This window comes from Streptomyces sp. NPDC000345, from assembly GCF_042898825.1.
Lineage (GTDB): Bacteria > Actinomycetota > Actinomycetes > Streptomycetales > Streptomycetaceae > Streptomyces.
In genome coordinates, this window is the sequence record NZ_JBIAZE010000006.1 from 333,400 (window position 1) to 391,070 (window position 57,671).

The window sequence follows — 57,671 nt, forward strand, 5'->3', positions numbered from 1 at the left end:
ACCCCCGGAAACTGTGTAGACTTACCGACGTTGCTGATCGCACCATGGTGCGGACAGCGCGCCGCCTTAGCTCAGATGGCCAGAGCAACGCACTCGTAATGCGTAGGTCTCGGGTTCGAATCCCGAAGGCGGCTCCATCTCAACCCCAGGTCGGGCTTCTGACCTGGGGTTTTTTTGTTGCTCGTGCTGTCTGGTCCGCGCGAGAGCACGGCTACTGGTCTACGGCGACGGAATGCGCGGGTCCGGGGTTCGCGGGTGGATCGGGCCACGGAAACAGACGTATGGACGACGGCCGGCTGGCGGTGACAGCGGGCGAGCCGCCGCGCCGAACAGCGCGTCGGAGGGGCTCGGTGGAGCCTCATGCTTGGCTCCACCGAGGCGATCACATGCGTTCGGCCTTCTCCTTCGCCGTTCTCGTGATCCAGGACTGGCAGCCCCATCGGGCAAGTCCGCCCATGGTGAAGGACACGAGAATCGCTCCCCAGTCAATGACATGTGGCAGTCCGGGGAAGAAGGCGAAGAAGGCGAACGAGGCTACGAGGCCCACGAGGAACGCGGCGATCCCGGCCTGGCGTCGCCGTGCTTTCAACCCCTGGCCCGGATTCGGGTCCTTTTGCCGCTCGATCATGAACAACTCACTTCGTGATGTGGTGACACTGACTCACGCGCCGCACTCCGTTGACGTGGAGGTGGGCGCACGCCTTGCCATAACGAGTCAGTGTCTGGGGAGAGTTGTTCCGCATCGGATCGATCTTGCATTCGCTGTGCGTCACGCCACGCGATGTGCGGTAGGACCGGTTGTTGGTGTCGGCGTAGGTGAAGTCGATACGCCAGTTGCAGAAACCGCTGCTCATCGCTCCGACGAAAGCACAGTCGACTCCGGCGTTCTGGTATGTGATCTTCCTGCCGCTCCCTCGGATGATGTGTGTGAACATGCAGCCGGTCGGAATCTTCATCGTCACTCCGCCCACGTTGTACTCAAAGGTGCGCACGGGAGTCGACCCGATCGCGCCGGCTTGCGCACCGGTCGGCGTAGTGAGGACGAGTGCTCCTGCGGCGGCCAGAGCTGCGGTGAAGCGTGCGATGTGCTGCATGACCAAGGCAGTCCCCTTCTGGTGATCTCCTGATGAGCACCTGGGGAAACCACGCTCTGTAGCGGGCGGTTACAGGATTCACCGGCGATTCACTGTCATGTGTGATCAGAGAACGACCGGCTGACCAGAAGAAACGTTCATGACTTCCTGGATGGGCACTGCAGTTCGCAGATTCCCTGTTCCGGAAACGTGATGGAGGCGATCAGACGTCGCGGGGCTGGTGAGGCGAGTGCGGTGGCGTGTCGAGCTGTGGCTTCGGTGGGCGGGATGATGTTGATGCGCGCACTAGCCGGGACTTTCCGAACAGCTGGACAGCATCCTTTCTGTTGCGGAGTGGAAGCGGGCCGAGCTCGGGCAACTGGCTGAACAGGGATGCGAGGTGACCGTCAGCCTGTGTGGATTCTTCGGAAACGAATCCACTCTTACTTTTCAATCGGAAGAAATCGAGCGAATCGCACTTCCTGGATTCCCGCTCAGGGTGGCAGTGCAAATGAATGAACGCTGAGGGGGTGGATATTTGAGAGGTTGTCTCACGTGGCAAGTTTCGCGAGCTTCTTGTAGCAGCTCAGGGCGGCGGCCAGGCCAGACCTCGGCTCTGCCGTCGTTGCGGACCACGTACGGGATCTTGAGACCACGAGTAGCCCATGGCAGGCTCATGCCGCATGATCGATGAATTCGCGAAAGACAACCTGCACGGGAGACTGCGGCGGGACCGCAAGGCGCTGCTCTGGAAACTCGACGGCTTGTCCGAATACGACGCCCGCCGACCTCTGACAGCGACCGGGACCAACCTCCTCGGCCTGGTCAAACACGTGGCCACCGTTGAGGCCAGGTACTTCGGCGAGGTCTTCGACCGTCCTTCCCCGGAACCGCTGTCCCGTTGGCAGGACTACGACGGCAACGACCTGTGGGCGACCGCGGACGAGACCCGCGATCAGATCATCGCGTTCTACCGGCGCACGTGGGAACACTCGGACGCGACGATCAACGAGCTTCTCCTCGACGCCCCCGGCCACGTGCCGTGGTGGCCGGAGCCTTACTCCAACACGAACCTGTTCGCCGTCATGGTCCATGTCCTCGGCGAGTCCATCCGGCATACCGGGCACGCCGATATCCTGCGCGAGGGCCTCGACGGCCGGACCGGGGTGCGCGCCGAATACGAGAAGCAGATCGACGAGGAAGCCCGTGCAGCCTATTGCGCGAAGATCGAGCAGGCCGCCAGGTCGGCCGCACCGATCAAGGCTTAGAGGTTGTCTCACGTGACTTGGCGTTCGTGCGGCACGATGCCGGTCGTGGGTCACGGTGGTGGGGCGCCGTTCAGTGGATGGATCGGTGCCTGCCCATGCAGGTCAGCTGATTCGTAGGGTCTTGATGACAGCGATGGCCTGATCCAGCAAGTCGATGGGACAGCCCCAGTAGTCGTAGATGCCGCCGCGGGCGCGGTTGCTGCCGCAGACGACGAATACGCCGGTCCCCAGCTCAACCTTGAGGTGGGTGGCCAGCCAGCCGACGAAACCGCTGTTGTCCGCCTGATCGGCGAAGTGGAAGGAGAAGACTCCGAAGCGTTCGACGCCGTCACTCTCCTGGGTGAGCGGGACCAGGCGGCTCCAACTCTCCCGGTCCCGAACCACCGCCAGTGTCTCGCCGGTGAGTGCCGGCGGCTGGTCGGCCGGGGACTCTTCAAAACACCAGACGCCGTCGTGCACGACGAGGTCGGCCTGGGCGATCACACGGCGGAGCCGCTGCTCTGTCTGTTCCGCGGTTTCCCTACTCACACTGACCATCAGCCAGACTCCCTGATCTGTGAAGCCGTGATCCCACCCGGAGATCATCGCGCCTCGCCTCCCCTGCCGGAACGAAGCCTCCTGACAGGGCACCGTCGTCGCAACGCCCTCGCCCGTCTCCTCCATTTCACACGCGGCCTTCCCCCGTCACCGGAAGCTCCGACGAGCGAGATCGCGATGTCGCACGGTGGGCGGCCTGTCGCCGGTCATGGCTGGTGCGTGATCGCTCCTGATGGCGCCGTCGCCCAGTCGGACCAGCCGAGTCGGTGGGCCGTGTCGTGGAGAGGGGCGATGACGAGGGTGATGAATAGCGGCTCCAAGAGGGGTGGCGGCGGACCTGCCGCACGAGAAGTCGCCCTCCCCGGCCGTAGCAGAAGCCGGCGCGGCCCCCCGTTCCGCGGAACGGGGGGCCGCACTTGTCGTGTCCTGCCGGAGGGCCGGTGTCAGCCCAGGCGTTTGACCGTGTCCCAGCCGCTGGACCTCAGCGTGGTCGAGGAGCCGATGGTGGTGGCGTGGCCCTCGTAGAGGAGGAGGGCTCCGGCCGCGTTGGTCGTCCAGATGTCGGGCACGCCGTCGCCGGTGGCGTCGGGGGTGCCGTAGATCAGCGGGTAGGCGGCGTAGGTGAAGGTGCCGGAGGCGTAGGTGTCGTCGCCGTCCAGGCTCGCCGCGGACGTGCCCAGGCTGGCGAGGACCGTGCCCTCCCCGTCGCTGTCGAGGATGCCCTTGCGCAGGACGAGGTTGCCGGCCGAGGTGCGGTACGTCATGTCGGCCGCGCCGTCCGCGTTGTAGTCGGCGATGGCGACGAAGTCCCGCTCCTGGTCGCCCCAGGCGGAGGAGGTCATCTTGGTGGCCTCGCTGAAGGTGCCGCCGCTGTAGCCGCTGAGGATCCACAGCTCGTTGCCGGCCGCCCCGCCGGCCACGAACAGCTCGGGCTGGCCGTCACCGGTGATGTCGCCCGCCGACTTGATCTCCGAGTAGGTGGAGGGGGCGGGGGCGTTGGCGGGCAGGCGGATCTCGATGCGCTTGCTGACGTCGATCGCGCCGTAGCCGTCGCCGGGGTAGAGGAACAGGCGGCCGTCGGGGGTGCGCACCATCCAGTCGGTGACGCCGTCGCCGGGGGCGAAGTCACCGTTGTGGGTGACCAGGGCGTAGGTGCTCGTACCGTCCCAGATGTGCGGGGCGGTGCCGCCGTCCTTGATCAGCGTGCCCTTGTTGTGGGTGCCGAAGGCGCTGGACACCCATGCGCCGTCCTGGGACACCGAGTCGATCCAGAGGTTTCCGGCGGCGGTGACATGGGCGAAGTCGGCGTCGCCGTCCCCGTTCAGGTCACCGGGGCCGTCCGCGGTCGAGCGCGGCTGGACGTAGAAGAAGTACTTGCGGGCGTTGGGAGAGGCGTTGCCCGCCGAGTCGACGGATTTGACGTACAGGGTGTTGGGGCCTGCGGCCGGGGGCTTGATGCCGGTGATGGTGGCCGTCTTGATGGCCGTGGTGCAGGACTTGGTGGGGCCGCCCGAGGTGCCCTGTGAGCCGCCGGCGCAGGCGTAGCCGGCGTAGTCGGTGGCGTTGATGGACCAGATGAACTTCACGATGTCCGTCTCGGAGGACGAACCGACCGCGAAGGTGAAGCTGCCGCTGTTGCCGAAGGGCTTCGAGGACCAGACGTCCGGCTCGCTGTCGCCGTCGTCGTCACCGGGGAAGTCGGTCGAGACGACCGGGGCGGGGGAGTCGGGCAGGTCGGTGTCGTAGGTGAAGCGGCAGACGCCGTCACCGCCGGTGGGTGCCCAGCCGCTGCTCACCTTGGCGTCCCAGCCGCGCACCCGCCAGGAGTAGGTGATGCCGGTGGACAGGTACGACCTGATGGAGATTCCGCCGACCTCGCCGTCGTCCACGGCCTTGGTGAAGGTCCTCTTCGTGGTGTCGGACTTGCCGGTCTGCCAGAGCTCGAACTCCAGCTTGGCCAGGTCGCTGTCCGGGTCGGTGGCCTTGGCGCTGATGGTGATGGTGTCCGCCTTGCCGACCTTGATGTACGGCGAGGCGCTGGTGTCGCAGGAGCCGGGGCTCATGGTGACGGACGTCGGCGTGTTCGGCTTCCGGTTGTACGTGATCGCCAGCGACGGGGAGCCGTCGCCCTCGGCCTTGAACTTCTTCCAGGAGTACGTGTCCGTCTCCAGGCTGCTGGAGGAACCCGTGGGCGCGGAGGACGAAGTCGAGGCCACCAGACCCACGTTGAAGCTGGTCAGGCCGTCGTCCGCGGCGTCCTGGGCGAGCGAGGTGACGGTGAAGTTGACGTAGGCGTCGGGGCAGGAGCTGTTGGACTTCCAGCCGTAGGCGAAGGACTTGGAGGTGATCTTCCGCTTCCAGTCGGGCTGGCGGTTCCAGGTGGTCTTGGAGCCGAAGTCGCCGGTGCGCCACAGCTGGACCGTGCGCTTGCTGCACGACCAGGAGTGGGTCTCCAGGACCTTCAGGGTGGCGCTGGAGACGTCCGCGCCCTTGATGGAGTTCTTCAGCTTCATGCGGAAGAACGAGCGGGCCGTGCCCCAGGTCTCCCGCTCGAAGCCGACGCGCGCTTCCTTGGTGTCCTCGTTGTAGTTGGCGCCGTCGTAGAAGCTCGATCCCGGGTAACGCTTGTAGACCGTGGTCCAGTTGGCGCGGATGCCGGTCGTGGAGGGGTCGAGGAACAGCGGGTAGGTCAGGTCCTCGGTGTCCGCGAGGTAGGCGCCCGGCGGGGTGATGGTGAGCACGCCGTCCTCGAAGGCGGCGGCGGCGTTCGCCGCGTGGGCGCCCTCGCCGGGGCCGTTCACGGCGGGCAGGGCGAGGGTGTCGCTCGCGGCGGCGGGCACTCCGTAGGCGGCCTGGTCGGCGCCCGGCTCGGTGGTCCGGGGCGTGTCCGGGTTCTCGCCCGGCACCTCGTCGGCCGGGATGTCGTCGGGGTTGTCGCGCGCGGGAGCCTCCTCCACGACCTCGGGGTCCTCGTTGGTGCCGGTCGCGGCCTCGGCCTGGGTGTCGCTCGCCGCGGTGTCCGTGTCGTGGGTGCCCGCGGAGTCCCACAGGAACGGCGTGGGCGAGACGGCGATCTCGGCGCCCGCGCTGTCCCTGGCCATCAGCACGTCGGTGGCGGGGTCGAGGGTGAAGGAGAGCGTGGCGGAGGTGACGCGGTAGCGCGGCGGGTCGGCGGCCAGTTTCTCGGCGGCCTCGGGGGTGTGCACGACCAGGACGTGGGTGAATCCGGTGTCCCGTGCGGAGAGCATCAGGTCGACGCCGGGCAGGACGCCCTCGTACAGGGCGCGGTTGTCCTCGACGACCGGCTCGGGCAGGGTTCCGGGCCACTCGAAGCGGATGTCGTGGTCCTCGGCGGTCATCGTCAGCAGCGGGGTCCACGAGGTCGCGTCGGCGGCCTGCCGGGCCGTTCCGCCGGTCGTGCCGGTGCGGAACACCGCAGGCCGGACGGCCGTCCCGGACGAGCCGGCCGCCGCCTTGCGGGCGGTGCCGCCGCCCTTTCGGCCTGCCGAGAACGTCACCGGGTAGGGGCTGTTGACGGTGTGCCAGCCCTTGTCGTCCTGGCGCAGACTGGTGTCGATCTTCGCCCATTCCCCCTTGGCGTTCCTGGCCCGCACGGGGGCGACGGACGCCGTGTACGTGAACGTTCCGTCGGGGTTGGCGTAGGTGGTGGAGAACTCGTCGGTGAGCGTGGCGACTTCGACCTTCTTGCCGCTCTCGCGCGCCCGGAGCTGGGCCTTGTCCTCGTCGACCGGCTTCGCGGCGCGCTCGGCCCCCGCGTCGGCGGTGTCCGGGCCGTCGTCCCGCAGGGCGAGCGCCGCGGCGCCGCCGGCCAGCACCGCCAGCGCGACGGCGGCGGCCAGGGCGCGTCGAACGCGCCGTCTGGCGGGGCGACTTGGTTCCGTGGCGGTGTCGAGGTCGCTCAAGGGCCCTTCTCCAACAGGCTGGGCCGCGGTGCGGCGGCGCCGCTGCGGCGTGGCTCTTCCGGGGTGCCCTCGGGCTTGGTGACAAGCCGTGACGAGCGCGCGACGCGTCGGATTGGGCGGTTGGAGTATGAACAGCTCTTCCCGGCCAGATCAACACCCTTCCCTCACGGCGAAGTTGGCGAGGTCCGTGCAACGAGTCCTGGAAGACTTCTGGTGTGATTTTTTGCCATTCTTTGTCTTGCTTTGATCAGTGACATAGCTAACACAGATTCAGCACACCTTGACGTGGATCTTCACGGTGTCTTTATTTCGTGCTCAGTCTGTAAGTCATTGATCACCATGCGCCATCGGTCCGAGCGTTCCTGATGGTTCGTGACGGGGAAGGGTCGATTTGGCCGTGCGTACGGTGCTGTCGTGGTCAGGAAGGGGCTCACTGGCGAGAACGCCGCGTGAGCGCCTGGTCCGTCGCAGAACTCGGGCCGGTGTCATCGCCGGTCTGTTCCTCGCCCTCAACGTCACCCTGCTGCCCAGCGCCGTGGCGTTCGGCCCCGACGACCCGCGCACCCCGGTGGACCTCGCCGAGCTGCAGGAGACGGACGCCGTCCCGGCCGACGACGACCTGACCGACAGACTCGAGGAGCTCTCCGGCTCCGCCGCGACCGAACCTCAGCAGAAGTACGCCCCGGCGGCGGTCGCCGAGGTGCCCGCGGCTTCCGGCACCAAGGCCGTCGACAACCTGACGGCGGGCGGTACGACCGAGGTCGCCAAGTCGGCCGACGGTGCCCTGAGCATCGGCGTCGGCGCCCCCGACGGTGCCACCTCCGCGCAGGTCGACGCGCTCGAAGGCCAGTGGAGCGTGGCCGCCGCCTCCGAGGACGAGGCCGTGGCCGACGGTGCCCAGGGTTTCATGCTCGCGGTCGACGCGCCCGACACCGCCACCGGTGACGCGGTCGTCTCCATCGACGCCACCAAGCTCGCCGAGACCTACAGCGCCCAGTGGCTCGACCGGCTTTCCTTCACCCTCATGCCGGCCTGCTACACGACGACGCCCGACCTGGAGGAGTGCTCCACCGGGATCCCGGTGACCACCGACGTCGAGCGCACCGGCGACAGCGTCACCGTGCCGCTGGACGCCGGCGACTCCTCGGGCTCCGAGGCGGACTCCGGCGAGGACGGCGCGAGCGACGAGGTCGTGGGCTCCACCGACACCACCGCCCAGGTCCCCGAGACTCTGGTCAACGTCACCCTGGACACCGCCGATCTGCAGGCGGTCTCGGCCGCCGCCTCCACCGCCAACAGCGCGGTGAGCAGCGGCAACGACTCCGTGGTGAGCTCGGCGGTGTGGCACGCGGACAGCGCGGCCGACGCCGTGCGGCAGATCGCGGACTCCTCCGGCGGCGGCCTGCTCGTCGGCAGCTCCTACGGCGCGGGCGCCGGCGGTGACTTCTCCGCCAGCCCGATCGTCTCGGCGGGCTCCTGGACGGCGGGCGGTTCCTCCGGCGCCTTCTCCTACTCGTACACGATGGCCACCCCGCAGGTCCCGGCAGGACCGGCGCCCAACGTCACGCTCAGCTACAACTCGCAGACCTCGGACGGGCGTACGTCCTCCACCAACAACCAGGTCTCCTGGGTCGGTGAGGGCTGGGACTACAACCCCGGCTCCATCACCCGTACTTTCGTGGGCTGCGCCGCCGACACCGCCGACGCCAACAACAAGGACCACTTCACCGGCGACCAGTGCTGGGGTTCGTACAACGCGGTCCTCTCCCTCAACGGGACCACCACCGAGCTGGTGCGCGACGACACCACCAAGGAGTGGAAGGGCGCCCGCGGCGAGAACATGCGGGTCGAGCTGCTGACCGAGTCCGACTACAAGAAGGTCATCGCCGACGCCCTCGGCGTACAGACCTCGGACATCGGACACAGCTCCAACAACGGTGACAACAACGGTGAGTTCTGGCGTGTCACCACCGACGACGGCACCCAGTACTACTTCGGCCTCAACCGCCTGCCGGGCTGGTCGTCCGGCAAGTCCGAGACCAAGTCGGTGCTGAACGTGCCGGTCGCCGGCAACCACGACAGCGACCCCTGCTACCAGACCAAGTTCGCGGACTCCTTCTGCGACCAGGGCTGGCGCTTCCAGCTCGACTACGTCGTGGACACCACCGGCAACGCGATGTCGCTGTGGTGGGAGAAGGAGAAGAACGCCTACGCGCGCAACATGAAGGAGGCCAAGGCGGTCGAGTACGACCGCGCCGGCTGGCTCTCCCACATCGACTACGGTCAGCGCGCCACCACCCTCTACTCCGAAGAGCCGCTCGGCCGGGTGAGGTTCACCGCCCGCGAGCGTTGCTTCGAGGACCCCGCCCTGAACGTGGCGTGCTCGAACAGCAACTTCGACTCCAAGCAGTCCGACCAGACCCGGCCCTGGTTCGACACCCCCGCCGACCTCGCCTGCGCGAGCGGCAAGAAGTGCACGACGTACGCACCCACCTTCTGGTCGCGCAAGCGCCTCGCCTCGGTCGACGCCTGCACCCAGCGCGAGCAGGGCGTGAGGCTGACCGAGTACACCTCGGACGCCGACGGCAACGAGACCGGCCAGCGCAACGCCTGTGGTCTGGAGGGCGACTCGGCGACCACGACGCTGCTGTCGAAGGTCGACTCCTGGGGTCTGAAGCAGTCCTTCCCGTGGAACCTGACCGGTGAGTACACCGCGCTCTGGCTGGAGTCCATCACCCGCACCGGCTACGCCGTGGACGGCTCCACCGACCGCCTGAACCCGGTCTCCTTCGGCCACAACGAGACCGCCCTGCCCAACCGGGTCAGGAACGGCTCCTCCGACACCAACCCGCTGTTCGCCCGGCTGCGCATCCAGGACGTCGTCTCCGAGTACGGCGGCCGCACCCACGTCGACTACAAGGCCCCCGAGGGCAAGTGCCTCACCGGCGCCGACCGCCCCACGATCGACAAGAACCACTCCCTCTGCTACCCGGCGTACTGGCACGCCGACGGGGAACTGGAGGACAAGCGGATCTCCTGGTTCCACAAGTATGTCGTCTCCAAGATCACCGAGTTCCCGCGTCTGGCCGACGCGCAGGACATCGTGACGACGTACACGTACGAGACGGACGACGACGCGGTCGACGGCGCGCTGTGGGCCAAGAGCCAGTCGGAGTTCTCCCGTCCCAAGAAGCGCACCTGGGACGACTTCCGCGGCTTCCCGCTGGTCACCACGACCACCGGCACCACGGACGCGGTGGGCGGCAGCGTCGCCTCCAAGTCGGTCACCCGCTACTTCCGCGGCATGAACGACGACGTCCTCGCCGACGACACCCCGGAGAAGGCGTCCGACGACGTCAAGCGGTCCGTCGTGACGACCGACGTCACCGGCGCGACCCTGGCGACCGACCGCAAGGCGTACGCCGGCATGGTCGCGGAGTCGCTGACCTACCCCGACGCGTCCGCGGACACCGCCACCGGCTGGGTCGCCCGCAGCGTCAACTTCCCGGACGCCCCGGTCCGTCTGGCCACCCGCAACCGCACCGACGGGCCGGACGTGGTCTCCGAGCGCGTGACGCTCGGCAAGACGTCGACCATCTCCAAGGCCTCGGGCAAGGCCGCGGACGGGCTGACGCTGCACACGGTCACCTCGGAGACCGACTACGACCCCACGTACGGTCTGCCGACGAAGGTCCGCGAGTACGGCGACACGGCCGTCTCCGGCGACGAGTCGTGCACCGCGACCTCGTACGTCGACAACACCTCGGGTACGAACTACCTGGTCGGCCTGGTCGCCCGTACCGTCACCACCACCGGCACCAGCACCTGCTCCACCGACCTGTCCAGCTCCACGGGCTCCACCCTGGTCAGTGCCTCGCGCATGTTCTACGACGGGGCGACCTCGTCCACGGCCACGCCCAGCAAGGGCCTGGTGACCAGGACGGAGGCGCCGACCGGGGCCGGCACCGGCTGGGAGACCGCCAACCCCGAGTCGCGCACCGAGTACGACTCCACCGGCCGCGTCACGAAGGTCACCGACCCCACGGGTGTGTACAACACGACGACGTACACGCCGTCGAGCGGTCAGGTCTACAAGATCGACACGGTCACCGGCAACAAGGTCGTCGACGGCGCCGTGGTCGCCGGCTACACCGACAGCACCGTCCTGGAGCCCGGCCGCGGCGTCACCATCAAGTCCACGGACGCCAACAACCGCAGCGAGACGTACGAGTACGACCCGCTGGGCCGCGCCGTCGCCGCCTGGGACGCCACCCAGTCCCCGACCGACGACCCGACGGTCCGCTACACCTACAACATCGACCTGAAGAAGCCGGTGTCCGTCGTCACCGAGTCGCTGTCGGGCAACCCGTCGGACGCGGCCGGTGACGGCACGTACAAGGTGTCCACCGCGATCTACGACGGTCTGGGCCGTGAGCGTCAGACGCAGACCCCGGCGGTCGGCGGCGGCCGTCTGATCACCGACACCCTCCACAACAGCGCCGGCCAGGTGCGCTACACCCGCAACGCCTACTACATGGACGGCGACCCGGGCACCGACCTGGTCGTCCCCGCCTCCGAGTCCCTGGTCCCGAACGCGACCTCGTACACCTACGACGGCCTGGGCCGTGTGCTCACGGTCACGCCGGTGCACACCTCCTACCCGCAGACGGGTGAGTCGTTCACCAACGCCGGCAAGACGGTGACCACCACCGACCGCCGCACCCGCTACGAGTACGGCCTGGACTACACGGTGGTCCGCCAGCCCAAGGGCACCCCCGCCTCCCGGGTGTGGACGGACGCGCTGGGCCGCACCACCCGCCAGGACACCTTCAGCGACGCCTCGCTGTCCGAGGCCGGCGCGATCACCACGAGCTACGAGTACGACCTGCGCGGCGACATGGTGACCAGCACCGACGACGTCGGCAACACCCGGACGTGGAAGTACGACGCGCTGGGCCGGGTCACCGACACCACCGACCCCGACACCGGGGCCACGCACACCGACTACGACGCCTACGGGCGGGTGGACAAGGCGACCGACGCCCGCGGCCAGACCGTCTCCTACACCTACGAGCGCCTGAACCGCGTGGAGCAGGTCAAGGTCACCCCGAAGGGCTCCACGACCTCCACCCTGGCGCAGACCTACGCCTACGACGGCGCGAGCGGCGGCAAGGGCCAGCTCTCCTCGGCGACCCGCTACACCGACGGCAAGGCCTACACCACGACCATCGGCGGTTACACGGCCGACTACCAGCCGACCGACATGACCACGGCCCTGCCGCCGGGGTCCACCGCGGGCCTGACCGCCGACGGGTTCGCCACCCAGTACAAGTACACGTACAAGTACAACGACGACGGCCAGCTGGAGACCTACACCACCCCGGCGGCCGGCGGTCTCGACGCCGAGGACGTGATCACCCGCTACAACGAGGCCGGTCTGCCGACCTCGGTCTCCGGCAAGGACTGGTACACCTCCGAGGCCTCCTACTCCCCCTACGGCCAGGTGCTGCGCTCCACCATCGGAGAGCAGGGCCACCGGCTGTGGCAGGAGAACACCTTCAACGAGTCGACCGGTGAGCTGCTGACCAGCAGGCTCGTCCGGGAGGCCGCGACCCCGGACACGGCGGTCGTGCCCGGCAGCGAGGTCAGCAAGCGCTCCTACTCCTACGACGCGTCGGGCAACGTCCTGTCGGTCGCGGACCGCATGGGCACGAGCACCGACCAGCAGTGCTTCAAGTACGACGTGCTCGGCCAGCTGAAGGAGGCGTGGACGACGCCGGGCGGCGGCGCCTGTGTGGCCTCCGGCAAGACCACCGCCGAGCCGGTCTACTCCGACAACACGGTCAACGTCTCCTCCAACAACGACGGTTACTGGCAGTCCTACGACTACGACGTCCTCGGCAACCGCTCCAGGAAGACCGTCCACAAGGCCGACCCGACCTTCACCTCCGGGACACGCGACACCAAGGGCGACGTCGTCACCGACTACCTCTACGGCACCAGCGACACGGCCAAGAACGACCAGCCGCACACCCTGACCTCGTACACCACGTCGTCCACGACGGCGGCCGGCGCCGCGGTCACCACCCGCTCCACCCAGACCTACGACGCCGCCGGCGAGATGGAGACCCGCTCCACCGGCGGCGACACCGCCCAGACCATGACCTGGACCTGGGACGGCAAGGTCGAGTCCGTGACCGGCTTCGGCACGGACGGATCCGGGGCCTGGGTGGGCACGGGCGACCTGTGCCTCGACCTGGCCGGCTCCAACACCACCGCCGGCACCGCCATCCAGATCTACGTCTGCAACGGCAGCAAGGCGCAGAACTTCCGCGTCCAGGCCGTCGACACCAACAACGACGGCACGGTCGAGGACGCCACGATCGGCCAGCTGGTCGTGGGCGGGGTGTGCGCCCAGCCGAACGGCACCGCCGCCGGCTCGGCCGTCCTGGTCCAGGCCTGCGACAAGGCGGTGGCGGCGCAGCGCTGGCAGACCCTGAGCACCGGTCAGATCAAGCACGTCTCGACGGGCCTGTGCCTGTCGGCCCCGGCGTCGACGGTCGGCACGGACCTCACGCTGGCCACCTGCGCGTCGACCGCGGCCACCCAGCTGTGGAAGCCCGCCTCGAAGACGACGTACGTCTACGACGCGATGGGCAACCGCCTGCTGGAGCGCACCAGCGCGGGCGCGGTGCTGAACCTGCCGGACACGAAGGTGTCCCTGACGACGGCGGGCAAGGTCCGCTACGCCGAGCGCACCTACGCCGGTGTCGGCGGCCCGTCGGTGACCCGTTACCGCGAGGGCTCCGCCACCACGGCCGCTGTCAGCGAGCACCTGTTCGCCCAGGCGACCGACCTCAACGGCACCCCGCTCGCGGAGGTCCGCCTCGACGGCGGCATGTCCGTGCGGGTCGCCAAGCGGGACCCGTGGGGCGAGGACCGGGCCGCGAACCTCTCCCCGCGCTCGCACACCGGGTTCCACACGGGTGACGACGACTCGGAGACGGGTCTGACCCACATGGGCGCCCGCGAGTACGACCCGGGCACGGGCCGCTTCATCTCGGCGGACCCGGTCCTGGACGACAGCGACCCGCTCCAGGCGAACGGCTACTCGTACGCCAACAACAACCCGGTGACGCACTCCGACCCGTCCGGCCTGACCTCCTCGGCCTCCAGCTTCGACGCGTCGATCGCGGCGCTGGACGCGAAGATCGCCGAGTACCAGAAGACGCTGAACCGCTCCATCGGCGATGTGATCCTCGCGACCGGCTGGGCCGTGTTCAAGGAGTTCATCGGCTGGAACGACGTCGTCGGCTGCTTCACCCAGGGCGACCTGTGGGCCTGCGGCAGCCTGTTGATGGACGCCATCCCGTGGACCAGCGTCTTCTCCAAGGGCAAGAAGATGTGGCGCGCCTTCAAGGGCACCATGAGCGCGGTCAAGGCGTTCAAGGCGGCCAAGCGCGCGGCCGAGATCGGCATGAAGGCCGCCAAGGCGGCCAAGGCAGCGCTGATCAAGGCCAAGAAGGCGGCGGAAGCCGCTGCGGCCGAGGCGAAACGCAAGGCTCGTGAGGCCGCGAAACGCGCCGCGGAGGCGGTGAAGAAGAAGGCGCAGACGGGCTCGAAGGGCGCCCGGGGCAACCCGGTCCAGGTCAAGGCCCGCACCCAGGCCCAGTCCAAGGGCTCCAAGGGCGGCGGCAAGGCCGAGAACAAGTCCGGCGGGTCTCGGAACGGGTCGGGCAAGGAGGACTCGGGCGGTGGTGGCGATGGCGGCTCGGGCGAGACGTGCAACAGCTTCACGCCTGAGACGCGGGTTCTGATGGCTGATGGTTCCACCAAGGCGATCAAGGATGTGAAGGCCGGCGACAAGGTGATGGCCACCGACCCGGAGACGAATGAGACCCGGGTGGAAACGGTCACCGCCGAGATCAAGGGCAAGGGCGTCAAGCACCTGGTCAAGGTCACCATCGACACCGACGGCAAGAAGGGTTCGAAGACGGCTCAGATCACCGCGACCGCGGGTCACCCTTTCTGGGTCCCCGAGCTCGGTGAGTGGATCGACGCGACCCATCTCCGGCGGGGCGAGTGGCTGCGGACCGGCGCCGGCACCCTGGTCCAGGTCACTGCCGTCGCCCGCTGGACGGCGCTGGACGCCACCGTTCACAACCTCACCGTCAGCAGCTTGCACACGTACTACGCGCTGGCGGGTGCCACACCGGTCCTGGTCCACAACTGTGATCCCTACGGTGACCTCGACGAGCATGGCCGTGCCACTGGCGTTCACGTCACCCTCACGCAAGCCAACATCGGTGGAAAGACCGATCCCTCGGTCGACCCGGCCGGCTGGGTAAGCGGGATGGGATACAACAGGGCGCACCTCTGGGGGGCGCAGCTGGGTGGGTCGAACAAGGACCCGAGGAACTTCGTCACCATGCATCAGTACGCCAACAGTCCGGTCATGCGGCGAGTCGAGAATCAGGTGCGGAGAGCTGTCGAAAAGGAGGGGCAGACCGTGCAGTACAGTGTCACCCCGATCTACGCCGATACCCCTGGGCTCGGTCCCGCGAACCCGTATCCGCTGGGCGTGACGATTCGCGCCAACGGATCGGGAGGACTGGACATATTCCAGACGATTCTGAACAGGCCGAAACCGTGAACGCACACGTCGAGCGACTGACCCGCATGGTGGCACCGCCCGAAGGCGCTGTACGGCGCGCGGACTGGGACGAGATGGTCCGCGCGCTCGGGGTCGGGCTGCCGGGCGACTACCGAGCATTGATCGACACCTACGGTGGTGGTCGGTTCGATGGTTATCTGTGGCTACTCGAGCCCCGGTGTGCCAACCGGCATTACGACTTGCTCCGGTCCGTCGCCGAACGTGACGAAGCGTTTGAGATGTTGTGGGACGACGGGGAGCCGAAGCCGGCTCAGCTGGAAGCGCCGGACACCCGGGTCATTCCCTGGGCTTCGACGGACAACGGGGAGTTTCTCTACTGGCTCGTTCGCCCGGGGAGTCACCCCGATGAGTGGACTGTGATGGTGAACGAGGCCAGGGGCGATTGGTGGGAGCACTTCGAGATCGGTTGTGCTGAACTCCTCGTCCGGCTGCTGGCCGGAGAAGTCCGGTCGGAAATCCTGTCCAGTTCCTTCCCCATGACGGTGCACGAGTTCCGGGCTTCTGGGACCTTCTGAGCCGGCTCGGAGACACAGCGCCCGCTGCGGGGAGAATTCGAGAGGGCAGCGAGCGCCTGTTCGCCCAGGCGACCGGGCGCTCGTGAGACGCTGACTTCGTGATCGCCAAGCTGCAGTGTGTGGTGCTGGACTGTGCCGATGTCGTTGAGCTGTCCCGGTTCTACCAGTCGCTTCTCGGCGGTGCGGTGAACCAGCCGGATCCGCGGTGGTCGCTCGACGACGGCTGGGCGACACTCCACGCCGACAGTGGGTTCGTGCTGGCCTTCCAACGGGTGGAAGATCATCGGCCGCCGCGGTGGCCGGATCCCGCCCGGCCCCAGCAGTTCCACCTCGACCTGGGGGTCAAGGACCTGGACCAGGCCCAGGAGGAGGTCCTCAAACGGGGCGCCACGCTGCTCGACGAGGGTGACGGAAAGCGGAGTTGGCGCATCTTCGCGGATCCCGCCGGACACCCGTTCTGTCTCGTCCGAGACTGACAGGGGGACACCGCAGCGCGCCGCCACTGTTGATCATCGTGAGTTGTGTGCGGCTGGTGCTGGGGCTGCTGTCATACCTGCCGCGCAAGGGCCCGGGCGGCGCGGCGGTGGACCCGGGACTGCCGCTGAGCGCCCCCGGCGCGCAGACGCGATCGACGTCATGGGGTGGACCCTGTCAGCCCCTGAACTGCGTCGATCACGTTGTCCACCACCTCGGTCACCGGCTTGGACGCATCGATGACCGTCGCGCCACCGGTTTCGTGGATCGCTCGCATCCGAGGATTCCACTTCAGGGCCGCCGCGAGCTCTTCGGGATGTCGACCGAAGGTGTTCGTGGTGCGGGTCGCGAGCCGGTGGCGGAGGGTGTCCTCGTCGATCACCAGGCACACGGTGAGGTCGAAGAGATCGCGGACGTCCGCCTCGTTCTCCGCCGACCCGCACAAAAACGCGATGCGGGAACGAGACTCCTCGACGAGGGTCTCGACGCGCTCACGGACGATCGCCCACCCGTATCGATCGAGCCAGCCCCCAGGAACCGGATCCGGAGGATCCACGACAACCTCGCCCGTGGCTCGGTCGATCCAGCGGCAGAAGCCGTCCTCGTCGGCGTCGAGCGCGACGTAGCCACGCGCTCGCAACACCCCGCAGACCGTGGACTTACCAGTTCCTGAGTTGCCCGTCACCCAGACCAATGTCACGCCGCCAGCGTAGACATTGACGGAGGTGCGCACGTCGCGGCCTTCAGTGACGGCTGTCGCCTGTGCGTATCCCTGCCAGGAGGTTCGCGAGGGCGGTGGGGGTGGTGGTGAGGACGGTGGTGGGGTCTTCGGATTCGCGGAGGTGGAGGGTGGTGGGGGTGGAGGCGAGTTCGAGGCAGTTGTTGCCGTCTCCGCCGCCTGAGAAGGTCGACTTCTGCCAGTTGTCGGGACCGGTCATGCCGCGTCTCACAGCTCCTTCGCCAGTCGGTGGATGAAATCACGCGAACGCCCGGGTTCGAGTGACGCAGCCTCCACCTTACGGAAGAGCGTTCGAAATGAGCCGAGTTGGGCCTCGGAGTCGACGAACGCCGTGCCGTGGGGCGCATCCCGTACGACGGTGTCCAGTTTGGGAACAATGCCGCCCGCGTACATCATCGTGCTCCAGGCTCCGGCGAAACCGTCGAGGTCGAAAGGGATGACACGTACGCTGACGTGGTCCGCCTCGGACAGTTCCAGGATGCGCGCGAGCTGTGCGCGTGCCGCGGCGCGGTCGTCCACCCGGATGCGTAGTGCCGCCTCGTGAATCACCGCTTCGTACGGGGTGGGGGTCGAACCCTCGATGATGGTCCGTCGGCGTAGTCGGTGCTCCACGCGCAGTTCCGTGTCCGCTCGCGGGAGTTCCGGAACCCGATACGAGAACACGGCGTGGGCGTAGGCCTCTGTCTGCAGAAGCCCAGGAACGTTGAGGGACTCGACATCGCGCCGGTGAGTGGCGTGGTACTCCAGCTCGGCGAGGTCCAGGAAGGATGTCGGCAGGCGGCCGCGATACTCCTCCCACCAGCCGCGCGTCCGGTCGGTCGCCACGGTCACCAGTGCTTCGATCAACTCCGTGTCCGTACAGGAGTAGTGAGCCGCGAGCTGTCGCACGCGCGCCTCGCTCACGCCCGCGACTCCGGACTCGATCTGGCTCAGCCGTCCCGCGTCGGTCCCCAACAGGGCGGCGGCCTCACGCCCTTTGAGTCCCGCTGCCTCCCGCAGCTTCCGCAGTTCGGTGCCCAGTCTTTCCTGACGTGCGGTCACCTGCGTTCTGCGGCCCACGACTTCCTCCTTGACTCGTTCGGGTCAGATTAGGCCAACGAGTTGCATCGTGCCAAGGTTGGCCCCTACCGTCGGTGACGCGAACCTCACTCAGCGGAAGCGCACCGCGCCGTCATGCCACGACGGCTGCGGCACTGCCACCGCCCCCGATGCCTCAGCCGACTGGAGCCGACCCATGCCTGAAAACGACTGTGACTCCTGGGAGTACTCCCTCTCCATTCCCACCGACCCCAGAGCCGTCACCGTCTCCCGCCGCACCCTCCGCCTGATCCTCACCCTCCATGGCCTCACCGGCCTCATCGAGACCGCCGAGCTCCTCGCCTCCGAGCTGGTCTCCAACGCCGTACTGCACACCAAGGGTCCGGCCTGTCTGCGCCTGCGCCACCAAAACGGCGTCCTGCAGATCGGAGCCTGGGACGCCGACCCCGAACCGCCGGAGCCGCCGGGCGAGTTCGAGGCCCGGGCCGAAGCCGAGAACGGCCGCGGCTTCGCCCTCGTACGGGCCTGCTCGGACCTGTGGGGGTGGCAGCCGCTCTCCCGGTTCGGGCATCGGGGCAAGCTGGTGTGGTGCGAGTTGGGAGCCGCGTAAATGGTCAGTTCCTCGCACGAGGCGATGCACCGCATCTTCCAGAAGGACCCCGGACTGCTCACCCGAGCCCTCCAGCAGGTGCTGCACATCCCCTTTCCCGAGCCGCACGACTTCGCCGCCATGAACGTCGATCTCACCGAGATCGAGCCCATCGAGCGCCGCGTGGACACGCTGATGCGGGCCGAGACCGACAGGGGCACGTATCTCCTGGTCGTGGAGTCGCAAGGAAAGCCGGACGACAGGAAGCGGGGCAGTTGGCCGTACTACCTCGGCTACCTGCGTGAGAAGTACCGGTGCGAGCCCGTCCTCATCGTCGTCACCCAGAACAGCGCCACGGCTCGATGGGCGGCGGAGCCCATCCACGTCGGGGTGCCGGAGCGGCCGTCCATGACGGTGTGGCCCTTCGTGCTGGGGCCGGACAACGTTCCGCTGATCACGGACGAGCGAGAGGCGGCACGGGACGTACCCCTTGCGGTGCTCTCGGCCATGACACACGGCCGCGGGCGCCAGGCTCCGGCGATACTGGAGTCGCTGGAAGCCGCCCTGCGGACCCTGGACCGCGACACCGCCGCGGTCCTCGCTCAATTCGTCGACTCGTGCCTGGCCGACCCCCAGGCCCGGCAGATGTGGAGGGACCTGATGACGGCGATGCAGTACTTCTGGCGGCACCCGTTCGCCGAGGAGGCACGGGAAGAAGGCCGGGAGGAGGGCCGGGAGGAGGGCCGGATCCAGGCGCTTGCCGAGATGACCCTGAACATCCTGCGCTGGCGCGGCATCGACGTCCCCGACCAGGTCCGCGACCGGGTCGATTCCTGCACCGACCTCGACCGGCTCACCACCTGGTCCCAGCGCGCCGTGCACGCCACCACCGCTGAAGAGCTGTTCGAGGGCGAACAACCCTGATACCCGGGCGGGTGCTGGGCCGGCTCACGGATCTCGCCGCCCCGTCACAGGGAGCCCAGCACCCGCACCGGCGTCCCCGCCAGATACCCCCGGACCGCCTCCGCCGCCTGCCCGTAGTACCGCTCGTAGTTCGCCCGGGAGACGTAACCCAGGTGCGGGGTCGCCAGCAGGCGGGGAGCTGTTCGCATCGGGTGATCCGCCGGCAGCGGCTCCACGTCGAACACGTCCACCCTCGCCCCCGCGAAGCGGCCCTCCCGCAGGGCCGCCAGCAGCGGCTCCTGGTCCACGATCGCCGCCCGCGAGGTGTTGATCAGATACGCCGTCGGCTTCAGCAGGGCCAGTTCCGCGGCGCCGATCAGTCCCCGCGTACGGTCGCTCAACGCCAGGTGCACCGACACGAAGTCGGCCTCCGCCAGCAGTTCCTCCTTCGAGGAGGCCAGCCGCACGCCCACCTCCTCCGCCCGCTCCGCCCGCAGGTTCCGGCTCCACGCGCTCACCTCCATCCCGAACGCCGACCCCACCCTCGCCACCAGGCTGCCGATTTTTCCCAGGCCCAGCAGTCCGAGTCGGCGGCCGTGCAGATCGGCGCCGACCGTGGACTGCCACGGCCCGCCCTCCCGCAGGGCGGTGCTCTCCTGGACCAGGCCCCTCGCCAGGCCCAGCAGCAGTGCCCACGTCAGCTCCACCGGCGGAGCCGACGAGCTCTCCGTACCGCACACCGTCACGCCGTTCGCCCGCGCCGCGGCGTAGTCGATCACCGAGTTGCGCATGCCGGAGGCGATCAGCAGCCGGAGCCGGGGCAGCCGGGCGAACAGTGACGCCGGAAAGGCGACCCGTTCCCGCAGGGTCACCACGCAGTCGAAGCCGGCCAGGGCCGCCGCGAGCTCGCCCTCGTCGCCGAAGTGCTCGGTGAAGGACACCACCTCCACCTCCTCACCCGGCACCGACCAGTCGGCGTAGGTCGTGGCGACGTTCTGGAAGTCGTCGAGTACGGCGCAGCGGAACGGCATGGTGTCTCCTCCGGACGGGAGCCGGTCGGATGCGAGGCTACGGTGGGACCGTGAGCGACACCTCCGCGACCGGCGGCGGCCACTCCGGCACCCCCCTCGCCAGGAAGCTCGGCGTCAAGCCGGGCCAGGGACACCGGCTGCGCCTGCTGCACGCCCCGGCCGGGTGGGCCGTACCCGACCTGCCGGAGGACACCGACGTCGCCCCGGGCGGTCCCCGCGGCGCCGACATCACCGTCGCCTTCTACCGCGCCCGCGCCGATCTCGCCGCCGAGACCCCCACCCTCGTCCGCGAGCTCGCCGACGCCGCCGTGCTCTGGATCGCCTGGCCCCGCAAGGCCGCCGGCCACGTCAGCGACCTCGCCGAGAACGACCTGCGCGACCTCTTCCTCCCGCTCGGTGTCGTCGATGTGAAGGTCGCGGCGCTGGGGGAGGACTGGTCGGGGCTGAAGTTCGTACGGCGGCGGGAAAATCGCCGTAAAAGCGGCCCAAAGTGAACCGGTGTTCGGGCAACCTCCGTATCTAGGGCAACATCTTGGTGAACGACGGGCGTCGCGCGACGGGAGCGCGGATGAGTGTCGCCGTCGGCGGACGGAGTGAGGGGCGTTGAGGGACGTGGTGGAGCCGAGGATCGCCGTCGCCGTGGTGACCATGGGCAACCGGCCCGCCGAGGTCGACGCCCTGCTGGAGTCGGTCGCCAAGCAGGACCTGGCCCCCGCCCGCATCGTGATCGTCGGCAACGGCTGTGAGCTTCCCGAGTTCGCCGAGCGTCTCTCCCTGCCGGGCGAGGTCACCACCATCGACGTCGAGGAGAACCTCGGCTGCCCCGGCGGCCGCAACGTCGCCCTCGCCCGGCTGCGGGAGTTCGGGGACGTCGACGTCGTCGTCGAACTGGACGACGACGGGCTGCTCGTCGACGCCGACGTGCTGCGCCGCGTGCGGGATCTGTACGCCGCCGACCCCCGCCTCGGCATCGTCGGCTTCCGCATCGCCGACGAGACCGGCGAGACCCAGCGCCGGCACGTGCCGCGCGTCGGCGCCTCCGACCCGATGGAGGGCGGGTACGTCACCGGCTTCCTCGGCGGCGGGCACGCGCTCAGCATGGCCATGCTCGCCGAGACCGGCGACTGGCCCGCCGAGTTCTTCTTCGCGCACGAGGAGACCGACCTGGCCTGGCGCGCCACCGACGCCGGCTGGAAGATTCTCTACGCGCCCGAGCTGCTGCTCCAGCACCCCAAGACCTCGCCCGCCCGGCACGCCATCTACTACCGCGTCACCGCCCGCAACCGCGTCTGGCTGGTCCGGCGCAACCTGCCCCTGCCGCTCATCCCGGTCCATCTCGGGGTGTGGATCGCCGTCACGCTGCTGCGCACACGCTCGCTCGGCGGGCTCAAGGCCTGGTTCGGCGGGTTCGCGGAGGGGGTGCGGCGACCGGCCGGTCCCCGGCGGCCCATGCGATGGCGGACCGTATGGCGGCTGACCCGACTCGGCCGCCCACCCGTCATCTGACCGGCTGTCCGTTCCCCGGCCGGCTGTCCGTCGTCCGGCCGTTCCCTGTCGTCCGGCCGTTCCCTGTCGTCCGGCCGTTCCCTGTCGTCCGGCCGTTCCCTGTCGTCCGGCCGGCTGTCTGCCGTCCGGCCGACACGCGTAGATACAGGGCGCGAGCCCCGGTCGTTCACCTCCGCCGACCGGGGCCCGGCACGCCCCCCGGACCCGGCCGCGGCGGCGGCACTCCCCCGAGTTGCGCGTTCACACGCGCGCACCGTCGGGCCGGTTCCGATGATGTGATCACATCAGGTTGGACCAACGGATCGCTAACATATTGCCAACGGGTGCCCCTGTCGCCGCTGGTCACATGGCCTGAAGCGACTGTTTGCACAGAGACGGAAAGGCGGCGGTAGACGTGATGCGGCAGGACGAGCTGCGGTTCGGACTGCTCGGGCCGCCGGTCCTCTTCTTCCCCGGCGAGCCGTACACAACCATCCGCAGCCCCAAGATCCGCACCCTCCTCGCCGTCCTCCTCCTCGACGCCGGCCGGATCGTGCCCGTCGAGTCGCTGAAGGAGGCGCTGTGGGGCGGCGCGCCGCCGGCCTCCGCGCAAGCCTCGCTGCACAACCACGTCACCCGGCTGCGCCGGCTGCTCGACGACCCGGAGCGGCTGCGGGCGGTGCCGCCCGGCTACCAACTCCGCGTCGAACAGGGCGAGCTCGACGTCCATGTCTTCGAGCGGCACGTCGCCACCGCGCGCGGGGCGCACGCCGCCCGCAACTGGGAGCGCGTCGTGGCCGAGTGCGCTGCCGCGCTCGCGCTGTGGCGCGGCACCCCGCTCAGCGGGCTCCCCGCCGACCTGGGCGGCTACGCCCTCGTACGGCGGCTGCGGGAGGCCCGGTTGCTCCTGCTGGAGTGGCGCTACGACGCCGAACTCGCCCTCGGCGGCGGCCGGCCGGACCGGATCGTCCCGGAGCTGACCGCGCTGGCTGCCGAGTATCCGCTGCGCGAGGCGTACCACCGTCAGCTGATGCTCGCCCTGCACCACACCGGCCGCCAGGCCGAGGCCCTCGCCGTCCACCGTGATCTGCGCACCCGTCTCGTCGAGGAACTCGGCGTCGAACCGGGACCGGCGGTCCGCGAGGCGCATGTGGAGGTGCTGCGGGGAGGCGCGGAGGGAGACGCCTACGCGGAGCAGCCGGGCAGTGCTGACGGCGGTGAGGGTGGCAGCCAGGCCGGCGGTGGGGGCGGCAGCCAGGGCAGTGGTGAGGGCTGCATCGAGCCCCCCGGAGCCTCCCAGCCCCCCGGCGTCTCCCTCGGTTCGCCGGCCGCCGCCCGCAGTCCGGCCCAACTTCCCCCGCCGCCCGCGCACTTCACCGGCCGGGACGGCATCCTCCGCCGGCTCGTCGGCCTTCTCGCGGCACCCCCACCGGAGGGCCCCACCCCGCTCGCCGTCATCAGCGGCATGGCCGGCGTCGGCAAGAGCGCCCTCGCCCTGCAGGTGGCCCACACCCTGAGGGAACGTTTCACCAGCGGTCAGCTCTATCTCAACCTGCACGGCTCCACCCCCGGCATGACGCCCCTCCCCGCCGCCCAGGCACTCGCCGCCCTCCTGCGCGACCTCGGCACCGAACCCCGGCACATCCCCGAACACCCGGACGCGGCGGCCGCGTTGCTGCGCACCCTGCTCGCACCCACCCGCACCCTGCTCGTCCTGGACGACGCCGCGAGCGCCGCCCAGATCCGCCCCCTGCTGCCGGCCGGTCCCGGCTGCGCGGTGATCGTCACCAGCCGGTCCCCGCTCACCGCCCTCGACGGCGTCCACCGCTTTCCGCTCGCGCCCCTGTCGGGCGAGGACAGCGCCACCCTGCTGCGCGCGCTGTCCGGCCGTGACGACCCCGACGACCCCGAGGGCGACGACGGCCTCTACGGTCTGGACGCGCACCACCCGCTCATCGGACTCACCGGGCGCCTGCCGCTCGCCCTGCGAATCGTCGCCGCCCGCCTGGCCGCCCGCCGGGCCCTCACCCCGGACACCCTCGCCCGGCAACTGGCCGCCACCCAGGGCAGGTTGCACCACCTCGAATACGACGACCTGAGCGTGCGCCGCTCCCTCGCCGTCGCCCACGACGCCCTCGCCGCCTCCGCCCGCGAGGCCGACCAGGACGCGGCCCTCGCCCTGCGCCGCATCGGCGCCCTCGACCTGCCCGCGTACGGTGTGCCCCTGCTGGCCCGCCTCACCGGCACCGACGAGCGCCGCACCGAGGCCGCCCTGGACCGGCTCGTCGACGTGGCCCTGCTGGAGGAGAGCGCCTACGGCCGGTACGCGCCCCACGACCTCGTACGGGACTTCGCGCGTGAACTCGCCTGGAGCGACGGGCGGTCCGGCTCCGTCAGGCGCGACGCCCTCCACTGGTACGCCGCCGTCGCCGAACGCACCCTCACCGCCATCATCGAACCCGGGCCCGACCAGGACGACCGCCGGCGTCCCACCGGCGCGCAGCCTCCCGCCCACGCCGCGCACCTCGCGGCCGCGCCCGCCTTCCCCGGGCCCGAGGAGGCCTTCGCCTGGGCGGACACCGAACTGGAGAACGTCGTCGCCCTGGTGGAGGACGCCGGCGAAGACACCGAGGCTGCCGGCCTCGTCTCCACTCTTCTGCGCCTGCTCTTCCCCTACCTCCAGCGCCGGGGCCGGGTCGCCGAGATGGAGGTGCTCGGGCAGGCCGCGCTGCGCACGGCGCGGCTGCTCGGGGACGAGGCGGCGGAGGCGTACGCGCTCGGCGACCTCGCGGGCCTGCACTTCCTGACCGGCCGCCAGCAGCAGGCGCTGGTCCTCAACGACCGTGCCCTGGACGTGTGGAGCCGGCTCGGCCGGCTCTCCTGGGTCCGCCGCTGCCTCAACAACCGGGGGCTGCTGCTGGAGAGCCTCGGCCGGTACGAGGAGTCCGGCGACGCCCTGCGCCGGAGCCTGGAGTACTCGCGCCGGCTGAACGACCCGCACGGCGAGGCCGTCACCCACAGCCACCTCGGCAACCTCTACGAGCACACCGACCCGCGCGCCGCCATCGAGCAGCACCGCCGCTCCCTGGCCCTCGGGGACCGGATTGGCGCCGTGATCGTGCAGCACTCGGCGCACTGCAACATCGGCTACGCCCATCTCACCCTCGGCGAACCGGCCGCCGCCCTGCCGCACTTCGAGGAGAGCCTGCGCATTCTCGGCGGACACGGCGACTGGCACGGCGAGTCGCAGACCCGGCTGGGGCTGGTCCGCGCCCTGCGCCTGCTGGGCCGTACCGGACCGGCCACGGCGGAGTGCGCCGAACTGCTGCGCCGCGCCGACGCCCGCGCCGACCGTTACACGGGCGGGCTCGCCCGGCACCAGCACGGTCTCCTGCTGCGCGAGCAGGGGCGTACGGACCAGGCCCGCGCGCAGTGGCGGGCGGCCCTCGACGCGCTGGACGGGACGGACGCGCAGGCGGTCGTGGCCGAACTCGCGGAACTGCTGGACGGTTCGGGGTGATCACTTCGCGTCGGCATAGCACTCCACCACCGCCGTCGTGAACGGAAACCGCACCGGGGTCTCCCCGAACGTCAGCCGTCCCGCCAGGCCGGCCGCCTCCCGGATCGCGGCGACGACGGTCTCCGCCTCCTCCTCCGGGCAGTGCACGATCACCTCGTCGTGCTGGAAGAAGACCAGTTCGGCCGCCATGTCCGCACAGGTGCGCCGCAGTGCGGCGAGCAGCAGCAGCGCCCAGTCGGCGGCGCTGCCCTGGACGACGAAGTTGCGGGCGAAACGGCCCCGCGCGCGGGCGTCGGAGGAGGCGTAACCGGGCACCCAGGGCCGGCCCTCCTCCGCTTCCCCGCGCTCGGCCGGACCGGCGGGGCCGACCGGGATGCCCGCCTCCTCCGTCCCGGCGTCGTCCGCGCCGACCGCCGGCGGGCAGGTCCGCCCCAGCCAGGTCCGGACGAGCCGGCCCTCCTCGCCCGCCCTGGCCGCGTCGTCCACGTACGCCACCGCGCGCGGGAAGCGGCGGCGGAGCGCGGCGAGGTTCTTCAGGCCGTCCCCGGAGGTCTGGCCGTACACCGCGCCGAGGACGGCGATCTTCGCCTGGTCGCGGTCGCCGGAGAAGGCGCGGTCGGAGACGGACTGGTACAGGTCCGTCTCCTGGCCGGCCACCTCCATCAGACCGGGGTCGCGGGAGATCGCCGCCAGGACGCGCGGCTCCATCTGGTCGGCGTCGGCGACCACCAGCCGCCAGCCGGGGTCGGCGACCACGGCCCGCCGGATGACCTTGGGGATCTGCAGGGCGCCCCCGCCGTTGGTGACCCAGCGGCCGGTGACCGTGCCGTGCGCCAGGAACTCGGGGCGGAAGCGGCCCTCGCGCACCCAGTCCTGCAGCCAGGACCAGCCGTGGGCGACCCAGATGCGGTACAGCTTCTTGTACTCGATCAGCGGTTTCACGGCCGGGTGGTCGATCGACTGCAGTTCCCAGCGGCGGGTCGACTTCACCCGGATCCCGGCCCGGGCGAACGCCTTGATCACGTCGGCGGGCAGGTCGGGGCGGACCCGGTGTCCGAAGGCGGCGGACACCTCGTCGGCCAGCTCGGCCAGCCGGCGCGGCTCGCCCCCGCCCGCGTACCGCTCGCCGAGCAGGTCCTGCAGCACCGCGCGGTGCACGTCCGCGCTCCACGGCAGCCCCGAGCGGTTCATCTCGGCGGCCACCAGCATCCCCGCCGACTCGGCCGCCGTCAGCAGCCGCATCCGGTCCGGGTGCTCGGCCCGCGCATGCCGCCGCTGCTGCTCGGCGTAGACCTCGGCGAGGTCGGTGAGCGGCAGGGGGGCGGACTGGACGGACCGCGGTTCGAAGAGCGAGGACTGGGCGCCGGGCGCGGCGGAGCGCTGCGGCGGGTCCGGCGGGACGGGTCCGCCGCGCAGCCGGGCCAGGGCGGCGGCGGCCGAACGGGGTTCTCCGTACCGCCCCTCGTGGCCCAGGAGGAGGGTCTCGGCGTCCTCGACGTCGTAGCACCGCTCCACCCGCACCCCCGCGGCGAGCAGTCGCGGATACACCTCGGCCGTGGAGCGCCAGACCCAGCGGGTGACGCCGGGCCGCTCGCGCACCGCACGCGCCAGGTCCGCCTCCCGCAGCACCGGGCCGGCGGGCAGCCCGTCCGGACCGAGGGGGGCGAGCTCGGCGCCGCCGTCCTCGGCCGGGGCGAGGGCCCACCGGTCGGTCATGGTTGCGAGTGTCGCAGGAGGGTCTGACAACGGCCCTCAGCTCTGCTCGTCGAACGTCACCTTGATCTTGTCGAGGGCCGCGAGCAGGTACTCCTCGGCGGCCGGCTTGGTGAGGCCGAGACCCGACAGCACGCCCTCGCCGTTCTCGAACTCCAGCAGGGCGAGCAGGATGTGCTCGGTGCCGATGTAGTTGTGGCCGAGGCGGAGCGCCTCGCGGAAAGTCAGTTCCAGGACCTTCTTGGCGTCGGAGCCGTACGGGACGAGTTCCGGGACGTCCTCGGCGGCGGCGGGCAGTGCGGCGCCGGCTGCCTGGCGCACGTCGTCCAGGAGGAGGCCCTGCGCGGTGATCGCCTTGGCAGCCAGGCCCTCCGGTTCGGCCAGCAGGCCGAGGGCGAGGTGTTCGGGGCGGCCCTCGGTGTTGCCGGCGGCGATGGCCTCGTTGTGGGCGGCCATCACGACGTTGCGGGCGCGCGGGGTGTAGCGGCTGAAGCCCTGGCTCGGATCGAGGTCGGCCGACTCCTTGGGCACGAACCGCTTCTGCGCGGCCTGCCGTGTGACGCCCATGCTCCTGCCGATGTCCGTCCAGGAGGCGCCCGAGCGGCGGGCCTGGTCGACGAAGTGCCCGATCAGATGGTCGGCCACCTCGCCGAGGTGATCGGCGGCGATGACCGCGTCCTGGAGCTGGTCGAGGGGTTCGGGGTGGACCTTCTTGATGGCCGCGATGAGTTCGTCGAGCCGTACGGATGACGTGATGGAGGGGTTCGTCGTCATGTGTCAACCGTAGGTTGACGCCTAGGGACTGTCAACCTCGGGTTGTCAGTGGCGCACGCGCGCGTGTCACCATCGACCGGTGAGCAGCACCAGCACCCCCGACGACGCCGTCGAACGCGCCCTGCGGACCGCCCTCCACGACACCGCCGACACCGCCCTCGACGCCGGCGCCTCCCTTCTCGCCGCCGACCCCTCGGCGGACGCCGAACTCGCCCGGCGCGGAACGGAGTTCGTGGCGGCGGCCTGGCGGCGCGGCTGGCAGCCCGCCGACGTCGTACGGCTCGTGCGGCGCGAACTGGACGAGGTCCACGTACGCCTGCTGGCCGCGCTGATCCGTGCGCAGGCACCGGACGACAGGGCGCGCGGCCCCCGCTGGAGGGCCCAGCTGGCCGGCCTGCCCGCCGAGGCGCCGCCTCGCACCGACCGCTTCTCGCGCGCCACCGCGGTGCTGGAGCTCTACCGCCTGCTGCTGCGCCTGCCCGCGCTCGAACCCCTCGACGAGTCACGGCCGGGGCCGGGCCGCCGCTCCGGCTCGCGCATGCTCACGCGGATCCGCGCGCTGCTCGCCAAGGCGGAGGCGACCGGGTATCCGCAGGAGGCGGAGGCGCTCACCGCGAAGGCGCAGGAGCTGATGGCCCGGCACAGCGTCGACGAGGCGCTGCTCGACGCGCAGGCCCCGGACCCGGACGCGCCCGGCGCCTGCCGGATCGGCGTGGAACCGCCGTACGAGCAGGCCAAGGCGGTGCTGCTGGACGCGGTCGCGGACGCCAACCACTGCCGGGCGGTCTGGAACGAACCCTTCGGTTTCTCCACGGTCGTCGGGTTCGAGGCCGACCTGGAGGCGGTGGAACTGCTCTACACCTCGCTCCTGGTGCAGGCGCAGTCCGCGCTGGCGAAGGCGGAGGCCGCCCAGCGTGCCGGCGGACGCAAGCGGACCAAGACCTTCCGGCAGTCCTTCCTCGCCGCCTACGCGCACCGTATCGGCAGCCGCCTCGGCGAGGTCGCGGCCGCCGCCGGAACCCAGGTGAGCGACGACCTGCTGCCCGTCCTCGCCACCCGGGAGGTCGCGGTCACGGCGGCCACCGACCGGATGTTCCCGGACACGGTCACCACCCGGCTGCGCGGGATCACCGACGAGGCGGGCTGGACCGAGGGCGCCGAGGCCGCCGACCGGGCGCAGGTCGGCTCGCGGCCCCGGCTGCCGTGACCCCGCGGCCGCGGCGTCAGTCGCCGGCCTGCTGGAAAGCCGTCACCGAGGCGTCCGGCACGTCCACGCTCTTCAGCGCCACCGCACCGTAGGACCAGGGGAAGCTCTCGGTCTTGTCGGACCCCGGCAGGCCGTACTTCACCGTCTTGACGGCGAGGCTCTCGGCGTCGCCGCCGCCCCGCACATAGGTGATCGTGAAGGTGAAGGTGCCCTGCTCGGGGACGGTCAGCTTCTGCGCCTCGGCGCCGGCGGCCTTCTCCACGGTCGCGGAGGCCTCGCCCGCCTGGAGGCCGACGGCGGGGAAGCCGTCCAGGGTGCACTCGGCGCCCTTGTTGGTGAGCGTGACGGTGACGTTGCCGGTGTCCCCGGCGGCGGGGGCGGCGTCGACCGGGCCGACCTCCTGGCTCAGCTCGCCGAAGGCGCAGGCGGAACCGGCGGCCTTGCTCCCGGTGTCGCCGGAGCCGCTGTCGTCGTCGCCGCCGGAGCAGGCGGTGAGGAGCAGGGCCGAGGCGAGGGCGGTGACGGTGATCGGAACGGCGCGCATGAAGGGTCCCCTGAGGTTCGTGACGGTGCTCGAAGGATCATCACGCACGCGTGCGCCGCAGTGTCGCGCGCCCCCGTCCCAGACGCCACGCTCCCCAGCGGCACGTCCCTGCGGCGCGGCTCGGGCGTCATGCTCCCTGCGGCAGGTCCCTGCGGCAGGTCCCTGCGGCAGGTCCCAGCGGCAGGTCCCTGTGGCAGGTCCCTGCGGCGCGGCTCGGGCGTCATGCTCCCTGCGGCACGTCCCTGCGGCGCGGCTCGGGCTTCAAGGTCCCAGCGTCCCGCCCCCTGCGGCATGGCTCGGGCGTCACGCCCCTGCGCACCCCGCCAGTGGCACGCCCCACCGGCACGCCCCTGCGGCCGGCTCTGGCGTCCCGCCCCCGCACCCCGCCAGCGGCACGCGCCCAGCGGTATGCCCCTGCGGCGCGCCCCAGCGGTACGGATCAGGCGGCGCGCCCCCTGCGGGCGCGCCCCAGCGGCACCCCGTCGGCGGCACGTTCCCGGCGGCGCGGCTCCGGCCTCCCGCCCCAGCGGCGCGGCTCCTGCGACACGCTCCCCAGCGGGCACGCCCCAGGGTCACGGCTCCGGCGTCACGCAGCGGGCACGCCCCAGGGTCACGGCTCCGGCGTCACGCAGCGGGCACGCCCCAGCGCCACGTCCCCAGCGGCACCGCTCCGGCCCCGGCGCCGCGACTCCCGCCCCGGGTGCGGCGAGTCCTACCCCGCCGTCGGCAGACCCGAAGGCAGCTGGCCGCCCTCGGTCTTGGTGTACGTCTCCTTGCCGGCCGCGCCCGTCCAGGTGACCGTCAGCGAGTCGCCGTCGACGGAGTCGACCATGCCGGTGGTGCGGGCCTTCGAGCCGGTCGGGCACTTGAGGTAGATCATCTCCATGCCCGCCTGCTTGCCGGCCGTCCCGCTGCACACGGTCCCGCCGGTGGCGAAGAGGGCGGCCTGCTCACCGTTGATGATCAGTGCCACGGCCTTGCCGTCCGCCGTGGTCAGCCAGCTGCCCTCCAGCTCGCTCGCGGCCGACGCGGTGGCCCCGCCCGAGTCGCCGCTCGCGCCGCCGGTGTCCGCGGTCGCCGTCCCGGCGGAGACGGACGGTGCGGCCGTGGCGTCGTCGTCGCCCCCGTCGCCCGCTCCGCATCCGGTCAGCGCGAGCGCGCCCGCCAGCGCCGCGGCCACGGCCACGGCCCGCACCGGCCGACGGGACGTGCCGCGCGAGTAGATCGCCGAAGTCACTGCAAGCTCCCAGGGTGTAGCCGGACGGGTCGGACCGGCAGCAAGCTACCAGCACGCCCCGCCGCAACCCTGGGCGCGGCCTGTGACCTGACAGGACGGGCCTGTGAGCTGCTACCAGGACGCCTTCCGCACCCCCGGCAGACATCCGGCGTGCGCGAGCTCCCGCACCCCCACCCGGGACAGCCCGAACGCCCGGAAGTAACCACGCGGCCGCCCGTCCACCTGGTCCCGGTTGCGCACGCGCGTGGCGCTCGCGTCCCTCGGCTGCCGGCGCAGCTCCCGCTGGGCGGCGAGCCGCTCGGCCTGGGCCGACGAGGGCCGCCGGACGATCTCCTTCAGCTCGGCCCGCCGCTCGGCGTACCGCGCGACGACCTCCCGACGCTTCTCGTTCTTCGCGACCTTGCTCTTCTTCGCCATCAGACGCGCACCCCGCGCGCCCGGATCCGGGCCACGGCCGCCTCGACGCCGATCGCGTCCACGGTCCTGATCCCCTTCGTGCTCAGCCGCAGCCGTACGTACCGGCCCTCGCCCGGCAGCCAGTAGCGCTTGGACTGGACGTTCGGGTCGAAGCGGCGGGAGGTCCGCCGGTGGGAGTGGGAGACGCGGTTGCCGAAGCCGGGCCGGGCCCCGGTCAGCATGCAGTGCGCGGACATGGGTGACGTACCTCTCTCGAACCACTATCGCTAATGGGATTCATTTTCAGTAACATAGCAGCATGGCACGCAACGAACTCCGCCCGGTCGTCAGACTCCGGTCCACGGCGGGGACCGGCTTCACGTACGTCACCCGCAAGAACCGCCGCAACGACCCGGACCGTATGACCCTCCGGAAGTACGACCCGGTCGCCGGCCGCCACGTCGAGTTCCGAGAGGAGCGCTGACCATGCGCGAGGGAATCCACCCGGCCTACGGTCCGGTCGTCTTCCGTGACCGTGCCGCGCACCACGCCTTCCTGACCCGCTCGACCATGACGAGCGAGAAGCTCATCGAGTGGGAGGACGGCCGCACCTACCCGGTGGTGGACGTCGAGATCTCGAACGTCAGCCACCCCTTCTACACCGGCACCGCCCGCGTCATGGACACTGCCGGCCGCGTCGAGCGCTTCGAGCGCCGGTACGGGAAGCGGGGCGGGGCGTGAGCCTGTCGGTGGTGATCGTCGGCGGGCTGCACGCCGACGCCCGCCGGGCGACGGTGGCGCGCCTGCTCGCCGACGTCCCCGGCAGCGTCGCACTCCACCACGACCTGGCCGCGGCCGTGGCCGGTACGGTCGTACGGACCGTCCGCGACGCCGGCGGAGTCCTCTCCGCCGGCGAGGCGCCCCTGGTCAATGACTGCGCCTGCTGCGCCCTGCGTGAGGACCTGGTCCCCGAGCTGCGCCGCCTCGCCGACGACGGCACCACCCGGCTCGCGGTCGTCGAGCTCTGGGACTCCGTGGAGCCCAAGGCCATGGCCGAGGTGGTCGTGGCCGGCGGCCTCACCGTCACCGGCGTGATCACCGCCGTCGACCCGGCGCTGCTGCTGCCCTGCCTCGGCAACGGCGACGACCTCGCGGACGTGGGCCTCGCCGCGGCCGCCACCGACCGGCGGACCGTCGCCGACACCTTCGCGCGCCAGCTGGAGTACGCCCCCGTGCTGGCCGTCGTCGACTCCGGGGAGGCCGACGACGAGGACCGCGAGCTGCTCGCCCAGCTCCATCCGACGGCCCGCCGGGTCCCGTTGCCGGCCGGCCACCCCGAGGCACCCGTGGCCGGGTCCGCCCGGCCGCCGGAGGGCGCACGGACCGACGCATCGGCACGTGCATATGCACACGGCACTTCCGAGCTGGCGGCCGCCGCCCTGGCCGGCTTCGACGCCGAGGCGGCCGCGGCCGCGCAGCACCCCGCCTGTGCGCTGCTCCCGGCCGAGGCCGATGCCCACGGCGTCTCCACCCTCGTCTGGCACCGGAGCCGCCCCTTCCACCCGGAGCGGCTGTACGCGGCGCTGGAGGACCTGACCTGCGCCGCCGCCCGCAGCCGGGGCCGGTTCTGGCTCGCCGACAGACCCGAGACGCTGCTCCACTGGGACGCCGCGGGCGGTGCGCTGTGCGTGGAGTCGGCGGGCCCCTGGCTGGCCTCCCTCCCGGACGCGGCCTGGGACATGGTCCCGCCGGTGCGCCGTGCCGCAGCGGCGCTGGACTGGCACCCCGAGCACGGCGACTGCTGCCAGCACCTGGTCTTCACGTCCCCGGGCCTCGACCGCGACGGGCTCGAACGGCTCCTGGAGTCCTGCCTGCTCACCGACGCCGAGTACGCCGCGGGCCGCGACGCCTGGAAGCGGCTGCCGCCCGCCTTCGACACCCTCCTGGAGGTCTGACCCCGGTGCCCCGCAAGACCGACCGCAAGCCCGCCGCTTCCCGCCCCAACCCCCTCGACCGGGCGGGCGTCACCTACATCGACTACAAGGACACCGACCTGCTCCGTGAGTTCGTCTCCGACCGGGGCAAGATCCGCAGCCGCAGGGTCACCCGGGTCTCCGCCCAGCAGCAGCGCCTGCTGTCCCGGGCGATCAAGAACGCCCGCGAGACGGCCCTGCTGCCCTACGCCGGCCGCTGAGCCGGCGGACCGGCGGTCGTACGAGCGGACCCGGCCTCGGCGTCCAGCCGGACCGGACACCGTCCTTCCCGCACCGGGACGAACGGCCGATGCCGGCCGCCCGTCGCCGACCACCCCGATTCGCCCCCGCGTACGATCCCCACGGTCGTACACGGGGGCGACTCTTTGTCGTGCCCGGTCCGATTGGTCAGGACCTGTTCACGCATCCGAGGGCGGCAGTCACGGAACCCCCACGTCCGGAGTCACGTCCACCGGGGGGAGTGGACGGTGGGCTTCCGTCTTCCTGGACTGCCCTGAAACGGAGGTGAACGGCCTGTCGGTGAGGTGCCGACGGAACACGACGGCCATGCCGTGCGTCTGTTCCTAGTGCACGAGTAGTTCGATCCCGGACTACTTTCCGTCGGGTAAAGCGGGCGTCAAAGCTGTAACCGCACCACCACCCCTCGTGCACGTGCATCTGCTCATGCAACTGCACATGAACGGGGTTATGATCCGGAACAGTTGACCAACGGCACCAATGGCCACACGAGCCAGTGCACCACCAGGGAGCGACCTGTGGACCACCACGTTGACGGGGGGCACGACGTGTACAACGGCATGACGGCCACACAGCTGTACGGGGTTGCCTGGCAGAAGAGCCGGCACAGCAACTCGCAGGGATCCTGCGTGGAGTTCGCGCGACTGCCCGGCGGGGACGTGGCGGTGCGCAACTCGCGCTTCCCCGACGGTCCCGCGCTCGTCTACACCCGGGCGGAGATCGAGGCGATGCTGCTCGGCATCAAGGACGGCGAGTTCGACCACCTGATCGCGAGCTGACGAGGTCACCGGCTCCGCGTATCGGTTGTTTCGCGGCGAACAGTCTTACAACGCGCGTAGAACCGCGGCACCAAAGAGTGCCGCGGTTCGTCATTCGGCGGGTGTGTACAGCCGGAACAGCGCCCAGACGACCTTGCCGCCGAGGCTGCCCGAGAGCGGGTGCCAGCCCCAGCCGTCGGTGAAGGAGTCGACGAGGAACAGGCCGCGGCCCGACTCCGCCGAGAAGTCCTCCTCCTCGCGGGGCAGGGGGCTGTCACGACTGGGGTCGCGCACCGCGCACACCAGCCGCTCGGTCCATCGCATCAGATGCAGTCGCACCGCCGGATTCGGGTCCGCCGGGAGCACGGCGGTGTCGGACAGTCCGTGCCGCAGGGCGTTGGTCACCAATTCCGAGACGACCAGACACACGTCGTCGAGGCGATCGCCCACGTCCCACTGGCCGAGGGTTCTCCTGGTGAACTGCCGGGCCTCGCGCACCGCTTCGAGGCGGGCGGGCAGGGCGCAGGACGCGGCGTTGGACACGGCCGCGGGATCAAGCGGCGGAAGGCCCTGCCGTAACGGCTCGAGCATGGTCGATCCATTCGTCCCCATGCGAGGCACTCCCGGGATTCGCGGTCGTTGCGATGCAGCGGTGGCGCGGGACCATGGTTTCGGATGCGCACGGCGGATGCAAGGGCAGATGCACGTGCACGTGACCGAAATAGACCTGCCCGTACCGCTTCTTGGCCATTTTTTCCGCCATCTTCTCGCCGTTCAGGGCCCGTTCCCTTGCTTTCTCCTCACCCTTCCCTTGCGGCTTTCCATGCGTATCCTTTGGCTTCTTTCCATCTCTGTAATCGGACGAGTACTGCTCGGAGTGTTTTAGTGGCAGACTGCGAAACCTGTGGACGGTTGGGGAGGCTGGCAAGGTGAGCGCGGGAGAGCCCGGATCGGTGGTGCGGCGGATGCTGCTCGGCTCGCAACTACGGCGGCTGCGTGAGGCCCGCGGGATCACGCGGGAGGCGGCGGGCTACCACATCCGGGCGTCCGAGTCGAAGATCAGCCGGATGGAGCTGGGCCGGGTGAGCTTCAAGACCCGGGACGTGGAGGACCTGCTGACGCTGTACGGCATCACGGACGACACCGAGCGCCAGGCGCTGGTCGGACTCGCCCGCGAGGCCAACGTGGCGGGCTGGTGGCACAGTTACTCGGACGTGCTGCCCAACTGGTTCCCCACCTACGTCGGGCTGGAGGGCGCGGCCTCACTGATCCGCGTCTACGAGGTGCAGTTCGTGCACGGCCTGCTGCAGACCGAGGCGTACGCCCACGCGGTCGTCGCCCGCGGCATGAAGGGCGCCGGTGCGGCGGACATCGACCGGCGCGTGGCGCTGCGCCTGGAGCGGCAGAAGTACCTCGTCGACGAGAACGCCCCGGACTTCCACATCGTCCTCGACGAGGCCGCCCTGCGCCGGCCCTACGGCGACCGCGAGGTGATGCGCGGGCAGCTGCAGCACCTGATCGAGATCTCCGAGCGGCCCAACGTACGCCTGCAGATCATGCCGTTCAGCTTCGGCGGGCACTCCGGCGAGTCCGGCTCCTTCACCATCCTGAGCTTCCCGGACGCCGATCTGCAGGACGTCGTCTACCTGGAGCAGCTCACCAGCGCCCTCTACCTGGACAAGCGTGAGGACGTCGGCCAGTACGAACAGGCGCTGAAGGAGCTCCAGCAGGACAGCCCCGGGCCCGACGAGAGCCGGGACCTGCTGCGCGGGCTGCTTCAGCTGTCGTAGCGCCCTCCCGGCCGCACATGTGCTCTCCGGCGGGTCCTCAGGGACTCTTGCCCCTGGGGACGCCCCGGATCTCCCACAACTCCCTTGAAACACACGTACGATGACGTGTGATCAGATCGTGATGCATCGCACGTCTGTTTTGACTGCCACCGCAGCAGGGGATCGAGGGATCACATGTCGTCCTACTTCACGGACCTGGCCCAGCAGTACATCGACGGTAAGTGGCGTCCAGGGACGGGGTCCTGGGACATCATCGACTTCAACCCCTACGACGGCGAGAAGCTCGCGTCGATCACCATAGCCACGGTCGACGAGGTCGACGAGGCCTACCGCGCCGCCGCCCGCGCCCAGAAGGAGTGGGCCGCGACCAACGCCTACGCCCGCCGCTCGGTGTTCGAGAAGGTGCTGCGGCTGGTCGAGGAGCGCGAGGCCGAGATCAGCGAGCTCCTCGTCGCCGAGGCCGGCGGCACCCTCGGCAAGGCCGCCTTCGAGCTCCACCTCGCCAAGGAGTTCCTGCGCGAGTCGGTCCATCTGGCGCTGCGCCCCGAGGGCCGGATCGTCCCCTCGCCGATCGACGGCAAGGAGAACCGCGTCTACCGCGAGCCGGTCGGCGTGGTCGGGGTGATCAGCCCCTTCAACGTGCCCTTCCTGCTGTCGCTGAAGTCCGTGGCCCCCGCGCTGGCCCTCGGCAACGGCGTGGTGCTCAAGCCGCACCAGAACACCCCGATCGCCGGCGGCACGGTGATCGCCAAGCTCTTCGAGGACGCCGGGCTGCCCCCGGGCCTGCTGAACGTCGTCGTCACCGACATCGCCGAGATCGGTGACGCCTTCCTGGAGCACCCCGTCCCGCGCGTGATCTCCTTCACCGGCTCGGACAAGGTCGGCCGGCACGTCGCCACGGTCGCCGCCTCGCACTTCAAGCGGTCGATCATCGAACTCGGCGGCAACAGCGCCTTCGTGGTCCTCGACGACGCCGACATCGACTACGCGGTGGACGCGGCCGTCTTCAGCCGCTTCGTCCACCAGGGCCAGGTCTGCATGGCCGCCAACCGCATCCTGGTCGACCGCTCGGTCGCCGACGAGTTCACCGAGAAGTTCGTCGCCAAGGTGAAGACCCTGAAGGCCGGCGACCCGCGCGACCCGCAGACCCTCATCGGCCCGGTGATCAACTCCCAGCAGGCCGAGGCGGTGTCCGGCGCGGTCGAGCAGGCGATCTCCGAGGGCGCCACGGCCCTGGTCCACGGCACGACCACCGACAACCTCGTGGAGCCGTCCGTCCTCGCCGGGCTCCCCCTCGACTCCGCCCTGCTCCAGCAGGAGGTCTTCGGCCCGGTCGTCTTCATCAACACCTTCGACGGCGAGGAGGAGGCGGTCCGCATCGCCAACGACACGCCGTACGGCCTCAGCGGCGCCGTCCACACCGCCGACATCGAGCGGGGCGTCGCCTTCGCCAAGCAGATCGTCACCGGCATGATCCACGTCAACGACGCCACCGTCCACGACGAGCCGATCGTCCCCTTCGGCGGCGAGAAGAACTCCGGCGTCGGCCGCCTCAACGGGGAGACCACCCTGGAGGCCTTCACCACCACCAAGTGGATCTCGGTCCAGCACGGCCGCAGCGGCTTCCCGTTCTGAGGTCACCCGAAGGTCATAGCCTGGGCCCATGTCAGCGATCCGTCTGCTCGTGCTCGGCGCGGTGCGCCAGCACGGGCGGGCCCACGGCTACCAGGTCCGCGGCGACCTCGAGTACTGGGGTGCCCACGAGTGGTCCAACGCCAAGCCGGGGTCGATCTACCACGCCCTGAGGCAGCTGACGAAGCAGGGGCTGCTGCACGAGCACGAGACGGCCCCCTCCACCGCCGGGGGCCCGCCGCGCACCGAGTACGAGATCACCGAGGCGGGCACCGGGGAGTACTTCCGCCTGCTGCGCGAGGCGCTGACCTCCTACGACCAGAGGACGGACGTGAAGTCCGCGGCCATCGGCTTCATGGTCGACCTGCCCCGGGCCGAGGCCGTGACCCTGCTGAAGGAGCGGATCCGGCGCATCGAGGAGTGGCGCTCCACCGTCACCGGGCACTACGTCCCCGAGGGCGGCCCGGAACAGCTGGGCCACATCGGCGAGATCATGGACCTGTGGGTCCACACGGCCGACGCGGAGGCGGAGTGGACCCGGGGGCTGATCGGACGCGTCGAGGGCGGCGCGTACACCTTCGCGGGGGAGGGCGAGCCGTTCGTCGGCGTCCTGGCGGAGGGCGAGGCGAACCCGTACGCGACGGGGGAGCGGCATCCGGGGGACGACCGCTGAGACCGTCCCCGTGCGGCACCGGCGGGCCGGTCCGCCGGAGGCTAGTGGTGGAAGCTGGTCGCGGCCGACTTGCTCCGGCTCAGCGGCCCCTGCTGCTGCCGCAGCTCGGGCAGCAGCCGGGTGAGGTCCTCCATGAACAGGTCCGCGAGGTCCTCCGAGAAGCCGTTGCGGCACACCACCCTGAGGACGGAGAGGTCCTCCCGGTTCGGCGGGAAGGTGTACGCGGGCAGCAGCCAGCCGCTCTCCCGCATCCGCCGCGAGACGTCGAAGACGTCGTACGACGTCACGTCCGGTGCCGTCGTGAACGCGAAGACGGGCAGCTGGTCGCCCCGGGTGAGCAGCCGGAAGTCGCCGAGCGCCTCCACCCGGTCGGCGATGCCGCGGGCCACGTCCCGGGTGGTCTGCTGGACGGCCCGGTAGCCCTCGCGGCCCAGCCGCACCAGCGTGTAGTACTGGGCGACGACCTGGGCGCCGGGCCGGGAGAAGTTCAGCGCGAAGGTCGGCATGTCGCCGCCGAGGTAGTTGACCCTGAAGACCAGCTCCTCGGGCAGCGCCTCCTTGTCGCGCCACAGCGCCCAGCCGACCCCGGGGTAGACCAGGCCGTACTTGTGCCCGGAGGTGTTGATCGACGCCACGCGCGGGAGGCGGAAGTCCCACACCAGGTCCTCGTCGAGGAAGGGCGCGATCATCGCGCCGGAAGCGCCGTCGACGTGCACCGGGACGTCGAGGCCGGTGCGCTCCTGGAGGGCGTCCAGGGCGGCGCAGAGGTCCGCGATCGGCTCGTAGGACCCGTCGAAGGTGGAGCCGAGGATGCCGACGACCCCGATGGTGTTCTCGTCGCACAGGTCGGCGGCGGCCTGCGGGTCCAGGTGGTAGCGCTCGCCCTCCATGGGGACCAGGCGGGCCTCCACCTCCCAGAAGTTGCAGAACTTCTCCCAGCACACCTGGACGTTGACGCCCATGACCAGGTTCGGGCGCGCCCCCGCAGCCGGATTCCGCTTGCTCCAGCGGCGCTTGAGCGCCATCCCGGCCAGCATGCACGCCTCGCTGGAGCCGGTCGTCGAACAGCCGACGGCCGCGGACGGATCCGGCGCGTTCCACAGGTCGGCGAGCATCGCCACGCAGCGCCGCTCCAGCTCGGCGGTGCGCGGGTACTCGTCCTTGTCGATCATGTTCTTGTCGCGGCACTCCGCCATCAGCACCCCGGCCTGCGGCTCCATCCAGGTGGTGACGAAGGTGGCCAGGTTCAGCCGCGCGTTGCCGTCCAGCATCAGCTCGTCGTGCACCAGCTGATACGCCGTCGACGGTGACATCGGGGTGTCCGGCAGCCGGTGCTTGGGCGGTGCCTCGGTCATGCCGCCGACCGGATCGGCCTCGCCGTAGAAGGGATTCAGGGAGAGGGGGCGCTCGTCGGGCTTCTCGGGACCTGTGTGCAACGCCATGAGTGTGCCTCCTGCGGGATCGAACGAGTGTCGGCGGACCGGAGTTCCGGCCGGACGCGCCTGTCGGCCTCGGCGGCTGCCGTGCGGTGCCCTGTGCCACGGGCTCACCATAAACGGGCAAAACGGACACGACATCCGGAGGGGTGAGTGCCTGGCACAGGGCTCGCCGCGGGCCCGTGGCGGGGGGCTCGGTCCGGGCCCGGCGTACGGGCTTGCACCTCACGCGGCGTGAGGGCGCACCGTGGAAGGCGTACGGACCCTTACCGGAAGGAGCGGAGAAGGTGAGCTACTCCGTAGGACAGGTCGCCGCGTTCGCCGGGGTCACGGTGCGCACCCTGCACCACTACGACGAGATCGGCCTGCTCGTCCCCGGCGGCCGCAGCCACGCGGGCCACCGGCGCTACGAGGACGCCGACCTCGACCGGCTGCAGCAGATCCTGTTCTACCGCGAGCTCGGCTTCCCGCTCGACGAGGTCGCCGCCCTGCTCGACGACCCCGCGGCGGACCCGCGCGAGCACCTGCGCCGCCAGCACGAACTGCTGACCGCCCGGATCGAGAAGCTGCAGAAGATGGCCGCGGCCGTGGAACACGCCATGGAGGCACGCACGATGGGCATCGATCTCACGCCCGAGGAGAGGTTCGAGGTCTTCGGTGACAAGGACCCCGAGCAGTACGCGGAGGAGGCGGAGGCCCGCTGGGGCGCCACCGAGCAGTACGCCGAATCGCAGCGCCGCGCCGCCCGCTACACCAAGGACGACTGGAAACGCCTCCAGGCCGAGGCCGACGCCTGGGGCCGGCGGTACGCCGCCCTCGTGGCCGCCGGCGAGCCGCCGGCCGGGGAGGCGGCCATGGACCTGGCGGAGGAGCACCGGCAGCACATCAGCAGGTGGTTCTACGAGTGCCCCTACGGGATGCACCGCTGCCTGGGGGAGATGTACGTCTCCGACGAGCGCTTCAAGGCGTTCTACGACTCCATGCGGCCCGGCCTCGCCGAGCACCTCAGGGAGGCCATCCTGGCGAACGCGGACAGCCGGGACTGACGCGCGGTCCGGCCCGGGGTCACTCCCGGGCCAGGACCACCGCGGTGCCGTACGCGCACACCTCGGTGCCCACGTCCGCCGCCTCCGTCACGTCGAAGCGGAACATCAGTACGCCGTTCGCGCCACGCGCGCGTGCCTGCTCGACGAGCCGTTCCATGGCCTGGTTGCGGGTCTGCACCAGAGTCTTCGTCAGCCCCTTGAGCTCTCCGCCGATCATCGACTTCAGGCCCGCGCCGATCTGGCTGCCCAGGTGCCGTGAGCGCACGGTCAGCCCGAAGACCTCGCCGAGAACCTCCTGCACCCGGTATCCGGGAGCGTCGTTCGTGGTGACGACCAGTACGTCCGGCTGGGGCCCCTGGCCACCACCGAAATCATCGATGCCCATGTGCACAGCTTTGACCGAGGAGAGGCACAGTGCATCCTGGGGGAAGCCTTGGGAACCTGGTCCCGCGGCACCGCGTTGATAGCTTGGGGCGGTCTTCCTCGCCGCACCGACCGCCTTCACCCCTCAGGAGCCCGGAACCGTGACGACTCTTGCCCTCGGACCGAGCTGGCTGGACCCCAACTACCTGCTCGACACGTTCGGCATCTGGGGCCTGCTGCTCATCGTCTTCGCGGAGTCCGGCCTGCTCATCGGGTTCTTCCTGCCCGGTGACTCCCTGCTGTTCACCGCCGGCCTGCTGATCACCTCGAACCAGCTGGACTTCCCGCTGTGGGCCGCGGTCGCCCTGATCTGCGTCGCCGCGATCCTCGGCGACCAGGCGGGCTACATGTTCGGCAAGAAGGTGGGCCCGTCCCTCTTCAGCCGCCCGGACTCCCGCCTCTTCAAGCAGGAGAACGTCACCAAGGCCCACGAGTTCTTCGAGAAGTACGGCCCGAAGTCCCTGGTCCTGGCCCGCTTCGTGCCCATCGTGCGCACCTTCACGCCGATCGTCGCCGGCGTCAGCGGCATGCGGTACCGCTCGTTCCTGGTCTTCAACGTCATCGGCGGCGTCCTGTGGGGCGCGGGCGTGACCCTGCTCGGCTCCTGGCTCGGCAACATCGACTTCGTCAAGAAGAACATCGAGGCGATCCTCATCCTGATCGTCCTCGTCTCGGTGATCCCGATCGCCATCGAGTTCCTCAGGGCCCGCTCCCAGTCCAAGAAGAACCCCCGGCAGGCCGCCGCGGCCCCCGCGCAGCAGCAGCACCAGCAGCCGCAGCACCAGCAGTACCCGGTCATGGACGACGCCACCACCCAGCTGCGCCGCATCGACGACCAGCAGCCCCAGCAGAACGAGTACTACGCCCAGCCGCAGCCGCAGTCCTACGGCAACGACCACTACGGCGGTCAGCAGCAGTACCCCCCGCAGCAGTACCCCCAGCAGCAGTACCCCCAGCAGCAGTACCCCCAGCAGCAGTACCCGTACAACCAGAACCAGGGGTACTAGAGCGTCCCGCGGGGCGGCCGCCCGGCGTCAGAATCCCCGCGTCCGCTTGGCGGCACGCCGCTTCTCGGCGGAGCCGATCCGCAGGCCCAGCCGCGACACCTCGGACCCCAGGTTCACCCCGATGGCGATGGCCATCGCCAGTGCCGCGGCCTTGGTCAGCGAGTCGAGCCCCTGATCCACCTCGTTCTGAGCGATCGCCAGCAGCCCGAAGTACGTGGCCGAACCCGGCAGCAGGGGGCCGATCGCGGCGGTGGTGTACGGCAGCGCCGAGGCGAACCGGTACCGCGACAGCAACTGCCCGAACAGCCCCACCAGCCCCGCCGCGACGGCCGTGGAGGCCACGGGCGAGATCCCGCCTGCGTACTGCATGGCGCCGTACACCGACCAGGCCACGCCGCCGTTCAGGGTGACGGCCAGCACGGTGGACCGTTCCTGCTGCAGCAGCACGGCGAACGTCAGCGACAGCAGCATCGACGCGCCGATCTGCCACAGCGGCCGGTCGACGCTGCCCAGGGCCGCGTCGGGGTTGAGATGCGCGCCGAGCTGGACACCGACGTAGAGCATCACCAGCACGCCCACCACGATGCCCACGAAGAGGTACGTGACCTCCAGGAGCCGCGCGGCGGCGGTGATGTAGAAACCGGTGAGTCCGTCCTGGACGCCCGCCACCAGCGCCCGCCCGGGCAGCAGCGCGAACAGTCCACCGGTGATGACCGCGGACGCCTTCACGTCGACGTGCCCCAGCGTCAGCGCGATGCCCATCGCGGCCGACGGCATCGCGGCGACCAGGAACTGGTAGAACTCCGGCAGCCCGCGCCCCGCACACAGCCAGGCCAGCCGGTCACCGAGCATCGCCCCGAGCATGGCCGCCACGAACACCACCGCGTCACCGCCGACGAGGACCGAGGCGGCGCCCGCCAGCAGTCCGCTCGCCGAGGTCAGCACCCAGGTCGGGTAGGGGTGCCGGTTGCGGCGGATCTCCGCGAGCCGCCGGTAGGCCTCCTCCAGGGAGATGTGGGTCTCCGGGTCGCTCAGGTCGTCCACGAGCCGGAAGACGGCCGCCAGGCGGGTGTAGTCGGTGCCCCGGCGGCGTACCGTCCGGGACGCCGTCACCGGGTCCTCCACCAGCGACGGCTGGTAGGAGATCGACAGCAGCGTGAAGGTGACGTTCGGCTCGCAGCGGTCCAGCCCGTACGAGCGGCACACCGCGAACATCGCGGCCTCCACGTCCTCCGCGCCCTCACCGCCCGCCAGCAGCAGCTCGCCGATGCGCAGCGTCAGGTCGAGCACGCGGGGGACGGCCGGACCGCCCTCCTCCGCCTTGGGCCCCGGCTCCGGCGCGGGACGCTCGGCGACCGGCATCCGCAGCATCGTGCGCATCCGGTCCTGCCAGGGCACGTCCTTGGCCAGACTGACCACGGGTGTCCCGTCGACCGGAGTGAACGCGGCGGGCGCGCTGCGGGCGCTGTACGTACTCGGCGGACTGAACGCCGACCCCTCGGCCTCCGGAGCGGGCGCCACGTCCAGCCCCTTCGGCACGGCGAACTCCGACGTCGTCTCGGGCTCACCGCCCGCTCTGGGGACCGACAGCCCCCGCGGAACGGCGAACTCGGAGGTCACCTCGGGGTCGTAGGACCCCCTCGCCTCGTCCGACTGCGGCTTGCGGTCCTCCGCCTCCGTCACTGCGAAACGCTCCCTGAACGACGCCTTCCGTAGGCCTCAGTATGCGCACAGACACACGAAAGGGCCGCACGCGCGTGCGTGCGGCCCTTTCCGGGACTGCGGAAGGTCAGTGACCGCCCTGGTCCTTGAAGCGCTTGTACGACCGCTCGATCTCGGCCTCGGCCTCGGTACGGCCCACCCAGTCGGCGCCCTCGACGGACTTGCCGGGCTCCAGGTCCTTGTAGACCTCGAAGAAGTGCTGGATCTCCAGACGGTCGAACTCCGACACGTGGTGGATGTCGCGCAGGTGCTCCACGCGCGGGTCCGTCGACGGGACGCACAGCAGCTTGTCGTCGCCGCCGGCCTCGTCGGTCATGCGGAACATGCCGATCGCACGGCAGCGGATCAGGCAGCCGGGGAAGGTCGGCTCGTCCAGGATGACCAGCGCGTCCAGCGGGTCGCCGTCCTCGCCGAGGGTGTTCTCGACGAAGCCGTAGTCGGTCGGGTAGGCGGTCGAGGTGAAGAGTCGACGGTCCAGGCGGATCCGACCGGTCTCGTGGTCCACCTCGTACTTGTTCCGCGAACCCTTCGGGATCTCGATCGTGACGTCGAACTCCACCGGTGGCTCCTCCATGATCAGCACATAGTTCTGGTGGTTAAGTGTCCCTCACGCAGGTGTGTGATCGCGAAAGGGGCTGGTGGTCGTGCCAGAGCTGAGGCCTTGGCGAGCCGCGAGACCGCATGTGGTGCGGATCACGGACGCCGTACGACCGCGTCTGGCACGGGCCGCAGGAATCGTACGGCCCTCTCTCGCGCGTGCGGCGGCGGCCGCCGGGCCGCAGGTCGCACGGCTCAGGCAGGCGGCCGCGCCGCACCTCGAGCGGATCACGAAAGCCGGTCCGAACGTCAGGTCCTGGCAGTACACCGCGGGTGCGGCGACCGCCGGACTGGCGCTGGCCGCGGGCGTGGTGACGGCCGCCGGGCCCTGGGACTCCACCGGTCAGCGTACGGCCGAGCGCGACCGTGCCGCCGCCCTGGAACGCACGGGTGGCACAGATCACGGCCGTACGGACGATTCGTCCCGTACGTCCGACACGGCCGCCGGAGCGCCCCGGCCCGCCCCCAGCGCCGCCTCCGTCCTCGCCGGCCTCGGAGGCGCCGCCGGCACCGGCGGGTCCGCCCCGGACGCCCTGCCGACCAGCACCGGCGTCGCGGCCGTCCTGGACCGGCTGCTGGCCGATCCCGCCCTGGGCGCCCGCCACACCGCCGCGGTGGTCGACGTGGCCAGCGGCAAGCGCCTGTACGGCGCCGGGGCCGACGAGGCGCTGACCCCGGCCTCCACCACGAAGATCGCCACCGCCGCCGCCGCGCTCTCCGCGATGGGCGCCGACCACCGCCTCACCACCCGCGCCGCCCTGGAACCCGACACCAAGGAGCTCGTCCTCGTCGGCGGCGGCGACCCCACCCTCACCGCCCGCGCCGACGCCGACGGCTGGGCGAGCCTGCGCACCCTCGCCGCTTCGACGGCCGAGGCGCTCAAGAAGCGCGGCGTGACCGACGTGACCCTCTCGTACGACACCACCCTCTTCGCCGGCTCCGCGATTCACCCCATCGGGGTCAACCCCAACCTCGCCCCCGTCACCGCCCTGAGCGCCGACGAGGGCCGCACCGACGACTCCACGAGCGGCCCGGTGACCCGGGTGAGCGACCCGGCGGCCGACGCCACCCGGAAGTTCGCCGGGTTCCTGAAGGCCGACGGCATCACGACCACGGCCCCCGGCCCCTCGAAGGCGACCGCGCGCGCGGCGACGCTCGCCACGGTCTCCTCGCCCCCGCTGTCCGCGCTGATCGAACGCATGCTCACCAACAGCGACAACGACATCGCCGAGGCCCTCGCCCGCCAGACCGCCGTCGCGACCGGCGTCCGCGCCGACTTCGCCGGGGGCGGCAAGGCCGTCCGGGCCCAGCTGAAGAAGCTCGGACTGCCCCTGGCGGGCACCGTCTTCAAGGACGGCAGCGGGCTCGACCGGGAGGACCGCCTCACCGCGAACCTGCTGACCGCCCTGCTGGTCGAGGCGGGCGACCCGGACCGGCCCGGGCTGCGCCCCGTCCTCACCGGTCTGCCCGTCGCCGGCTTCACCGGCACCCTCAGCGCCCGTTACGCCGACGGCGCGGCCGGCGTCGTACGGGCCAAGACGGGCACCCTGACCGGCGTGAACACCCTCGCGGGCACGGTCGTCGACCAGGACGGCCGGCTGCTCGCCTTCGCCCTGCTGACCTCCGACACCACCGACCCGACGGCGGCCCAGACGGCACTGGACAGGACGGCCACGGCCCTGGCCGGGTGCGGTTGCCGGTGACCAGCCCCGCCGGGCCCGAAAGTCCTGGTCCGCCCCCGGTCCCGACCCCGACCCGTCCCTGACGCGCCCCTGAGTCCTCCCCGATCGACCCCTCGCGGCCTGCCCCAACCGGCGGCGACCACGTACGGTTGACACATGACGAGCATCGGTGGTGCTGCATCTGCTGGGATGGTCGACTGGAATCTCGCGGTGGCGACCGCGACCCGGCTCGTGCGGCCGGGCCCCGAGGTGAGCCGTGACGAGGCCCGGACCGTCGTCGCGGAACTGCGCCGGCACGCGAAGGCCTCGGAGGGGCACGTCCGCGGCTTCACCCGGATGGGCACCGACGACATCCACGACACGCCGATCCTCGTCGTCGACCGCCCCGGCTGGGTCCGGGCGAACGTCGCCGGGTTCCGGGAGATCCTCAAACCCCTCCTCGACAAGATGCAGGAGCGCCGCGGCAACAGCGCCGGCGGGGCGGTCCTCGGCGCGGTCGGCGGCAAGGTCACCGGCGTCGAACTGGGCATGCTGCTGTCGTTCCTGGCCTCCCGCGTCCTCGGCCAGTACGAGACCTTCGCCCCGGCCACCCGCGAGCTCCCCGCCGGCGGCAAGAACGGCGGCCGGCTGCTGCTCGTCGCCCCCAACATCGTCCACGTCGAACGCGAACTCGACGTCGACCCGCACGACTTCCGCCTGTGGGTCTGCCTGCACGAGGAGACGCACCGCACCCAGTTCTCGTCGGTGCCCTGGCTGCGCGACCACCTGGAGGGCGAAATCCAGTCGTTCCTGGGGGAGACCGACGTCGACCCCATGACCTTCCTGGAGCGGATCAGGGAAGCCGCCCAGTCCCTCGCCGGCGGCCGCCCCGAGGGCGAGGAGGACGACGGCGGCCACTCCCTCGTCGAACTCGTGCAGACCCCCGCGCAGCGGGAGATCCTCGGCCGGCTCACCGCCGTGATGTCCCTCCTGGAGGGCCACGCCGACTTCGTCATGGACGGCGTCGGCCCGGACGTCGTGCCGACCGTCTCCGAGATCCGCGAGAAGTTCCAGCAGCGCCGCGCCAAGGGCGCCTCACGGCTGGACGTCGCCCTGCGCAAACTGCTCGGCCTGGACGCCAAGCTCCGGCAGTACAAGGAGGGCGAGCGCTTCGTGCGGTCCGTCGTCGACCAGGTCGGCATGGACGGCTTCAACCGCGTGTGGACCTCCCCGAACACCCTCCCGACCAAGGCCGAGATCGCCGCACCGGCGGACTGGGTCGCCCGGGTGCACCGCAAGGCCGAGTCGTGACCCCTTGCGGAACCTCGTGCACCAATTCCGGCCTACGGCAGACGAACGCCCCTTCAATCACCCGTCCGAGGGACCGTGCGCCCGCGGCAGGCGTGCGATGCTCGGTGAACGCCCCGGTTCTGTCACCATCTACACACTCTGAGTGACCGGCCTCGGGTTCACCCCCCGAAAACATCATGAAGGGAACCGGACATGGGTCCCCATCCTGCGGTCGCGGCGATACGCCTGGCGGTCCGCCGCGTCCTGCACGACATCCTCAATGATCACCAGGCCCCCGACCCGGGGCCGCACGAGCGCCCGCCCGCGCCGCTCGTCCTCGTGGCGTGCTCCGGCGGCGCCGACTCCATGGCGCTCGCCTCCGCCCTCGCCTTCGAGGCCCCCCGGCTCGGCGTCCGCGCCGGCGCGGTCACCGTCGACCACGGCCTGCAGCCCGGCTCCGACCTGCGCGCCCGGGAAGTCGTCCTGCGTCTGCGCGAACTCGGCCTCGACCCCGTCGAGTCCACCGCGGTGACCGTCGGCCGCGAGGGAGGCCCCGAGGCCGCCGCCCGCGACGCCCGCTACGCCGCCCTCGACGCCGCCGCCCAAGACCACGGCGCCGCCGCGGTCCTCCTCGGCCACACCCGCGACGACCAGGCCGAGACCGTTCTGCTCGGCCTCGCCCGCGGCTCCGGCATCCGCTCCCTGTCCGGAATGGCCGCGGTCTCGGGGGCCGGCGGCCGTTACCGCCGCCCCTTCCTCGAACTCGACCGGCAGACGGCCCGCAAGGCCTGCATGGTCCAGTCGCTGCCCGTCTGGGACGACCCCCACAACGCGGACCCGGCGTACACCCGCTCCCGGCTGCGCCACGAAGGCCTGCCCGCCCTGGAGAAGGCCCTCGGCAAGGGCGTCGTCGAGGCACTCGCCCGGACGGCCCAGCTCTCCCGCGACGACGCCGACGCCCTCGACGCCTGGGCCCGCCGAGCCGAGGCCTCCGTACGGGACGCCGCGGGCCTCCTGGAGTGCGCCAAGCTCTACGCCCTGCCGCCCGCCGTCCGCCGCCGCATCCTGCGCCGCGCCGCCATCGAGGCGGGCGCCCCGGCCGGTTCCCTCTTCGCCCGGCACATCGAGGAGGTCGACCGGCTGATCACCGGCTGGCGCGGCCAGGGGGCCATCAATCTGCCCGGCAAAGTCGTCGCCCAGCGGCAGGGTGGCAGACTGGTGATTCGGCAAGGCTGAATCCCGACCCTCCGCACGGAGGTTCCGGGCCGGCCGGTGGGACGACCGAAAGTGATGCGGGTGGACGCGAAAGACATGGGTGCCGACCTCAAGCAGGTACTCATCACCAAGGAAGAGATCGACGCGAAGCTGGCCGACCTGGCCGCGAAGATCGACGCGGAGTACGCGGGCAAGGACCTGCTGATCGTCGGTGTCCTCAAGGGCGCGGTGATGGTCATGGCCGACCTCGCCCGGGCGCTGTCCACCCCCGTCACCATGGACTGGATGGCCGTGTCGTCGTACGGCGCGGGCACCCAGTCCTCCGGTGTCGTGCGGATCCTCAAGGACCTCGACACCGACATCAAGGGCAAGCACGTCCTGATCGTCGAGGACATCATCGACTCCGGCCTGACCCTGTCCTGGCTGATCTCGAACCTCGGCTCCCGCGAGCCCGCCTCGCTCAAGGTGTGCACGCTGCTGCGCAAGCCCGATGCCGCCAAGGTCGCCATCGACGTCGAGTGGGTCGGCTTCGACATCCCCAACGAGTTCGTCGTGGGCTACGGCCTCGACTACGCCGAGAAGTACCGCAACCTCCCGTTCGTCGGTACGCTCGCGCCCCACGTCTACGGCGGCTGAGCCCCGAGGGGACCAAGCCCGCAGGACGATCGGGAACCCCGGCGGCCCTCGCGCCGTTGGAGCATGCAGACGGGTGTGCCAGCCGGACTGTGCGGCTTCGCGTGACAAAGCTGGGGTACCGTCAGAAGAACTGTCTTATCAAACTCACTATGGCAGGAGGGACGGGGCGACACCGCTCCGTATGGATGGACGTGAAGCGATACTTCCGTGGGCCGGTCATGTGGATCGTGCTGGCCGTCCTTGCCGTGGTCGTGTTGATGCAGGTCGTCGGCTCGTCCGGCGGCTACAAGACGGTGGACACCGGCCAGGTCGTGGCAGCGATCAACGACAACAAGGTCGAGTCGGCCAAGCTCACCACCGGTGACGAGCAGACCATCAAGGTCACGCTCAAGGACGGCGTGAAGGTCAAGGGCAGCTCGAAGATCCAGGCGAGCTACATCGGCGACCAGGGCGTGACCATCGCCAACACGCTGCAGACCAAGTACCAGGACAAGCAGATTCCGGACGGCTACACGGTCTCTCCGACGAAGCAGAACGCCTTCGTCGGGATCCTGTTGTCCCTGCTCCCCTTCGTCCTCATCGTGGTCGTGTTCCTGTTCCTGATGAACCAGATGCAGGGCGGCGGCTCCCGCGTCATGAACTTCGGCAAGTCCAAGGCGAAGCTCATCACCAAGGACACCCCGAAGACGACGTTCTCGGACGTCGCCGGTTCGGACGAGGCCGTCGAGGAACTCCACGAGATCAAGGAGTTCCTGCAGGAGCCGGCGAAGTTCCAGGCCGTCGGCGCCAAGATCCCCAAGGGTGTGCTCCTGTACGGGCCTCCCGGCACCGGCAAGACCCTGCTCGCGCGCGCCGTCGCCGGCGAGGCGGGCGTCCCCTTCTACTCGATCTCCGGTTCCGACTTCGTCGAGATGTTCGTCGGTGTCGGTGCCTCCCGCGTCCGTGACCTGTTCGAGCAGGCCAAGGCGAACGCCCCGGCGATCGTCTTCGTCGACGAGATCGACGCGGTCGGCCGCCACCGCGGCGCCGGCCTCGGCGGTGGTCACGACGAGCGCGAGCAGACCCTGAACCAGCTGCTCGTCGAGATGGACGGCTTCGACGTCAAGGGCGGCGTGATCCTCATCGCCGCGACGAACCGGCCCGACATCCTCGACCCGGCGCTGCTGCGCCCCGGCCGCTTCGACCGCCAGATCGCGGTCGACCGCCCGGACATGCAGGGCCGCCTGGAGATCCTCAAGGTCCACCAGAAGGGCAAGCCGGTCGCGCCCGACGTCGACCTGGCCGCCGTCGCCCGCCGCACCCCCGGCTTCACGGGCGCCGATCTGTCGAACGTGCTGAACGAGGCCGCGCTGCTGACGGCCCGCTCGGACAAGAAGCTGATCGACAACCAGATGCTGGACGAGGCGATCGACCGCGTGGTCGCGGGCCCGCAGAAGCGGACCCGGATCATGTCGGACAAGGAGAAGAAGATCACCGCGTACCACGAGGGCGGACACGCCCTGGTCGCGGCGGCCTCCCCGAACTCCGACCCGGTCCACAAGATCACGATCCTCTCGCGAGGCCGTGCCCTGGGCTACACGATGGTCCTCCCGGACGAGGACAAGTACTCGACCACGCGCAACGAGATGCTGGACCAGCTGGCCTACATGCTGGGCGGCCGCGCGGCCGAGGAGCTCGTCTTCCACGACCCGACCACGGGCGCGGCGAACGACATCGAGAAGGCCACCGCCACCGCCCGCGCGATGGTGACCCAGTACGGCATGACCGAGCGTCTGGGCGCGATCAAGTTCGGCGGCGACAACACCGAGCCGTTCCTCGGCCGTGAGATGGCTCACCAGCGCGACTACTCGGAAGAGGTCGCCGCGCTGGTGGACGAGGAAGTCAAGAAGCTCATCGAGAACGCGCACAACGAGGCCTGGGAGATCCTGGTCGAGAACCGCGACGTGCTCGACAACCTGGTCCTCCAGCTGCTGGAGCGGGAGACGCTGGGCAAGGAGGAGATCGCCGAGATCTTCGCCCCCATCGTCAAGCGTCCCCCGCGGCCGGCCTGGACCGGCTCCTCCCGCCGCACGCCCTCGACCCGTCCGCCGGTGCTCTCCCCCAAGGAGCTCGCACTGACGAACGGCGCCAACGGCGCGACCCCGGCGATCTCCACGGCCAAGTCCACGGCGGCGGAGACCGCCCCGGTGGCCGAGCCGGCCCCGGAGGACCGTCCCGAGAGCTGATCGGGCTCCCAGGCCCCTCACCAGGCCCGGAATGGATGCCGCGCCCCCCAGGTTCTAGCCTGGAGGGCGCGGCATTCGCGTATGACCGATTTTCTACGCTCTTGTAGGACACCTAGGAACGAGGCAGCACATGACCGACCCCGTGACGCTGGACGGCGAGGGTTCCATCGGCGAGTTCGACGAGAAGCGCGCCGAGAACGCCGTGCGGGAACTGCTGATCGCGGTCGGTGAGGACCCGGACCGCGAGGGGCTCAAGGAGACCCCGGCGCGGGTGGCGCGGGCCTACCGGGAGCTCCTGGCGGGCCATACACAGGTTCCCGAGGATGTGCTGACGACGACGTTCGATCTCGGCCACGACGAGATGGTCCTGGTGAAGGACATCGAGATCGTGTCTCTCTGCGAGCACCACATGCTGCCGTTCCACGGCGTGGCGCATGTCGGCTACATCCCGGCCGACACCGGCAAGATCACGGGACTGTCGAAGCTGGCGCGGCTGGTCGAGGTGTTCGCCCGCCGTCTGCAGGTGCAGGAACGACTCACCACGCAGATCGCCGACTCCCTCATGCGGATCCTGGAGGCCCGCGGCGTGATCGTCGTCATCGAGGCCGAGCACATGTGCATGTCGGTGCGCGGGATCCGGAAGCCGGGCGCCAAGACGACCACGTCGGCGGTGCGGGGCCAGCTCCGGGACGCCACGACGCGCGCCGAGGCGATGAGCCTGATACTGGCGCGCTGACGCTTGGGCGCGTTGAGGCCCGTCGGCCTAGGCCGCCGGTGCCGCCCCGGTGTGGTTGTGGTCGTCGTCCTCCGGGAGCTTGCAGACGCGCTCGAGGAAGAGGGCCGCCGCTATGACCGCGATGCCCGCCAGGACAGAGAAGCCGGCGTAGATGGCCTGATCGCGGCGGGCGGGGATGTCGAGGGACTCCAGAAGGAAGACGCCCGTGCCGCCGTACATGCCGGAGACGAGGGCGGCGACCAGGGCGCTGGCCTGGCCGAAGACGACCGCGCGGGCCGCCATGAGGGGGTCGACGCCCTTGGCCTCGGGGCGGCGCTCGCGCTGGGCCTTGAGCCGGGCGCGCAGGGAGAGCGCCGTGGCCATGAGGACCACGGCGATCAGGGCGAGGACGATGGGGGCGGCCAGCGGGACGCTGGGCAGGGTCCCGATCGAGTTCCAGAGGCGGGCGCCCGCCCAGGACAGGACGCCGGCCACGACGAACACGCCGGCCAGCACCCTGATGCGCAGCTCTCTCACGGTGTCCCTTCAGCTCCCCCGGGGTCCGCGGGTCCTCCCGCGGACGGTGTCGTCCTGACCTTAACGACTACGCGGGCAGGTGGAGTTCCAGGTCCTTGCGGGGGACGACGCCCTCGCGCGTGATCGTGTCGAGGAGGTCGGCGACCGCGCCGCGGCCGGGGAGCCGGGCCTCGGGGTCCACGTCGTGCCAGGGGGCGAGGACGAAGGCCCGCTCGTGGGCGCGCGGGTGCGGGAGGGTGAGGTGCGGGTCGTCGTCGACGACGTCGGCGTAGGCCACGATGTCGACGTCCAGGGTGCGCGCGCCCCAGCGCTCGTCCCGGACGCGGTGGAAGGCCTCCTCGACCGCGTGGGCCCGCTCCAGGAGCGAGGACGGCGGCAGGGTCGTCTTGAGGACGACGACGGCGTTGAAGTACGCGGGCTGGGAGCCCGGCTCGACGCCCCACGGCTCCGTCTCGTACACGGGGGAGACGGCCTTGACGCGGACGCCCGGGGTGTCCTCCAGGGCGTCGATGGCCCCCTGGAGGGTCTCCAGGCGGTTGCCGAGGTTGGAGCCGAGCGAGAGCACGGCGCGTCGGGGGTTGTGCAGGGTGGTGTCGGCGGCGTCCACCTGCTGCACCACGGAGGCGGGCACCGGCTGAACGGTCGGGTCGCTGTGGCCCTCGGTGAAGGACGCGGTCATACTCGGCTCCGGGTGATGGTGACGGTCACGTCGTCGAAGGGGACGGTGATCGGCGCGTTCGGCTTGTGGACGACGACCTCGACCTCCTGTACCCGCTCGTGTTTCAGGCAGGCCTGGGCGATGCGCTCGGCGAGCGTCTCGACGAGGTCGACCGGCTCGCCCTCGACGACGGCCACGACCTCCTCGGCCACGATGCCGTAGTGCACGGTCTTCGCCAGGTCGTCGTCGGCGGCGGCGGGCCGGGTGTCCAGGCCCAGGACCAGGTCCACGACGAAGGTCTGGCCCTGCGCGCGTTCCTCGGGGAACACCCCGTGGTACCCGCGGGCCTTCAGGCCGCGCAGCGCGACACGATCCACGCGAATCACTCCTGCAATCGTCGGTTGCGGCCGGTGCGTACCGGGTGCGGGCGGCACGCCGGCCTCGAACGAATCTACCTGCGAGCACCGTCAGGCCCGGGCGGCGGCCGCGGTGGCGCCGGCCCGATCCGGACTTTTCACCCGGCGTTTCCCCTGGGGAATCCGGTGGCTCACGGGTTGGTAGCCGCCCCTACCCGCGGGTTCGTGATTCCAACCACTTCTTGGTCCAGGAGGGGGTGTCTAGGGGGTGTCGTCGTCCTCGGCGGTCTCGGCCTCGTCGTTCTCGGCCAGTACCGGGGAGGCGTGGTGCGACCAGAGCTTCCAGCCGTCGGGGGTGCGGCGGAACACGTTCGTGGCGACCACCAGCTGGCCCACGAGCGGTCCGAGCTCCTCCCCGGCCCGGGGGGCGGGGCCGCCGCTGAGGATGTTCTCCGTGCAGGTCACCAGGGCGGTGTCACCGGTGACCGAGACGTGCACGTCGGTGAGGAAGAACTGGATGTAGTCCGTGTTCGCCATGATCAGCGCGTAGGAGCGCAGCACCTCGCCGCGTCCGGTGAGCACCGGCCAGCCGGGGTGGACGCAGGAGACCACGCCGGTGTCGGCCGGGTCGTGGTACTCCTCGTCGACGCCCAGGTCGGCGGGGGTGAGCCAGAGCGAGGACACCCCTTCGAAGTCGCCCTGCTCCAGTGCCTCGTAGAAGGCGGTGTTCGCGGCCTCGACCTGCTCGACGTCGGTGTGGGGGGCGCTCACCGGGCTCCTTCTGCGCCGTGCGGGCCGTGTGCGCCGGAGTCTTCGGAGCCGGTGTGCGCGCGGGGCGCGACGCTTTCCGCGCGCGCTCCTTCCACGGCGCGCGCGACCCGAACCGCGTCCGCCGTCGCGCGCACCTCGTGCACGCGCACCGCCCACGCGCCGGCGTGGGCCGCGAGCGCGGACACGGCGGCCGTGGCGGCGTCCCGCTCGCGTGCGGGCGGGGGCGCGCCCTCGGGTCCGGCCAGGACCCGGCCGAGGAACCGCTTGCGGGACGCGGCGACGAGCAGCGGGTGCCCCAGGGCGCGCAGCCGGTCGAGGTGGGCGAGCAGGGTGAGGTCGTGGTCCGCGTCCTTGGAGAAGCCGAGGCCGGGGTCGACGACGATCCGGTCGGGGGAGACGCCGCCGGCCAGGACGGCCTCCACGCGCGCGTGCAGTTCGTCGACGACCTCGGTGACGACGTCGTCGTAGACGCCCTTGATCGTGCCGCCCTCCAGGAAGCCGCGCCAGTGCATGACGACGAAGGGGGCGCCGGCGTCCGCGACGGCGGAGATCATCGCCGGGTCGGCGAGGCCGCCGCTGACGTCGTTGACGAGGGCGGCGCCGGCGGCGAGGGCGCGGGCCGCGACGCGGGCGCGCATCGTGTCGACGGAGACGACGACGCCCTCGGAGGCGAGGCCGCGGACGACGGGGATGACGCGGCGCAGTTCCTCGGTCTCGTCGACGCGGGTGGCGCCGGGCCGGGTGGACTCGCCGCCGACGTCGACGAGGTCGGCGCCCTCGGCGACGAGCTGGAGGCCGTGCTTGACGGCGGCCGTCGTGTCGAACCAGCGGCCGCCGTCGGAGAAGGAGTCGGGCGTCACGTTGACGACTCCCATGACCGCGCAGCGGTCCCATTCCGGAAGGCCGGCGACGCGCCCGCGTCCGCTCTGCTTGCTCATACGTTCAGCGTAGGCCCCGCGGGGGGCCGGGACGCCGGGCGGCCCGGGCGCAGGCCCCAGGGCTGGGAGGGGGCGGGGCCCGCGCCCGGGCCGGTCCGGGAGCGCCGTACGGCTATGCGGCGCGTACGTCTCTTTCGGCCAGCCCGTGCGCGCAGGCGCGGGCCGGCCTGGCCCGGCGGCGCAGGAAACGCGGCAGCGGGAGGGCGAGGTCGACGAAGCCCTCGGCCTGCATGGCGGCGAAGCCGATGCGGGGCAGGTCGCCGGAGGCCCGGTAGACGACGAAGCGGGGCTCCCAGCGGGGCTGGAACTTGGCGTTGAACTTGTAGAGCGACTCGATCTGGAACCAGCGGGACAGGAAGACCAGCAGCCCGCGCCAGGCACGCAGCACCGGCCCGGCGCCGATCTTCTCGCCGCGGGCCAGCGCGGAGCGGAACATCGCGAAGTTCAGCGACACGCGCGTGATGCCGAACCGCGGCGCGGCCTGGAGGGCGGCGACGATCAGCAGTTCGTTCATGCCCGGGTCGGCCGCGCGGTCGCGGCGCATCAGGTCCAGGGAGGCGCCGTCCGTGCCCCAGGGCACGAAGTGCAGGATCGCCTTCAGGTCGCCGTACGGCCCGGGCACCTCGTCGGCCTTGTGCGCGGTGGCGATGAGGCAGTCGCCGTCCGAGGCGTCGCCCACACGGCCCAGGGCCATCGAGAAGCCGCGCTCGGTGTCGGTGCCGCGCCAGTCCTCCGCGGCCAGCCGGATGCGCTCCAGTTCGGCCTCGCCCAGGTCACGGACACGACGTACGCGGGTCTCGTAACCGGCGCGCTCGATGCGCTTGACCATCTGCCGGACGTTGCGCATCGCGCGGCCGGCGAGCGAGAAATCCGCGACGTCGACCACCGCCTCGTCGCCGAGTTCGAGGGCGTCGAGGCCGGTCTCACGGGTCCAGACCTCGCCGCCGGTCTCCGAGCAGCCCATGACGGCGGGCGTCCAGGAGTGCGCCCTGGCCTCGTCCATGAAGCGTTCGATGGCGCCGGGCCAGGCCTCGACGTCGCCGATGGGGTCGCCGCTGGCGAGCATCACACCGGAGACGACGCGGTAGGTCACCGCGGCCTTGCCGCTGGGGGAGAAGACGACGGCCTTGTCGCGGCGCAGCGCGAAGTGGCCGAGGGAGTCGCGGCCGCCGTGCCTCTCCAGCAGGGCACGCAGGCGTGACTCGTCCTCCTCGGTGAGGCGGGCGGCCGGGTGTTCGGGGCGGAAGGCGAGGTAGATCGTGGTGACGGCGGTGATCCAGCCGAGGGCGCCGAGGGAGAAGGCGACGGTCCAGGAGGTGTTGCCCTGGTAGTCGACCGGGCCCTCGAAGCCGAAGAGGCCGTACAGGACGTGCGTAAGGCGATCGGCCAGGCTCGGGTCGCCGATCATGCGCCGCGGGTGGACGCTGACGATGACCAGTCCGAGGACGAGGGAACCGGCGCCCATGAGGACGAAGTTGGCGAGCGCGCGCCAGCGGCTGCGCGGGTCGGGCAGGGCCGCGAACTGGTCGCGGTGGACCACCAGCGGCACCAGCAGCGCCAGTGAGATGAGCGCGCCCACGAGCGAGTGGCGGTACACGAACTGCGCGACCGCGCCCGCCGGGAGCAGCACGACCGCGGCCCGCCACGCCCGCCGCTTGGCGCGCTTGAGGCCGTGGGCGAGCAGGAGCAGCAGGACGCCGGCGCTGAGCGAGAG

Annotated in this window: 51 protein-coding genes and 1 tRNA gene (1 of these 52 running past the window's edge); 27 read left to right on the forward strand and 25 right to left on the reverse strand. The window is 70.8% G+C overall.

Annotation, left to right across the window (positions count from 1 at the left end; all coding sequences use genetic code 11):
- The first annotated feature begins 60 nt into the window (after positions 1–60).
- Positions 61–137 (forward strand) — tRNA-Thr (locus tag ACFY30_RS17360).
- Positions 138–382: 245 nt separating this feature from the next.
- On the opposite strand, the gene ACFY30_RS17365 is transcribed toward ACFY30_RS17360, so the two are convergent.
- Positions 383–628, reverse strand: a complete 246-nt coding sequence (locus tag ACFY30_RS17365; RefSeq protein WP_390846023.1) for a hypothetical protein — start codon at positions 626–628, stop codon at positions 383–385.
- Between the two features lie 7 nt (positions 629–635).
- Positions 636–1,094 carry a hypothetical protein gene (locus tag ACFY30_RS17370; protein WP_390846024.1) on the reverse strand — a complete coding sequence of 153 codons (459 nt, stop codon included), beginning with the start codon at positions 1,092–1,094 and terminating at the stop codon, positions 636–638.
- A 662-nt stretch (positions 1,095–1,756) separates the two neighbouring features.
- On the opposite strand from ACFY30_RS17370, the gene ACFY30_RS17375 reads away from it, so the two are divergent.
- Positions 1,757–2,341 (forward strand): DinB family protein, encoded by a 585-nt coding sequence (locus ACFY30_RS17375; RefSeq protein ID WP_390846025.1) that lies wholly within the window; start codon positions 1,757–1,759, stop codon positions 2,339–2,341.
- 102 nt (positions 2,342–2,443) lie between these two features.
- Here the strand turns inward: ACFY30_RS17375 and ACFY30_RS17380 are convergent, their stop codons facing one another.
- Positions 2,444–3,004 (reverse strand): DUF6196 family protein, encoded by a 561-nt coding sequence (locus ACFY30_RS17380; RefSeq protein WP_390846026.1) that lies wholly within the window; start codon positions 3,002–3,004, stop codon positions 2,444–2,446.
- Positions 3,005–3,321: 317 nt separating this feature from the next.
- The gene (locus ACFY30_RS17385) at positions 3,322–6,801 is read right to left on the reverse strand and encodes a DNRLRE domain-containing protein (RefSeq protein WP_390846027.1); all 3,480 of its coding nucleotides are present in this window, start codon (positions 6,799–6,801) and stop codon (positions 3,322–3,324) included.
- A 397-nt stretch (positions 6,802–7,198) separates the two neighbouring features.
- Here ACFY30_RS17385 and ACFY30_RS17390 point away from each other — a divergent pair, with 397 nt between their 5' ends.
- The 3 genes from ACFY30_RS17390 (at position 7,199) to ACFY30_RS17400 (ending at position 16,466) form a co-directional block, all read left to right on the forward strand.
- Complete coding sequence (locus tag ACFY30_RS17390; protein ID WP_390846127.1) at positions 7,199–15,454, forward strand: DNA/RNA non-specific endonuclease; 8,256 nt, start codon at positions 7,199–7,201, stop codon at positions 15,452–15,454.
- Entirely contained in the window at positions 15,451–15,990 is a 540-nt protein-coding gene (locus ACFY30_RS17395; RefSeq protein ID WP_390846028.1) for an SMI1/KNR4 family protein, read from the forward strand. Before ACFY30_RS17390 ends, ACFY30_RS17395 begins: the two co-directional genes overlap by 4 nt.
- 98 nt (positions 15,991–16,088) lie before the next feature.
- Complete coding sequence (locus ACFY30_RS17400) at positions 16,089–16,466, forward strand: VOC family protein (RefSeq protein WP_390846029.1); 378 nt, start codon at positions 16,089–16,091, stop codon at positions 16,464–16,466.
- A gap of 158 nt (positions 16,467–16,624) precedes the next feature.
- Here the strand turns inward: ACFY30_RS17400 and ACFY30_RS17405 are convergent, their stop codons facing one another.
- From ACFY30_RS17405 to ACFY30_RS17415, 3 genes are read right to left on the reverse strand one after another with little or no spacing between them, the layout of a single operon-like run.
- Complete coding sequence (locus ACFY30_RS17405; RefSeq protein ID WP_390846030.1) at positions 16,625–17,197, reverse strand: AAA family ATPase; 573 nt, start codon at positions 17,195–17,197, stop codon at positions 16,625–16,627.
- A 10-nt stretch (positions 17,198–17,207) separates the two neighbouring features.
- Positions 17,208–17,402 (reverse strand): DUF397 domain-containing protein, encoded by a 195-nt coding sequence (locus tag ACFY30_RS17410; RefSeq protein ID WP_390846031.1) that lies wholly within the window; start codon positions 17,400–17,402, stop codon positions 17,208–17,210.
- Between the two features lie 8 nt (positions 17,403–17,410).
- Positions 17,411–18,262 (reverse strand): helix-turn-helix domain-containing protein, encoded by an 852-nt coding sequence (locus ACFY30_RS17415; protein ID WP_390846032.1) that lies wholly within the window; start codon positions 18,260–18,262, stop codon positions 17,411–17,413.
- Between the two features lie 175 nt (positions 18,263–18,437).
- Between ACFY30_RS17415 and ACFY30_RS17420 the strand changes: the two genes are divergently transcribed.
- Both ACFY30_RS17420 and ACFY30_RS17425 read left to right on the forward strand, forming a co-directional pair.
- Positions 18,438–18,851: an ATP-binding protein gene (locus ACFY30_RS17420; RefSeq protein WP_390846033.1), complete on the forward strand. Its 414-nt coding sequence runs from the start codon at positions 18,438–18,440 to the stop codon at positions 18,849–18,851.
- Positions 18,852–19,754 (forward strand): hypothetical protein, encoded by a 903-nt coding sequence (locus ACFY30_RS17425; protein WP_390846034.1) that lies wholly within the window; start codon positions 18,852–18,854, stop codon positions 19,752–19,754.
- Between the two features lie 44 nt (positions 19,755–19,798).
- Here the strand turns inward: ACFY30_RS17425 and ACFY30_RS17430 are convergent, their stop codons facing one another.
- Positions 19,799–20,764 (reverse strand): D-2-hydroxyacid dehydrogenase family protein, encoded by a 966-nt coding sequence (locus ACFY30_RS17430; RefSeq protein ID WP_390846035.1) that lies wholly within the window; start codon positions 20,762–20,764, stop codon positions 19,799–19,801.
- A 50-nt stretch (positions 20,765–20,814) separates the two neighbouring features.
- Between ACFY30_RS17430 and ACFY30_RS17435 the strand changes: the two genes are divergently transcribed.
- The 3 genes from ACFY30_RS17435 (at position 20,815) to ACFY30_RS17445 (ending at position 25,769) form a co-directional block, all read left to right on the forward strand.
- Positions 20,815–21,258 (forward strand): DUF3052 domain-containing protein, encoded by a 444-nt coding sequence (locus ACFY30_RS17435; protein ID WP_390846036.1) that lies wholly within the window; start codon positions 20,815–20,817, stop codon positions 21,256–21,258.
- Between the two features lie 118 nt (positions 21,259–21,376).
- Positions 21,377–22,270: a glycosyltransferase family 2 protein gene (locus ACFY30_RS17440; RefSeq protein ID WP_390846128.1), complete on the forward strand. Its 894-nt coding sequence runs from the start codon at positions 21,377–21,379 to the stop codon at positions 22,268–22,270.
- 397 nt (positions 22,271–22,667) lie between these two features.
- A complete protein-coding gene (locus ACFY30_RS17445; RefSeq protein WP_390846129.1) occupies positions 22,668–25,769 on the forward strand; it encodes a BTAD domain-containing putative transcriptional regulator in 3,102 nt (1,033 codons plus the stop codon).
- Here the strand turns inward: ACFY30_RS17445 and ACFY30_RS17450 are convergent, their stop codons facing one another.
- Entirely contained in the window at positions 25,770–27,485 is a 1,716-nt protein-coding gene (locus ACFY30_RS17450) for a bifunctional 3'-5' exonuclease/DNA polymerase (protein WP_390846037.1), read from the reverse strand.
- A gap of 36 nt (positions 27,486–27,521) precedes the next feature.
- Entirely contained in the window at positions 27,522–28,256 is a 735-nt protein-coding gene (locus tag ACFY30_RS17455; protein WP_390846038.1) for a Clp protease N-terminal domain-containing protein, read from the reverse strand.
- 79 nt (positions 28,257–28,335) lie between these two features.
- On the opposite strand from ACFY30_RS17455, the gene ACFY30_RS17460 reads away from it, so the two are divergent.
- A complete protein-coding gene (locus tag ACFY30_RS17460; RefSeq protein ID WP_390846039.1) occupies positions 28,336–29,463 on the forward strand; it encodes a DUF2786 domain-containing protein in 1,128 nt (375 codons plus the stop codon).
- Positions 29,464–29,479: 16 nt separating this feature from the next.
- Here the strand turns inward: ACFY30_RS17460 and ACFY30_RS17465 are convergent, their stop codons facing one another.
- The 4 genes from ACFY30_RS17465 to rpmB form a co-directional block, all read right to left on the reverse strand.
- Entirely contained in the window at positions 29,480–30,007 is a 528-nt protein-coding gene (locus ACFY30_RS17465; protein ID WP_390846040.1) for a DUF4232 domain-containing protein, read from the reverse strand.
- Positions 30,008–30,719: 712 nt separating this feature from the next.
- Positions 30,720–31,244: a hypothetical protein gene (locus ACFY30_RS17470; RefSeq protein ID WP_390846041.1), complete on the reverse strand. Its 525-nt coding sequence runs from the start codon at positions 31,242–31,244 to the stop codon at positions 30,720–30,722.
- 111 nt (positions 31,245–31,355) lie between these two features.
- Positions 31,356–31,661, reverse strand: a complete 306-nt coding sequence (gene rpsN / locus ACFY30_RS17475; protein WP_390846042.1) for a 30S ribosomal protein S14 — start codon at positions 31,659–31,661, stop codon at positions 31,356–31,358.
- Entirely contained in the window at positions 31,661–31,897 is a 237-nt protein-coding gene (gene rpmB, locus ACFY30_RS17480; protein ID WP_390846043.1) for a 50S ribosomal protein L28, read from the reverse strand. The genes rpsN and rpmB overlap by 1 nt, the downstream gene beginning before the upstream one ends.
- A 62-nt stretch (positions 31,898–31,959) precedes the next feature.
- On the opposite strand from rpmB, the gene rpmG reads away from it, so the two are divergent.
- The 5 genes from rpmG (at position 31,960) to ACFY30_RS17505 (ending at position 34,650) form a co-directional block, all read left to right on the forward strand.
- Positions 31,960–32,124, forward strand: coding sequence for a 50S ribosomal protein L33 (rpmG, locus tag ACFY30_RS17485; protein ID WP_390659397.1), 165 nt, complete (start codon positions 31,960–31,962; stop codon positions 32,122–32,124).
- Positions 32,125–32,126: 2 nt separating this feature from the next.
- Positions 32,127–32,381 (forward strand): type B 50S ribosomal protein L31, encoded by a 255-nt coding sequence (locus ACFY30_RS17490; protein WP_390846044.1) that lies wholly within the window; start codon positions 32,127–32,129, stop codon positions 32,379–32,381.
- Positions 32,378–33,595 carry a CobW family GTP-binding protein gene (locus ACFY30_RS17495; protein ID WP_390846045.1) on the forward strand — a complete coding sequence of 406 codons (1,218 nt, stop codon included), beginning with the start codon at positions 32,378–32,380 and terminating at the stop codon, positions 33,593–33,595. The genes ACFY30_RS17490 and ACFY30_RS17495 overlap by 4 nt, the downstream gene beginning before the upstream one ends.
- Before the next feature lie 5 nt (positions 33,596–33,600).
- A complete protein-coding gene (rpsR, locus tag ACFY30_RS17500) occupies positions 33,601–33,834 on the forward strand; it encodes a 30S ribosomal protein S18 (RefSeq protein WP_390846046.1) in 234 nt (77 codons plus the stop codon).
- 597 nt (positions 33,835–34,431) lie between these two features.
- A complete protein-coding gene (locus ACFY30_RS17505) occupies positions 34,432–34,650 on the forward strand; it encodes a DUF397 domain-containing protein (RefSeq protein ID WP_052183895.1) in 219 nt (72 codons plus the stop codon).
- Between the two features lie 90 nt (positions 34,651–34,740).
- Here the strand turns inward: ACFY30_RS17505 and ACFY30_RS17510 are convergent, their stop codons facing one another.
- The gene (locus ACFY30_RS17510; protein ID WP_390846047.1) at positions 34,741–35,220 is read right to left on the reverse strand and encodes an ATP-binding protein; all 480 of its coding nucleotides are present in this window, start codon (positions 35,218–35,220) and stop codon (positions 34,741–34,743) included.
- A 374-nt stretch (positions 35,221–35,594) separates the two neighbouring features.
- On the opposite strand from ACFY30_RS17510, the gene ACFY30_RS17515 reads away from it, so the two are divergent.
- The 3 genes from ACFY30_RS17515 (at position 35,595) to ACFY30_RS17525 (ending at position 38,724) form a co-directional block, all read left to right on the forward strand.
- Positions 35,595–36,419, forward strand: a complete 825-nt coding sequence (locus tag ACFY30_RS17515) for a helix-turn-helix domain-containing protein (protein WP_390659505.1) — start codon at positions 35,595–35,597, stop codon at positions 36,417–36,419.
- 174 nt (positions 36,420–36,593) lie between these two features.
- Positions 36,594–38,054, forward strand: coding sequence for an aldehyde dehydrogenase family protein (locus ACFY30_RS17520; protein ID WP_390846048.1), 1,461 nt, complete (start codon positions 36,594–36,596; stop codon positions 38,052–38,054).
- Positions 38,055–38,082: 28 nt separating this feature from the next.
- Complete coding sequence (locus tag ACFY30_RS17525; protein ID WP_390846049.1) at positions 38,083–38,724, forward strand: PadR family transcriptional regulator; 642 nt, start codon at positions 38,083–38,085, stop codon at positions 38,722–38,724.
- Between the two features lie 41 nt (positions 38,725–38,765).
- Here ACFY30_RS17525 and ACFY30_RS17530 read toward each other — a convergent pair whose 3' ends face one another.
- Positions 38,766–40,166, reverse strand: a complete 1,401-nt coding sequence (locus ACFY30_RS17530; RefSeq protein ID WP_390846050.1) for a glutamate decarboxylase — start codon at positions 40,164–40,166, stop codon at positions 38,766–38,768.
- A 281-nt stretch (positions 40,167–40,447) separates the two neighbouring features.
- On the opposite strand from ACFY30_RS17530, the gene ACFY30_RS17535 reads away from it, so the two are divergent.
- On the forward strand, positions 40,448–41,206 hold the full coding sequence (locus ACFY30_RS17535) for a MerR family transcriptional regulator (RefSeq protein WP_390846051.1): 759 nt from the start codon (positions 40,448–40,450) through the stop codon (positions 41,204–41,206).
- 19 nt (positions 41,207–41,225) lie between these two features.
- On the opposite strand, the gene ACFY30_RS17540 is transcribed toward ACFY30_RS17535, so the two are convergent.
- Entirely contained in the window at positions 41,226–41,591 is a 366-nt protein-coding gene (locus ACFY30_RS17540) for a YbjQ family protein (RefSeq protein WP_390846052.1), read from the reverse strand.
- 139 nt (positions 41,592–41,730) lie between these two features.
- Here ACFY30_RS17540 and ACFY30_RS17545 point away from each other — a divergent pair, with 139 nt between their 5' ends.
- Positions 41,731–42,636, forward strand: coding sequence for a DedA family protein (locus tag ACFY30_RS17545; protein WP_390846053.1), 906 nt, complete (start codon positions 41,731–41,733; stop codon positions 42,634–42,636).
- Positions 42,637–42,663: 27 nt separating this feature from the next.
- On the opposite strand, the gene ACFY30_RS17550 is transcribed toward ACFY30_RS17545, so the two are convergent.
- Positions 42,664–44,319: a threonine/serine exporter ThrE family protein gene (locus tag ACFY30_RS17550; RefSeq protein ID WP_390846054.1), complete on the reverse strand. Its 1,656-nt coding sequence runs from the start codon at positions 44,317–44,319 to the stop codon at positions 42,664–42,666.
- Between the two features lie 106 nt (positions 44,320–44,425).
- A complete protein-coding gene (locus ACFY30_RS17555) occupies positions 44,426–44,917 on the reverse strand; it encodes an inorganic diphosphatase (protein WP_003975424.1) in 492 nt (163 codons plus the stop codon).
- A 124-nt stretch (positions 44,918–45,041) separates the two neighbouring features.
- Here ACFY30_RS17555 and dacB point away from each other — a divergent pair, with 124 nt between their 5' ends.
- The 6 genes from dacB to folE all read left to right on the forward strand — a co-directional run bounded on the left by dacB (position 45,042) and on the right by folE (position 52,718).
- Positions 45,042–46,658 (forward strand): D-alanyl-D-alanine carboxypeptidase/D-alanyl-D-alanine-endopeptidase, encoded by a 1,617-nt coding sequence (gene dacB / locus ACFY30_RS17560; RefSeq protein WP_390846130.1) that lies wholly within the window; start codon positions 45,042–45,044, stop codon positions 46,656–46,658.
- 135 nt (positions 46,659–46,793) lie between these two features.
- Positions 46,794–47,927 (forward strand): zinc-dependent metalloprotease, encoded by a 1,134-nt coding sequence (locus ACFY30_RS17565; protein WP_390846055.1) that lies wholly within the window; start codon positions 46,794–46,796, stop codon positions 47,925–47,927.
- Positions 47,928–48,119: 192 nt separating this feature from the next.
- Entirely contained in the window at positions 48,120–49,142 is a 1,023-nt protein-coding gene (gene tilS, locus ACFY30_RS17570) for a tRNA lysidine(34) synthetase TilS (protein WP_390846056.1), read from the forward strand.
- A gap of 54 nt (positions 49,143–49,196) precedes the next feature.
- Positions 49,197–49,757, forward strand: coding sequence for a hypoxanthine phosphoribosyltransferase (hpt, locus tag ACFY30_RS17575; RefSeq protein WP_390846131.1), 561 nt, complete (start codon positions 49,197–49,199; stop codon positions 49,755–49,757).
- Between the two features lie 185 nt (positions 49,758–49,942).
- Positions 49,943–51,982, forward strand: coding sequence for an ATP-dependent zinc metalloprotease FtsH (gene ftsH, locus ACFY30_RS17580; protein WP_390846057.1), 2,040 nt, complete (start codon positions 49,943–49,945; stop codon positions 51,980–51,982).
- A 130-nt stretch (positions 51,983–52,112) separates the two neighbouring features.
- A complete protein-coding gene (gene folE, locus ACFY30_RS17585) occupies positions 52,113–52,718 on the forward strand; it encodes a GTP cyclohydrolase I FolE (RefSeq protein WP_390659412.1) in 606 nt (201 codons plus the stop codon).
- Positions 52,719–52,745: 27 nt separating this feature from the next.
- Here the strand turns inward: folE and ACFY30_RS17590 are convergent, their stop codons facing one another.
- From ACFY30_RS17590 to ACFY30_RS17615, 6 genes are all read right to left on the reverse strand, one after another.
- The gene (locus ACFY30_RS17590) at positions 52,746–53,234 is read right to left on the reverse strand and encodes a DUF3180 domain-containing protein (RefSeq protein WP_390846058.1); all 489 of its coding nucleotides are present in this window, start codon (positions 53,232–53,234) and stop codon (positions 52,746–52,748) included.
- A gap of 67 nt (positions 53,235–53,301) precedes the next feature.
- Positions 53,302–53,913, reverse strand: coding sequence for a 2-amino-4-hydroxy-6-hydroxymethyldihydropteridine diphosphokinase (gene folK, locus ACFY30_RS17595; RefSeq protein ID WP_390846059.1), 612 nt, complete (start codon positions 53,911–53,913; stop codon positions 53,302–53,304).
- Positions 53,910–54,269, reverse strand: a complete 360-nt coding sequence (gene folB / locus ACFY30_RS17600; protein ID WP_390659415.1) for a dihydroneopterin aldolase — start codon at positions 54,267–54,269, stop codon at positions 53,910–53,912. Before folB ends, folK begins: the two co-directional genes overlap by 4 nt.
- Positions 54,270–54,509: 240 nt before the next feature.
- Positions 54,510–55,019: a nuclear transport factor 2 family protein gene (locus ACFY30_RS17605; RefSeq protein ID WP_390846060.1), complete on the reverse strand. Its 510-nt coding sequence runs from the start codon at positions 55,017–55,019 to the stop codon at positions 54,510–54,512.
- On the reverse strand, positions 55,016–55,957 hold the full coding sequence (gene folP / locus ACFY30_RS17610; protein ID WP_390846061.1) for a dihydropteroate synthase: 942 nt from the start codon (positions 55,955–55,957) through the stop codon (positions 55,016–55,018). Before folP ends, ACFY30_RS17605 begins: the two co-directional genes overlap by 4 nt.
- 112 nt (positions 55,958–56,069) lie before the next feature.
- Positions 56,070–57,671 carry the 3' portion of a phosphatidylglycerol lysyltransferase domain-containing protein gene (locus ACFY30_RS17615; protein WP_390846062.1) on the reverse strand. Its footprint extends 210 nt past the window's final position, so only the last 1,602 of its 1,812 coding nucleotides appear in the window; its start codon lies off the right edge, out of view — the gene reads right to left on this strand; its stop codon occupies positions 56,070–56,072.

Coding starts and splice junctions, on each gene's coding strand:
- ACFY30_RS17490 (WP_390846044.1), top strand. CDS start 32,127: ATGCGCGAGGGAATCCACCCGGCCTACGGTCCGGTCGTCTTCCGTGAC.
- ACFY30_RS17410 (WP_390846031.1), bottom strand. CDS start 17,402: ATGACCGGTCCCGACAACTGGCAGAAGTCGACCTTCTCAGGCGGCGGA.
- hpt (WP_390846131.1), top strand. CDS start 49,197: ATGCGGGTGGACGCGAAAGACATGGGTGCCGACCTCAAGCAGGTACTC.
- tilS (WP_390846056.1), top strand. CDS start 48,120: ATGGGTCCCCATCCTGCGGTCGCGGCGATACGCCTGGCGGTCCGCCGC.
- ACFY30_RS17530 (WP_390846050.1), bottom strand. CDS start 40,166: ATGGCGTTGCACACAGGTCCCGAGAAGCCCGACGAGCGCCCCCTCTCC.
- ACFY30_RS17365 (WP_390846023.1), bottom strand. CDS start 628: ATGATCGAGCGGCAAAAGGACCCGAATCCGGGCCAGGGGTTGAAAGCA.
- ACFY30_RS17425 (WP_390846034.1), top strand. CDS start 18,852: ATGGTCAGTTCCTCGCACGAGGCGATGCACCGCATCTTCCAGAAGGAC.
- folP (WP_390846061.1), bottom strand. CDS start 55,957: ATGAGCAAGCAGAGCGGACGCGGGCGCGTCGCCGGCCTTCCGGAATGG.
- ftsH (WP_390846057.1), top strand. CDS start 49,943: ATGGACGTGAAGCGATACTTCCGTGGGCCGGTCATGTGGATCGTGCTG.
- ACFY30_RS17515 (WP_390659505.1), top strand. CDS start 35,595: ATGCTGCTCGGCTCGCAACTACGGCGGCTGCGTGAGGCCCGCGGGATC.
- ACFY30_RS17505 (WP_052183895.1), top strand. CDS start 34,432: ATGACGGCCACACAGCTGTACGGGGTTGCCTGGCAGAAGAGCCGGCAC.
- ACFY30_RS17430 (WP_390846035.1), bottom strand. CDS start 20,764: ATGCCGTTCCGCTGCGCCGTACTCGACGACTTCCAGAACGTCGCCACG.
- ACFY30_RS17375 (WP_390846025.1), top strand. CDS start 1,757: ATGATCGATGAATTCGCGAAAGACAACCTGCACGGGAGACTGCGGCGG.
- ACFY30_RS17510 (WP_390846047.1), bottom strand. CDS start 35,220: ATGCTCGAGCCGTTACGGCAGGGCCTTCCGCCGCTTGATCCCGCGGCC.
- rpsN (WP_390846042.1), bottom strand. CDS start 31,661: ATGGCGAAGAAGAGCAAGGTCGCGAAGAACGAGAAGCGTCGGGAGGTC.
- rpmB (WP_390846043.1), bottom strand. CDS start 31,897: ATGTCCGCGCACTGCATGCTGACCGGGGCCCGGCCCGGCTTCGGCAAC.
- folK (WP_390846059.1), bottom strand. CDS start 53,913: ATGACCGCGTCCTTCACCGAGGGCCACAGCGACCCGACCGTTCAGCCG.
- ACFY30_RS17455 (WP_390846038.1), bottom strand. CDS start 28,256: ATGACGACGAACCCCTCCATCACGTCATCCGTACGGCTCGACGAACTC.
- ACFY30_RS17370 (WP_390846024.1), bottom strand. CDS start 1,094: ATGCAGCACATCGCACGCTTCACCGCAGCTCTGGCCGCCGCAGGAGCA.
- ACFY30_RS17465 (WP_390846040.1), bottom strand. CDS start 30,007: ATGCGCGCCGTTCCGATCACCGTCACCGCCCTCGCCTCGGCCCTGCTC.
- rpmG (WP_390659397.1), top strand. CDS start 31,960: ATGGCACGCAACGAACTCCGCCCGGTCGTCAGACTCCGGTCCACGGCG.
- ACFY30_RS17445 (WP_390846129.1), top strand. CDS start 22,668: ATGCGGCAGGACGAGCTGCGGTTCGGACTGCTCGGGCCGCCGGTCCTC.
- ACFY30_RS17525 (WP_390846049.1), top strand. CDS start 38,083: ATGTCAGCGATCCGTCTGCTCGTGCTCGGCGCGGTGCGCCAGCACGGG.
- ACFY30_RS17450 (WP_390846037.1), bottom strand. CDS start 27,485: ATGACCGACCGGTGGGCCCTCGCCCCGGCCGAGGACGGCGGCGCCGAG.
- folE (WP_390659412.1), top strand. CDS start 52,113: ATGACCGACCCCGTGACGCTGGACGGCGAGGGTTCCATCGGCGAGTTC.
- ACFY30_RS17380 (WP_390846026.1), bottom strand. CDS start 3,004: ATGGAGGAGACGGGCGAGGGCGTTGCGACGACGGTGCCCTGTCAGGAG.
- ACFY30_RS17420 (WP_390846033.1), top strand. CDS start 18,438: ATGCCTGAAAACGACTGTGACTCCTGGGAGTACTCCCTCTCCATTCCC.
- ACFY30_RS17520 (WP_390846048.1), top strand. CDS start 36,594: ATGTCGTCCTACTTCACGGACCTGGCCCAGCAGTACATCGACGGTAAG.
- ACFY30_RS17540 (WP_390846052.1), bottom strand. CDS start 41,591: ATGGGCATCGATGATTTCGGTGGTGGCCAGGGGCCCCAGCCGGACGTA.
- ACFY30_RS17565 (WP_390846055.1), top strand. CDS start 46,794: ATGACGAGCATCGGTGGTGCTGCATCTGCTGGGATGGTCGACTGGAAT.